Source organism: Arthrobacter sp. NPDC092385, assembly GCF_044755105.1.
Lineage (GTDB): Bacteria > Actinomycetota > Actinomycetes > Actinomycetales > Micrococcaceae > Arthrobacter_D.
On record NZ_JBIVQL010000012.1, the window covers coordinates 1 to 55705 of the forward strand.

Below are 55705 nucleotides of genomic sequence, written 5' to 3' on the forward strand. Positions count from 1 at the left end.
CGCTGCTCCACCGACAACGAACTACGTGCATGCATAAAAATGCTCCCCGGGAGTCGAAACTGAATTTCTCAGTCCAACTTCCGGGGAGCAGTTCACTTTCGGCGGTCCTTCCTGCACTCTCGGCGGTCCGGGTGGGCGACGGCGGCCCGGCCAGGACCGGGACGACGGCGCCGCGCGTGGCTTACGCGGTGGCAGCCTTCGGCTTGCGGTTGGGCAGGGCGAGCTTGAAGATCTTCGCCCAGGTGGAGCCGACCTGCTTGGGCAGCGGACCGGTGGTGTAGGGCAGGTTGTAGCGGGCGCAGATGTCGCGGACCTTCACCGCCACCTCGGCGTACCGGTTGGACGGCAGGTCGGGGAAGCAGTGGTGCTCGATCTGGTGGGACAGGTTGCCGGTCATGAGGTGCATGAACTTCGAGCCGGAGATGTTGGCCGAGCCGATCATCTGGCGGACGTACCAGTCGCCGCGCGTCTCGCCCTCGACCTCCTCCTCCGTGAAGGTGTCGGTTCCTTCGGGGAAGTGACCGCAGAAGATGACGGCGTGCGCCCAGAAGTTGCGGATGGCGTTGGCGGCGAGCGTCCCGTAGAGGGCCTGCTTCCCCGAACCCGTCAGCATCGCCACGGCGGGGGTGGCGGCGTAGTCCTTGGAGAACTGCTTGAAGACCTTGACCCCCACGGCCTTCAGGTCGCGGTTCATGGCCTCCTTCGACTTCAGGCCTTCCTTGTACTCGGGGATCTCGAGGTCGTACAGTGCGATGCCCCACTCGAAGACCGGCGCCAGGATGGCGTTGTACAGCGGGTTGCCGAGGTTGAAGGGGCGCCACGGCTGGTCGGGATCCATGCGGAGCAGGTTGTATCCGACGTCCCGGTCCTTCCCGATGACGTTGGTCCAGCGGTGGTGCAGGTCATTGTGGGTGTGCTGCCAGGAGCGCGCCGGGGTGACGAAGTCCCACTCCCAGGTGGTCGAGTGGATGTCGGGATCCCGCATCCAGTCCCACTGGCCGTGGAGCACATTGTGCCCGATCTCCATGTTCTCGAGGATCTTCGCGACGCTCAGCATCGCCGTGCCGGCGAACCAGGCGGGCTTGTACTTGCTGAACAGGAGGGTGCCGCGCCCTGCGAACTCGAGGCTCCGCTGGACCTTGATGACGCGGCGGATGTAGGCGGCATCCGTTGCCCCGCGCTTGGCGAGGATCTCGTCCCGTACGGCGTCGAGCTCGCGGCCGAGTTCCTCGACCTGCTCGTCCGTCAGGTGCTTTGCGGCGTCCGGGCGGACCAGGGGGTGGCCCGAGGCCGCAAGGGCGCCCGGGCGTGTCAGCGTGGTGGTCATGGGGGCTCCTCTGGTGGGGGATTAAAGGTCGAGGTTCACGGGCCCGGCGGCTGCCGAGACGCAGGTCTGGATGAGCTGGCCGGGAGCGTTGTGCAGCTCGCCGGTGCGGAGGTCGCGGACCTGCCCGGCGCGCAGCGGGATCAGGCAGCTGTGGCAGATGCCCATGCGGCAGCCGCTCGGCATGAGGATGCCGGCGTCCTCGCCGATATCGAGCAGGGGGGTGTCGCCGTCGGCCTGCACCTCGCGGTCGGACTGCTCGAAGGTGACGAGGCCGCCGTCGTGCCCGGCGCCGGCCGTGAGGTCCGTGCTGAACCGTTCGATGGTCAGCGTGCCCGTGGGTGAGGCCTGCGCTTCGGCACCCGCCGCGACGCTCGGGACGGTGCCTGCGGTCTCCAGGGCCGCCTCGCGCTCCCACAGCTCCTCGGCGGCGTTGAGGAAGCCCTCCGGGCCGCACGCGTAGGCCGCCCGGGAGCGCCAGTCCGGGCACAGCTCGGCGATGGTCTTCGCGGTGAACTCCAGCCGGCCGCGGGCGCTCGTGAACCAGTGGCGGACCGTGAGGTTGGGGAACTGGTCCGCGAGTTCGTCCAGCTCTTCCCGGAACAGGCTCTTCTCCGGGGTGCTGTTCGAGTTGATGAGCACCACGTCCGCATCCGGCCGGCGGGGCACCAGGGTGCGGATCATGGACATGACCGGGGTGATGCCGCTGCCCGCGGTGAGCATGAGCAGGGACCTCGGGTGCTCGGGGAGTACGAAATCACCCTGGGGAGGCGCGAGGAACAGGACGTCACCGGGCTTGGTGTCCCGCACCAGGACGTGCGAAACGGAGCCGGCGTCCTTCACCGTGATGGCCGGATCATGTCCGGCGGCGTTGCTCAGGGAGTACGAGCGCCAGTGCCGTACGCCGTCGAGTTCCACACCGATGCGCGCCCACTGGCCGGCCTGGTGTGCATGCCAGCCGTTGCCGGGACGGAAGTGGATGGTGGCCGAGTCCTCGGTCTCGTGCACCACCCGGGTGACGACGCCGCGGAGCTGCCGTGAGGAATACACCGGATTGAACAGCGCGAGGAAGTCTTCCGGCGCGAGCGGTGTGATGAGCGCGGATGCTGCACGCGCCAGCTTGGTGAACCGGATCATTGAATTAACGATATAGCCTCTCCCGCTAGAAATCTTCGCTCCAGGCATACAGTTGACGGAGGAGAATTATTGCAGCGAAATAGATAAGGGGTGCTCGGATGAGTTCTGACGAAGTATCGGTCGCTCCCCCGGAACCGCCGTGGCTGGCCCTTCCGCCGGAGGTGAGCGACCGCCTGAGGCCCCTCACCGCCGATCTCGTCGAGGCGATCATCCAGGCCGTCCCCCAACTGGTCCCGGCTTATGCCCGTCCGATCGAGGGCGGCTTCGGCCGCGGACTGCGCCTCGGCGTGGCCGTCGCCCTGGATCGGTTCCTCGAGTTGCCGGGCACGAGGCTGCCCGCCCTGTCCGACCAGAGCCGCCAGCTCGTGGCGGGCCTCGGCCGCGGCGAGTTCCAGCAGGGACGCAGTATGGATTCGTTGCTCGGCGCCTACCGGATGGGTGCGCGCGTGACCTTCCGGGAGATGTCGCGGCGTTCCATGGAGGAGGGCCTCGGCCCTGCCGTGGTGGTGGACCTCGGCGAATCGATCATGGCGTACATCGACGAGCTCTCCGCCGTGAGTGCCCAGGCCTATGCCTTCGAGCAGTCGGAACGCGCGGGTGCCGTCGACCGGCGGCGCGCCGAACTGCTGGAACTGCTGCTGCTCGGCCAGGCGGACGAGACCGCGCTGCGCCAGGCGGCCTCGCTCGCCGACTGGACCGTGCCCGCGCAGCTCGCCGTCGTGACCCTTCCGCTGGAGCGGGCCCGGGGGCTCCGGCAGCGGCTCGCGCCCGGGGCGATCATCATCGAACGCGAGACCGACGCCGTCGCCCTGGTGCCCGAGCGCGGACCGGCGTCGCGTGCCGAGCTGCACCGGGTCCTTGCCGGCAGGAGCGCGGCGATCGGTCCCGCAGGCAGTCTCGAGCAGGTGGCGGAGTCGTTGCGCCTGGCGGTCCTGGCGGCATCCATGCTGCCGCAGCGCGAGGGCGACGACGATCCCCCGGTCTGGGCGGACGAGCACCTGGCGGAGGTGGTCCTGGCCGCCGAGCCCTCGGCCGTCGGCGAACTGGCGCGGCGGCGGCTCACACCGCTGGCAGGGCTGCCCGACGGCCAGCGGGAGAAGCTCGAGGAGACCCTACTGGCCTGGCTGCGCCACTGGGGCCAGCGGGCGCCCATCGCCGAGGAGCTCGGCATCCATCCGCAGACCGTCGGCTACCGCGTGCTGCAGTTGCGCGAGCTGTTCGGTGACGACCTGAAGGATCCGAAGGTGCGCTTCGAGCTGGAGATCGCGCTGCGCAGCGGCCGGAGGACCGCCGTCTGAGTACGTCTAGGCTCCGCGATAGGTCGCCGAGGTCCAGAGGTGGAACAGGGCGTACGCGCGGTACGGGCGCCACGCCTCGGAACGGAGCCCGGCGTCCCTGATTCTCGGGTTGCCCATCGCCCGGCGCGCCACGAGGTCGCCGGGTGCGAAGGCGTCAGGGTCCCGCAGGACCCGCACGGCGAGATGGTCCGCGGACCACGGGCCGATGCCGGGGATGGCGAGCAGTTCCTTCCGGAGCGCCGCATGGTCCCCGTCGGCGTCGAGGGACAGTCCCCCGGCGACGGCGCGCGCCACGTTCTGCACCGTGGCGGCGCGGGTGCGGGTCACGCCGACAGCGGCGCGCAGCTCCTCGCGGGGAGCGTCGGCGATCGCTTCCGGCGTGGGGAACACGGTGAGCCCGGAGGATGACGGCGTGCCGTAGGCCGCGGCGAGCCTGCCGCCGAACGACCCGCCCGCGGCGACGGACACCTGCTGCCCGAGGACCGTCATGACCGCGGCCTCGAACGCGTCCGGATAGCCGACCGCGCGCAGTCCGGGGCGCCGGCGCACCAGCGGACCGAGGAGCGGGTCCTGGCCGAACGCGCGGGCGACGGCGCCGGTGTCCGTATCGAGGTCCAGCCACGCGCGGGTGGTCCGGACGAGGTGCGCGAAGTCGCCGTCGTCGTCCGTGTCCGCGGTGAGCCCGACGCCGTCGGGCCGGACGGTGACCGTGATGCGGCAGGGTCCGCGCGGCGTCGCCAGCAGGCGCGTGTGCGAGCGCCCTTCGCGGTCCGTGAGCTCGCAGCCGGGAATGGCGTGGTTGGCGAGGATCGCGGTCATCGGTCCGGCATCGAGCGCGCCGTTCGGCGGAAGGACCGCGGTGCTGGTCACGGGAGGATGGAGTCCACGTACCCGCCGTCCACCCGTACGGCCGCACCCGTGGTCGCCGAGGCGAGCGGCGAGGCGAGGTAGGTGACCATGTTCGCGATCTCCTGGGGCTCGATCAGGCGTTCGAGCAGCGACTGGGGGCGATGGTCCTTCATGAACCGGCGCTGCGCCTCCTCCCACTCGAGGTCCTTGTCCACGAGTTGGTACACGAAGTCCTCGACGCCGCCGGTGTGGGTGGGGCCGGCGATGATCGAGTTCACGGTGACGCCCGTCCCGCTCGCCTCCTTCGCGAAACCGCGGGACACGGCGAGCAGTGCCGTCTTCGAGACGCCGTAGTGGATCATCTCGGCGGGAACGGCGACGGCGGAATCGCTGGCGATGTACTGGATGCGCCCCCACCCGGCACCGATCATGCCGGGCAGGTAGGAGCGCGTGAGCCGGATCGCGGTGAGGACGTTGACCTCGAAGTAGCGGCGCCACTCGGCGTCGTCGATCTCGAGGGCCGGCTGCGCGCCGAAGATCCCGAGGTTGTTGATGAGGACGTCCACGGCGGGCAGGACGGCGAGGGCCTTCGCCACGCCGTCGTCCGTGGTGACATCGGCGGGGACGGCGAGGAGCTCGGCGTCGGGTACGTCCGTGCGGATCGCCTCCATGGCACGGGTGACACTGCGGCTGCTGCGGCCGTTGACTCCCACGCGGGCGCCCGCGGCGGCCAGGGTGGCCGCGATCGCCAGCCCGATGCCCTGGGTGGATCCCGTGACGAGTGCCGTCTTGCCGCTGAGGTCGATCGCCAATGCCATGGAAGCTCCTGGAACGGTGGGGAGAGGGTCTGCGTCCCACCCTACGACGGCGGTAGTGCGACGGCGGGCCTCGCCGGGGGAGCCGACCGCGTCCTGCGGACCGCCCGCCTAGCATGCCTGGCGTATTCCGTCACAAAGAGCTGCGGATCGGCGTGCCGGGGACGGATTGAGAAAAATACCAGCCGCACCGGGTATATTGCAGCCGGTATATGGAATACTTCCGCCTCCGCCGAGGTTGAGAGTGGCATCTGGGCGTCATTCCCGCCCACAGAAGGAGATCTACCGCAATGGCAACCGACTACGACGAGCCACGCGTTCGCCCGGAAGACCAGCCGGCCAACGAGTCCCTCGAGGCAATCCAGGCACAGCGCAGCGCGACCACGCAGACTGCGTTGATCGATGTCGAGGACGGCGAAACCGCTGAAGGCATCGACCTCCCCGGGGCCGATCTTTCGCACGAGGAACTCCTGATCCAGGTCATCCCGCAGCAGGAGGACGAGTTCACCTGCATGTCCTGTTTCCTGGTGCACCACCGCAGCCAGCTCGCGCGCGAGAAGAACGGCGAGAAGTTCTGCGCCGAGTGCGAGGGCTGACAGTCCCTCCGGACGTACGCGGAGCCCCCGGCCTTCCGGCCGGGGGCTCCCTGCCTTAACCGGTTCGGCCGGCCCGGCCCCACGGCTCGCCGCCGCCACAGTACGGTGGGGGCATGGAATCCTCGCACGTCATCGTCCTGCCCGGGGGCGGCTACACCATGCTGTCCGACAACGAGGCCGAGGTGATCGCCGAGCGCCTGCGCTCGTTCGGCCACTCCGCGAGCGTGTTCGACTACCCTGTGCACACCCGGCACCCCGGACCGCTCGCCGCCGTCCGCGCCGAGATCCGCCGTGTCCGTGCCGCCGGCGTCGAACGGCTGGCGCTCCTCGGCTTCTCGGCGGGCGGGCACCTCGCGGGACACGCGGCGCTGGCACCGCTCGGCGAGCCGGACGAGCGCGTGGACGCCGCCGTCCTCTGCTATCCCGTGGTGTCGATGGAACTCGCAACCCACCGGGGCTCGCAGGACGAACTGCTCGGTCCCGACGCCGGTGGGAGGATCCGCGCCGCCACCTCGCTGGACCGCCTCGTCACACCGGACGCACCGCCGTTCTTCATCTGGCACACGGCTGCGGACGAGGCCGTTCCCGTGGAGCACGCCTACCTGCTCGGGCAGTCGCTCGCGGCACACGCCGTCCCGCACGCCCTGCACGTCTTCGAGGAGGGCGAGCACGGCCTCGGGCTGGCGGAGGGAAGCGGCGCGGCGGAGCAGTGGAGCCGCCTGGCGAGCGAGTGGCTCCGGGCCCGCGGCTGGTGATCGCGAAGGTCCCGTCCGCCGGTACGCTCCGGTGATCGTCCAGACCCTCGTGGCACTGGGCCCGGTGATCGGCCTGATAGCCCTCGGCTACGCCATCCGTGCCCGCGGCTTCCTGGCCCCGGCGTTCTGGCGGCCTGCCGAGCGCCTCTGCTATTTCATCCTCCTGCCGGCGCTGTTCATCCACGGCACGGCGACGGCGGACCTCGCGGGACTGCCGATCGGCCTGATGGCGCCGGTCCTCGCCGGGCCGGTCGTCCTGGCGGCCCTCGGTCTCGTGGCCGCCCAGCGCCGGCTCGACCTCGACGGTCCCGCCTTCACCTCCGTCCTGCAGGGCAGCATCCGGTTCAACAACTACCTCGGCCTCTCGATCGCCCTCGCCCTGTTCGGGCCCGACGGCGTGGCGCTCGCTGCGATCGCGAACACCGTCCTCGTGCCGCTCGTGAACGTCATCTGCACGCTCGCCTTCGCGCGCTACGGCTCGGAGAAGCTGACCCTGGGCGGCACGCTCCGGAGCATCGCCACGAATCCGCTGATCCTGGGATGCGTGATCGGCATCCTGCTCAACGTGACGGGCGTCGGGTTGCCGCCGGGGATCTCCGACCTGGTGCGGACCCTGGGCAGCGCTTCGCTGCCGCTCGGGCTCCTGTGCGTGGGTGCGGCGCTGGAGTTGCGGAGCATGGGCCGGAACGTCGGCGCCGTGGCCCTCGCCACCGTGGTCAAGTTCTCGGTGCTGCCCGGCCTCGGGATCGCGGGGTGCCTGCTGCTGGGGCTCACCGGCGAGCCGGCCGCGATGGTGATCCTCTTCCTGTCCCTGCCGACGGCGTCCTCCGCGTACGTCATGGCCCGGGCACTCGGTGGGGACTCGCGCCTCATGGCCTCCACGATCACGCTGCAGACGGTGGCCGGAGTGCTCTACCTGCCGTTCGTGTTCCTCGTGATCCGGGCGCTCACCGGCTGAGCGGAACCCCCAGGACCCACCTCTGGTAGTAAGCATGCTTGCTATCGCTTCCGGTGGGACCTACGGTGAAGGGGAAGCCAACCTCTTCGAAAGGGCCATCATGATCACGCTTGAACAGATGAAGGACTCCATGAACGCCGGCGCCAATGTGCTGAGCGAGGACGGCGCCGTGCTCGGCCCCATGGGCCAGCTCTATGTCGACGACGCCACCGGCGAGCCCAGCTGGGTCACCGTGGCCACCCACACCATGGGGAGCCCCGAGTCCTTCGCGCCGCTGCGCGGGGCCGTTCTCGACGGCCGCGACGTCCGCCTGCCCTACACGCACGGCAAGGTCTACGAATCCCCGAAGATGTCGCAGGACGGGCACCTCAGTCCGGAGGAGGAGCAGCACCTCCTGCGCTATTACGGCCTGATGCCCTCCAAGGACGAGGAGCTCGCAGCCCAGGAGCAGGCCTCCGTCGCCGCGCCGCGTACGCAGTCCTCCCGCCCGGAGGGCGACTACTCCATGACGCGCTCCGAGGAGCAGCTCCGCGTGGGCACCGAGATCCGGGAGACGGAGCGCGTACGCCTCGTCAAGCGCGTCGTCACCGAGGACGTCACCATGACGGTGCAGATCCGCCGCGAGGAACTCGTGGTGGAGCGCGTGCCGATCAAGGACGGCACGCCGTTCTACGACGACGGCCAGGGCACCTTCACGGAGGCCGAGCGCGAGCGCCTCTACTCGGCCGTCGAGACCGCGTTCAACGGGGACACGGTCGAGGTGGTCCTGTACGAGGAGAAGCCGCGCGTCGAGGTGGATGTCGTCCCGATCGAGCGCGTCCGGATGCGCCGCGAGGCCCACACGCATGACGAGACCGTCAGCGGCCAGGTGCGCAAGGAGGTCATCGAGACGGAGCGCATCGAGCTGTAGCGCTCAGTACTCCCGGGAGGACAGCACGCAGAACTCGTTGCCGTCGGGGTCGGCGAGGACCTCCCACGAGACAGCCGGCCCCTGTCCGACATCGATGCGCTGCGCGCCGAGGGCGATCAGCCGCTCGATCTCGGCGTCGCGGTCCTGGCTGGTATGGGGCGCGAAGTCGAGATGCAGCCGGTTCTTCCCCTGCTTCCCGTGTTCCACGGGCACGAAGACGAGGCCCGGCGGCACCTGCTCGAACCTGAGCGAAGGGCCGAGTTCGCGGGCCCACGGCGGTACGAGCACGGCTTCGTCCTCGGTGTCGAACATCACCTCCCACCCGAGGGCCTGGGCCCACCAGCGCGCCAGGGTGCGGTGGTCGGTGGACTCGATGACGGTGGAGTACCAGCGCAGTGTCATGCCCTGATTGTGCTCCGGTCGGGGCCGGTGGGCGCGGTTTCCCGGACAGGGGGCGTCCGCATCGGGAAGGAGCGACGGGGCGGCCCGGCGGGTGCAGAGGGTGCAGCGATGAATAACGTCACGAGAGCGTGCGCTAATTGCTGCTAAGGTCATCCTTACCTGACGCACCGAGGTTCGATGAGACCGGTTGTGGTCCGGTAACCGCCTGATCGCCTCCCCGGAAGGAACCCATGCTCCGCGCCCCCAGACTCCTCGCCCTCGCCGCCGCGGCGTCCATGACCGTCGCACTCGGCGCCTGCGCCGCTCCGGCCCAGGGGCAGGACCCCGCCGCGTCCGGCGCCGGTTCCGGGCCGATCACGATCGAGCACGCCTTCGGGACCACCACCATCCCGGAGAAGCCGGAGCGCGTCGCGACCGTCGCCTGGGCCAACCAGGAAGTACCGCTGGCCCTCGGCGTCGTGCCGGTGGGCATGGCAGCGGCCACGTTCGGGGACGACGACGGCGACGGGATCCTCCCCTGGGTCTCGGAGAAGCTCGAGGAGCTCGGCGGCGAGACGCCCGTCCTCTTCGACGAGACCGACGGCATCGACTTCGAGGCCGTCGCCGACACCGACCCCGATGTGATCCTCGCCGCCTACTCCGGGCTGACGCAGGAGGACTACGACACGCTCAGCGAGATCGCACCCGTCGTCGCGTTCCCCGAGACCGCGTGGGGCACCCCCTGGCGCGAGATGATCGAGCTCAACAGCGCCGGGATGGGCATGGCAGAGGAAGGCGAGGAACTCATCGCCGACCTCGACGGGCAGATCAGCGATGCCACGGCGAAGTTCCCCGCGATCGCCGGCAAGAAGACCATGTTCATGACGCACGTGGACCCGACCGACCTCAGCGAGGTCAGCTACTACACCACCCACGACACACGCGCCATGTTCTTCGAGGACCTGGGGCTCGCGACGCCCGAGAGCGTCGCCACGGCCTCGGCCGGGACCGATCTCTTCTCCGGCACCCTCAGTACCGAACAGGCCGATGTCCTCGACGACGTCGACATCATCGTCACCTACGGGGACGACGAGCTCGTCTCCACCCTCGAGGCCGACCCGCTCCTCTCGCAGATCCCCGCCGTCGCCAAGAAGGCCATCGTGAACCTGCCCGGCACCACGCCGGTCGGCACCGCCGCGAACCCCACGCCGCTGTCCATCTCCTGGGTGCTCGAGGACTACCTCACGCTCATCTCGGAAGCCGCGAACAAGTCGTAGTGGCCGCTCCCGCTCCACAGACCGCCGCAGGTCCCGCTCCCGAGCGGGGCCTTCGGCGGTTGCGGCTGGTGTGGGTCCTCCTCCTGCTGGGAGCCCTGGGCGGCATCATATTCGCGTCGGTGATCATCGGGTCCCGCGACGTCGGCATGGCCGACGTCCTGGCGGCGCTCGGGGGATCGACCGACGGCTTCAACGAGGCGGCGGTGGCCAAGCGCATCCCGCGCACCCTGCTGGCCGTGCTCGCAGGGGCGGCACTGGGCCTCTCCGGAGCGGTCATGCAGGGCGTCACGCGCAATCCCCTCGCCGACCCCGGCATCCTCGGCGTCAACACGGGAGCGTCCCTCGCGGTCGTGGTGGGCATCGCGACGATCGGCCTCAGTTCGGCGACGGGCTACATCTGGATCGCCATCGCCGGGGCCTCGGTCACCGCGGTGTTCGTCTACGTGGTCGGTTCCCTCGGCCGGGGAGGAGCGACGCCGCTCAAGCTGGCACTGGCCGGCGCGGCCACCTCCGCGGCACTCACCTCGCTGATCAGCGCCGTCGTCCTGCCGCGCGGGGACATCTCCGGCAGCGTGCGGTCCTGGCTCATCGGCGGCGTGGGCGGCGGGACGTTCTCGGGCATCGGCCAGGTCCTCCCCTTCCTCGCCGTCGGCCTCGCCGTGAGCCTCCTCTCCGCGCGGTCCCTGAACTCCCTCGCCCTCGGTGACGAACTCGCCGCCGGCCTGGGGGAGCGCGTGGCCATCGCGCGCGGCACCGCGGCGTTCGGGGCCGTCCTCCTGTGCGGGGCGGTGACCGCGGTGACGGGGCCCATCGGCTTCGTCGGGCTCGTCGTACCCCACGCGTGCCGCCTGCTCATCGGCGTCGATCATCGCTGGCTCCTGCCGATGTCCGCCGTCCTGGGCGCGATCCTGCTCACGTCCACGGACGTGCTCGGGCGGATCGTGGCACGCCCCGAGGAGATCGACGTCGGGATCATCACCGCGCTCGTCGGAGCGCCGTTCTTCATCTACATCGTGCGCCGACAGAAGGTCCGGGAGCTATGACGACACTGCAGGCACAGCGGCGGGTCGGGATCTCCGCCCACGAGATCGCAGGAGGACGACGACGGCGTACCCTGCGGCGGCGCGTCGTCGTCGGCGTCCTCGCGGGCCTGATCGTCGTCGCCTTCGCGGTCTCCCTCTCGGTCGGCCGGACCTACTATCCGCCGCGGGACGTCCTCGGCGTGATGCTGGGCCAGGACATCGACGGCGCCGGCTTCACCGTCGGCCGCCTGCGGCTGCCCCGGGCGACGCTCGCGGTGATCGCCGGGCTCTGCTTCGGGATCGGCGGCGTGACCTTCCAGACCATGCTCCGCAACCCGCTGGCGAGCCCGGACATCATCGGGATCAGTGCCGGCGCGAGCGCTGCCGCCGCCTTCGCCATCATCACGCTCGGCCTCGGGGCAACCCAGGTGTCGATCTTCGCGATCGTCGCCGGGCTCGGGATCGCCCTGCTGGTGTACGGGCTGTCCTTCAAGGACGGCGTGGTGGGGACACGGCTGATCCTGATCGGCATCGGCATCGCGGCCATGCTCGACAGCCTCACGGCCTACGTGCTCAGCCGGGCCGCCCAGTGGGACCTGCAGGAGGCATCCCGGTGGCTCACGGGAAGCCTGAACGGGGCGCGGTGGTCGGAGGTGCTGCCCGTGGCGATCGCCCTCGCCGTCCTCGCGCCCGTCCTCCTCACGCAGTCCCGGAACCTCGCCACCTCGCAGCTCGGCGATGACACCGCCGCTGCCCTCGGCGTCAGGGTGGAGCGGACGCGGATCATCGTGATCATCGCCGCCGTCGGGCTGATCGCCTTCGCGACGGCGGCCGCGGGTCCCATCGCGTTCGTCGCCTTCCTCTCCGGACCGATCGCGGCCCGGATCGTCGGGCCCGGCGCTTCCCTGCTCATCCCCTCCGCGCTGGTGGGGAGCCTGCTCGTGGTGACCGCGGACTTCCTCGGCCAGTACGCCTTCGACGTCCGGTACCCGGTGGGCGTCATCACCGGTGTCCTCGGGGCGCCCTACCTCGTCTATCTGATCGTGCGGACCAACCGCTCGGGAGGCTCACTATGACCGCAGCACACACGCTCGACGTCCAGGGTTTGAGCGTCGGCTACGGCGCACGGACCGTCATCGAGCACCTCGACCTCCGCGTACCGATGGGCGGCATCTCGGTGATCGTCGGCGCCAACGCGTGCGGCAAGTCCACGCTGCTGCGATCGATGTCCAGGCTCCTGGCGCCCCGCAGCGGGCAGGTGGTGCTCGACGGGCGTGCGGTGCACCGGACGCCGGCGAAGGAGCTCGCCCGGACGCTGGGGCTCCTACCGCAGTCACCCTCGGCGCCCGAGGGCATCACGGTCGCGGACCTCGTGGGGCGGGGGCGGCACCCGCACCAGGGACTGTTCTCCCGCTGGACGCCCGCCGACGACCAGGCCGTCGCCGATGCGCTCACGGCCACGGACACGGCGGCGCTCGCCGACCGGCCGGTGGACGAGCTCTCCGGCGGGCAGAGGCAGCGCGTCTGGATCGCCATGGCCCTGGCCCAGCAGACCGATGTGCTCCTCCTCGACGAGCCGACGACGTTCCTCGACGTCAGCCACCAGCTCGAGGTCCTCGACCTCCTGACGGACCTCAACCGTTCGCGCGGCACCACGATCGTGATCGTGCTGCACGACCTCAACCTAGCCGCCCGGTACGCCGACCACCTGATCGCGCTCACGGAGGGCCGGGTCCATGCCCTCGGCACCCCTGCCGAGGTGCTCACCGAGGACACCATCCGCGCCGTGTTCGGCCTGGAGAGCAGAGTGGTCGTCGATCCGACGTCGAACAAGCCCCTCATGCTCCCCCTCGGGCGCCACCACACGATGGCGGAGGAACGGGCGGACAGCGTCGCCGCGGCGCCCGTGCTCCGGCCCTCCGCCTAGGGTGTCGTGCGAACCGACCTCGGGCAGGCGGCATCACCCGGGAGGAGCCATGCATAGTGCTCATCCCCCTCGGCGCTGTTCATCGCCGGCCGCGCCTGCAACCGATCCGTGAACCTCCGCCACCAGCCGGTCCCGGTCACCTCCGGACGAGCCGCCATGGCTACGGGCGCCCGGTGTCCGCGTAGGTACCCCGCGAGAGAGCCGTCACCAGGAAGTCGCGGACGGCGCCGTGGGACCGCGGTTTCGTGTCGTCCGTCCCCGGATTGTCCGGCCCTGGATCGTTCGGACCGGTTTCGTCCCGCCCGGGCGAGGCCCCGGCCGTCGCGGCGAGCCAGTCGCCGTAGTGCGTGATGTCCCTGCCCGCAGCGGCGGCGACGGCGTCACACGCGAAGCCGACGGCGGCCGTGCCGTCCTCGAGGAGGACGGAGCCGAGCAGCATGGGCTCGGGCAGCGCAGCGAGGAAACGCCCGAGCGCCGCTTCGGAGAGGATCCACCGCTCGGCGACGAGTTCCGCGCCGTCGTCCGAGCGGTACACGCCCGGTTTCGGCGGCTGCGTGTCCAGCGCCACCATCCGGTAGCGGGCCGCCGTCCGCACCGGACCGTCCCACCCCGCGCCCAGGTGCTCGAGTTCGCCGGCGAGGACCTGGCCGCGGCGGTGCGCCCCGACGACGACGAGCGGGACTCCGGAGGCGCCGGCAGCGAGGGGCCACGGCCGCCCGGCATCGGCCGGGCCGGCGGCTCCCGCAGCGAAGAGGGCGGGAGGGGCAGGAGTGGTTTCGATGCGGCGGGCGATGTCCGCCACGACGGCGTCGTCGAAGGTGCGCCCGACGACGGTCACGCCGAACTGGGCTCCCTCGACCTCACCCGCCGGCACGGCGACCGCGCACATGTCGAAGAGGTTGCAGAAGTTCGTGTACGTCCCCATGCGCGAGTTGACGCCGACCGGGTCCGCGGCGACCTCCGCGAGGAGGGGATGCAGGGGAGCGGTGGGTACCAGCAGGGCGTCGAAACCCTCGAGCTGCGCGAGTGCCTCCCGCTCGAGGCCGGCCAGCCGGGCGGTGTCCGCCACGTACTGGTGGGCGGACAGCGAGCCGGCGCGGCCGATGATCCCGGCGACGGTGGGATCGAGGCCGGCGGGGTTGCCGTCCGCCACGGCACCGTCGACGAAGGCACCCACGGCGGCATAGCGCTCCGCCACGAGGGCGCCGTCGTAGAGCAGGCGCGCGGCCTGCAGGAATCCGTCGATCGCCAGGGGCTCGACGTCGACGCCGGACGCCTCGAGCCGGGCGACCTGCCGGCCGAACTCCGCGGCCCACGCGGGGGAGAGCCCGGGCAGGTCGGCGGGGTAGGCGACGCGCGGACGGGCCGGGGCCGCCAGGCGCACGTCGGACGGCCACGCCCGCGAGCCTCCCGCCATCACGCCCATCGCGCGTTCCGCCAGGGAGAGGTCCCGGGCCAGGATGGTCACCGCGTCCCAGGAACGGCAGGCGGGCACCACGCCGTCGGTGGAGACGACGTGCAGCGTGGGCTTGATGCCCACGATCCCCTGCAGCCCCGCCGGGACGCGCCCCGAACCGGCGGTGTCGGTGCCGATGGCGATGTCCGCGAGGCCCAGGGCCACGGCGACGGCCGACCCGGAACTGGAACCGCCCGAGATGTACTCGGGGCGGCGGGCATCACGCACGGCCCCGTGGGGGCTGCGCGTCCCCACGAGTCCGGTGGCGAACTGGTCCAGGTTGGTGGCACCCAGGACGACGGCGCCCGCCGCCCGCAGGCGGCGCACCGCTTCGGCGTCCTGCCCGGGATCGTAGGAGAAGCCCGGGCAGGCCGCCGTGGTGGGGATGCCCGCCACGTCCACGTTGTTCTTCACGGCGAGGAGGAGGCCCGCGAGGGGAAGCTCCTCGCCCCCGCCGGCCCGCGCGTCGATGTCGGCGGCGTCGGCGAGGAGGTCCTCGGCCGTGCGGAGGGTCACCCAGATCTCGGGGCGGTCGACGGCGTCGATCGCCGCGAGTGCGGCGCGCACGCGCTCGGTTGCCAGGGCGTTCATGCAGCCACCTCTTCTGTTGCTCGTGATTCGGGATCCTGCCCCGGTGCGGGCTCCGTCCCGGGCTCCGTCTCGGGGGAAGCCCCGAGGACCACCAGCGCCTCGCCGGCCACGACCTGCGACCCCGCGAGGGGGAGTACCTGCAGCACCAGGCCGTCGCAGGGAGCGCTGAGGACGGTCTCCATCTTCATGGCCTCGAGGGAGACGAGGGGCTGTCCCTTCACCACCGCGTCACCCGCGGCCACGTCCACCTTCCACACGCTGGCCGCGAAGGGCGAGGAGACCAGTGTGGCGCCGTCGGGCACCACCAGGTCCTCGGAGTCGGGGACGACGGCGGCGGCGGCATCGGCGCGGTCGAACTCGCCGGCGTCGGCCCAGGCCTGGCGTTCGACGGCGAAGGCGGCGGACTGCCGGCCGCGGAACTCGGCGATGGATGCGCTGTTCCCGTCGAGGAAGCGTTCGTGCTCGGCGAGCGAGAACGTGCCCTCCTCGATCTCGACGCCGCGTCCGCGGCCCGCCGCCATGTCGGCGCGCAGGTCCAGCAGTTCCTCCGGGCTGACCGGGTACCAGGAGATGCGGTCGAAGAACCGCAGGAGCCACGGGGATCCCGGCTCGAAGGGCGCGGAGTCGGCGTAGCGCGACCAGACCTGCGTGGTGCGCCCCACGAACTGGTAACCGCCGGGGCCTTCCATCCCGTAGATGCACATGTAGGCGCCGCCGATGCCCACGGCGTTCTCCGGCGTCCACGTCCGGGCCGGGTTGTACTTGGTGGTGACGAGGCGGTGCCGCGGATCGAGGGGCGTGGCGACGGGTGCTCCGAGGTACACGTCGCCCAGGCCGAGGACCAGGTATTCGGCGTCGAACACGGTGTCGAAGACGTCGTTCACGGAGTCCAGCCCGTTGATGCGCCGGATGAACTCGATGTTCCAGGGGCACCAGGGGGCGTCGTCGCGCACTCCGGCCATGTACCGCTCGATCGCCTCGCGCGTCGCCGGGTCGTCCCAGGACAGGGGCAGGCGCACCGAGCGGCTGGGGACCACGAGCTCCGAGCTGGCCGGCAGGGCGCTCTCGACGTCCTGCACCACCTGCAGCAGGCGGCGCGTGGACAGGACGGAGGGGTCCACCTTGATCTGCAGGCTGCGGATTCCGGGCGTCAGGTCGACGACGCCGGGAAGCCGCAGCTGCTCGATGGCCTGGTGCAGGGCGTGCACGCGCGCCCGGAGGCCGAGGTCGAGGACCATGTCGCCGTACTCGACGAGGAGGTTGTCGTCGCCCGAGCGACGGTAGGTCACGGTGGGCCTGCCCGGTTCCTCCGCGACGCGTGCCAGCACGCCGTCGTCGCCGTCCCCGCCGCGGAGCAGCTGCCGGTGCAGGGACGCGCTGCCGCCGGGCAGCAGTTCCGGGGCGTCCGGCAGGATGAGCTGCCGCCCGGGGCCGAGGTCCCGCAGCGAGGGTGCCTGGACGGCCCGGACCGGGACGAAGCGCACGGTATCGCCCGGGCGGAGCTGCCCGAGCTTCCAGCGATCCGCCGTCACGACCGTCACCGGGCAGACGAACCCGCCGAGGCTGGGCCCGTCCGGTCCGAGGAGGATGGGCGTGTCACCCGTGAAGTCCAGGGCTCCCACCGAGTAGGCGGTGTCGTGGATGTTGGAGGGGTGCAGGCCCGCCTCGCCGCCGTCGTTGCGCGCCCAGCGGGGCTTGGGCCCGATGAGCCGGACCCCGGTGCGCGCGGAGTTGAAGTGCACCTCGTAGTCGGTGGCGAGGAGGTCCTCGATGTCCTCCCGCTGGAAGAACTCGGGTGCGCCGTGCGGGCCTTCGACGACGGTGAGTTCCCAGCGTGAGGTGAGCGCGGGCCGGGCGTCGAGCGCCACCGGGCCGGCGGCGCCCGCGGGCGACGCGGCGCGTACGGTCCTCAGGACGTCGCCCGTGCGCAGGACGCGCCCGGCGTGCCCGCCGAACTGGCCGAGCGTGAACGTGGACGCGCTGCCGAGGTACAGCGGGATGTCGAGGCCGCCGGCGAACAGGATGTAGCCGCGCAGGCCCGCACCCTCCGCGGTCCCGGCGTCGAGCGTTCCGCCGGCGGGAACCGTGACCGGCTCCCACGCGGCGACGTCGGCGCCGTCCACCGTCACGCGGACGTCCGCGCCGGTCACGCACACCGTGGTCTCGTGCGAGAAGGTCAGGCTGGGTCCGGTCATCGTGAACTCCAGGCCCGGGGCGCCTTCGGGGTTGCCGAGGGCCTGGTTGCCGAGCCGGAAGGAGAGGTCGTCCATCGGGCCGCTCGGCGGGACGCCGACCTGCCACAGATTGGTGCGGCCCGGCCAGTCCTGCACGCTGGTCTGGAGTCCGGGCCGCCCGACCGTGATGCGCGGTTCCGGGTCCCCCACGGTGTCGAGCGTGCTGGTCGAGTGCCCTGCCGCGCGGACGACGTCGAGGGTGCTGACGGTGCGCAGCATGCCGAGGTTGGTCTCGATGCCGTCGATCCGCGTGCCGGTCAGGGCGTCGGCGAGGCGGTCGAAGGCCTCGTCGCGGCTGCTGCCGGAGGTGATGATCTTCGCGAGGAGGGGATCGTAGTTGGTGGAGACCTCGCTGCCGGTCTCGGCCCAGGTGTCCACCCGGACGTGCTCCGCCTCGGGGTAGGCGGCGTTGGTGATCGTGCCGGCGCTGGGCTGGAAGCCGCGCGCCGGGTCTTCCGCGTAGACCCGGGCCTCGACGGCGTGGCCGGAGACGGGGACGCTGTCGGGGACACCGGCGAGGACCGCCGCGGCGTCGGGCCCGCCCTGCGCGAGGCGGAGCATCCACTCGACGAGGTCGACGCCGGTGATCGACTCCGTGACGGGGTGCTCGACCTGCAGGCGTGCGTTGACCTCGAGGAACGAGGCCTCCTGGCGCACGGAGTCGTAGACGAATTCCACGGTCCCGGCGGAGCGGTAGCCGAGCGACGCGCACAGGGCCCGCGAGCTGCGGTGCAGTTCCTCGCGGAGGGCGTCCGGGAGGTCCGGCGCGGGTGCTTCCTCGAGGACCTTCTGGTGCCGGCGCTGCAGCGAGCAGTCGCGGTCGCCGAGGCTGACCACGCGGCCCTCGCCGTCGCCGAACACCTGGACCTCCACGTGGCGGGCGTTCTCCACGTAGCGCTCGGCGAAGACGCCGGCGGTGCCGAAGCTGGCTCCGGCGAGGCGGGCCACCCGGGGGAAGCTCTCGGCGAGTTCCTCCTCGGAGCGGCACACCGTCATGCCGATGCCGCCTCCGCCGCCGGTCGCCTTGAGCATGAGCGGGTAGCCGATGGCCGCCCCGGCCGCGAGGGCTTCCTCGACGCCGTCGAGCAGGCCGGATCCCGCGATCATGGGGACGCCGGCGGCGGATGCGGCGTCGCGGGCGGTGTGCTTGGTGCCGAAGGTGCGGAGCTGCTCGGGCGTGGGGCCGACGAACACCAGGCCTGCCGCCTCGACGGCCTCCGCGAAGTCGGCGTCCTCGGACAGGAAGCCGTAGCCGGGGTGGATGGCGCCGGCGCCGGTGGAGGCCGCGGCGGCCAGCAGGGCCCCGACGCGGAGGTAGGACTCCTTGGCCGGCGCCGGGCCGAGGAGCACGGCTTCGTCGGCGAGCCGGACGTGGCGGGCGCCGCGGTCAGCCTCGGAGAAGACGGCGACCGTGCGCAGCCCGAGCTTCCTGGCCGATTCGATGATGCGGCAGGCGATCTCCCCGCGGTTGGCCACGAGCAGGGTGTCGAAGCGGTTCATGCGGCATTCTCCGGGCGTGTGACGATCATGCGGACGGGCGTGGGGTTGAAGCCGTTGCAGGGGTTGTTGACCTGCGGGCAGTTCGAGACGAGCACGAGGGTGTCCACCTCGGCCCGGAGCGCCACGCGCTTGCCCGGGGCGGAGAGGCCGTCGACGATCCCGAGGGCGCCGTCCGGATCGACCGGGACGTTCATGAACCAGTTGATGTTGGAGACGAGATCCCGCTTGCCGAGCCCCCAGCGGGAGCCCTCGATCAGGAAGTTCTCCACGCAGGCGTGCTGTTCGCGCGTGTGCTGGCCGTACCGGAGGGTGTTCGACTCCTGGGAGCAGGCACCGCCGATGGTGTCGTGCACGCCCACCTCGTCCGCGACGACCGTCATGAGGCCGAGGCCCGTGTCCGCCCGGAGCACGGAGCCGGTGGTGAGGACGATGGAGCGCTGCTGGGCGATGGTGACCGGCGCCGAGTACCGGACGGTGGTGTCCCCGGCGGCGTAGAGCAGGCAGTCGACCGCCTGGTTGCCGTCGAGGTCCACGATGGTGAGGACGTCACCGGCCGCGACGACGGCGGACCAGGGCCCGCGCGCCTCGACGTACTCGTCGAGGACGACGGCGCCGGGCGCGAGGGCGATGCTGCCTGCCTGCTGCGGGAGGGTGGTGGTCATCGGGTGCTCCTTGCGGCGAGATCGTGCTCGGTGTTGTCCAGTGCCTGCAGGTGTTCGGGTGCCAGCGGCCCGATCAGGCTCCCCTCGGCGAGGGCGGCGAGCTCCTCGGGGGCCCGCCACGCGGCGATGCCGACGGCGCTGCCCGCGAACTCGGTACGCGGGTCCAGCGGGTGGGCGGTATTGGCCAGTACGACGACGGTGTCCACCTGCAGCAGCAGGTCCACGTGGGCGCCGGGGCCGGCGCTGCCGGTGAAACGGGTGCCGCCGTCGGGGTCCACACGGATGCCCTTGAAGAGCGTGAGGGACGGCGCGACGTCCCTCGGCCCGAGGCCGTTCTTCAGCGCTCCGAGGGTCAGCAGTTCGCGGGCGGCGGGCGAGGTGCTGTGCGCCGTCCCTGCTCCGTAGCGTGCCGTGTTCCCGGCCAGCGTGGTGGCGCCCGTCAGGGCGTCGTGGCTGCCCGAGGTGTCCTCGACGATCGTGGCCAGGATGCGCCCGGCGTCGGACAGGAGGGGGTGCCCGGTTCCGGGGTAGGCCTGCCACGGGACCTTGACGGTGTCGGCGGCGTTGAAGCGCTCGTGCGGCGCACCGGCCCGGTAGAGGAGGGTGTGCGCGCACGCATCACCCGTGTCCGTGAGGCGGAGCCGCGTGCCGCGGGCCAGCTGCAGGGTGGTGTAGCGGCCGAAGGCCAGGGTCTCCGACCAGACCAGGCGGTCGGCGGCGCCGTCGGGCAGGGTGTCCGTGAGGGCGGAGGGCGCGGTGGACACGGGGATGTGGCGCATGGTGTCCGCCGTCCGGCTGTGCTGGTTCCGGGCGTGGGCTCGGGCTCCGGCCGTGGTGGCCGTGCCCGCCGGGGTGTCGGTGGTCTGTGTCATGTCGGTCCTGTCGGTGGTGCGTGCGGGGGACGTGTCAGGAGGCCTTGGCGGCGATGCTCCGGCGGATCCAGAGGCCTCCGAGCAGCACCACGGCGACCATCAGGGGAGCGGAGTAGAGGAGGATCCCGTTCTCGCCGGCGGGGTCGTACACCTCGGGCCGGGGCCAGGCGAGGTTGACCACCATGACGGCGCCGTACAGGACGGCGAGCACGTTCACGGGCAGCCCCCAGCGGCCCAGGGAGAAGAGGCCGGACGGCATGGTCTGCCCCACGCGGTCCCAGTCGCCGCGCAGCCGGTTGATCAGCTGCGGGACGGTGACGAGCAGGTACGCGATGTACACCATGACGATGCACACGCTGGTCAGCGTGGTGAAGAGCGCTGCGTTGCCCACGTTGATCGCCAGGACGCCGACGGCGAGCGCTCCGATGGCGATGGACGGCCACATCGGGGTGCCGCGGCGGGGGTGGACGGTGGAGAGCAGGGCGGAGGCTGGGAGCTTGCCGTCCCGGGCCATCGAGAAGACCAGGCGCGAGCCGGCGGTCTGGATGGCGAGGGTGCAGACGAAGATCGCGATGGCGACGTCGACCAGCAGCACCTTGCCCCAGAACGTGCCGAGGACCGCAGTCAGGACGTAGGGGAGGCCTTCGGTGGCGAGCCGACCGTCGTCGAGGCTCGGTGCCGCCATGAGGGCGGTGATGATCATGAGCGCCCCGCCGATCCCGGAGATCACCAGCGCGGAGATGATGGTGCGCGGGGCCGTGCGACGCGGGTCCCGGGTCTCCTCGGAGAGTTCGCCGGCGGAGTTGAAGCCCACTATGACGTAGGCGGCCATGAGGCCGGAGACGAGGAACGCGCCCACGGCGCCGAGGTCCGAACCCTGCAGTGCGGTGGTGTCCATCACGACGTCGGGCCCGCGCTGTGCCGCCGTGATGAGGGCGAGGACGACGGCGATGACGCCGACGATCTCGCAGGTCACACCCACGGAGTTCACGTGCGCCATGAGCCGGACGCCCATCGCGTTGATGACGGTGGTGGCCACCAGGAGGACGGCCCCGAGGACGACGGCATTGGCGGCGCCGGTGACGGTGTTGAGGGCGGGGTCGCCGCCGACGAGCTGGAATCCGCTCCACAGCTGCGGCAGTACCACCTGGAGGGCGATGGCTGCGGCGGCTGCAGTGACCACCTGGGCCACGGCCATGAACCAGCCGGCGAACCAGCCCACGGTCTCGCCGCCCACGCGTCGCGCCCACTGGTACACGGCACCCGAGAGCGGATAGCGGGCGGCGAGCTCCGCGAAGTTCAGTGCGACGAGCAGCTGGCCCACGAGGACGATCGGCCAGGTCCAGAAGAACGCGGGTCCGGCGAACGAGTAGCCGAAGGCGAAGAGCTGGAAGATCGTGGTGAGGATGGAGACGAAGGAGAAGCCCGCCGCGAAGGACGCGTAGCGGCCCAGCTTGCGGTGCAGGGAGGGCTCGTAGCCGAGGGCTGTGAGGTCGGCGTCGTCCGTGGGTGTCGCGGTGGGAACTGTCATCGGAAGTCTCCGTGGTTCGAACGGGTCGGATGCCGGGGCGTGCGGCGGGGTGCACGGTAATACCGGTCACTTGATAGTTTTCCAATCCGAGGTCCCGCCCGGGTTTCGCAGAAGTAAAAGGCTCATGAGGGGCTTGTTACGGTCGTGTTTCGTGGCCTCCGGCGCGTCAGCGGCCGGTCGGATGCCTCCTTGCGGGTGCAACAATGAGGGGCGTGACCCTCACCGGACCGGGACGTCCCCGCACGCGCCAGTCGACCCGCCCCGGAGCCACCGCCCGCGAGGAGATCCTCGACGCGGCCGCCGAACTCTTCACCACGCAGGGCTACGCCACCACCTCGACGCGGGCCATCGCCGACGCCGTCGGGATCCGCCAGTCCTCGCTCTACCACCACTTCGCCACGAAGGACGACATCCTCGAGGCGCTCCTGGCCGGGACGGTCGCGGAAGGGCTGGCCTTCGCGCGGGCGGCATCCGCTGCCGTGGGCCGTGACGACGTCTCTCCCGCCTCGCGGCTCCATGCCGTGGCCCTCTTCGACGGGACGCAGCTGTGCAGCGGGCGCTGGAACATCGGGGTCCTCTACCACCTGCCCGAAGCCCGGGACGAGCGCTTCCACACGTTCCTCGCCGACCGGGAGGAGCTGCGGGGCCTGTACCGGCGGCTCGGCGCGGCCGTTGTCCCCGCGCCGCTGTGGCCCGGCGATCCCCGGCACCACGGCGAACTCGCCTTCCGCCTGGTCGAGTCGCTCGTGAGCCTCCGGGCCGACGGCCTGGTGACTGCGCAGTCTCCGCTGCAGGTGGCCGACGCCGCCATGGTGCTGTGCGGTGCCGGGACGGACCTCGAACTGATCCGGGGGCAGAGCATGACCCTCATCGGCCGGCTGGGTCGCGACCTGCCGGGCGTGGAGGGGGCAGGGCGAGGGGCCTCCTGACGCCGGGGACCTTCGTGGACATGCTCCGAGGACGGCCGTGCCGCAACAGCGTCATGATCACCGCCAGCTCGTTCCATCGGCGGCTGCATGCCCGCGGGACGAGCGTCGACGTGGAACTGCCCGAGGGCGCAGTGCGCTGGCTACCCTCCCAGAATCATCACGGCGAGAACACCGGGACGACGGCGACGCACGCCTTCTTCGTGGAGCTGAAGGAACCAGGCCCGGGCCCCGCCGCGGGCCCGGCGCCCTTGGGCCCGGCCGCGCCCGAGGGCTGATCCGCGACCGAGCGGAAGACGGCCGGCGTCCACCCTCCCGCTAGCCGACGCGCTGCTCGCGCTGTAGACCTTCGCCGTGCCCGGGGTCGGATGCCGCCTGGGTGATGAACGAGATGATGCGGGCTGCGACGGCGGAGGGCGAGCGGTGGTGCACGGAGTGCGGCGCTCCCGCGATCGACGCCAGGGTACCGCTCCGGGACACGTCGGCGAGGCTGCGTGACCAGCGGGTTCCCGCGACGAGGTCCCGGGAACCGCGCAGGATCAGGACCGGCTGGCGGGCAAGGGGCAGGCGTTCCTCCAGGGCATAGGCCATGGCGACGGCCAGCTCCGCCACGTACCAGCGAGGACCGCACCGCACCACGTCCAGGAACTGGACGGAGTTCAGCAGCGGTCGCTCGAGGATCGAATTCAGGCCCAGGGTGAGCGCCTGCTCGGGGACGGTACGCCGACGCGCATCCACCGCCGCGCCGATGAGGACGAGCCGGGACACGAGGTCGGGCCGCTGGATCGCCAGTTCGGTCGCCGTCTGTGCACCCATGGAGTGCCCGACGACGACGCAGGACGAGGCCCCGAGATCGTCCAGCAGGGCGGCGAGGATCTCGGCGCCGGCGGGGTTGGTGAGCTTGCGGGCCGGACGCCGGGTCCACCCATATCCGGGCAGGTCGATCACGAGGACCGTCCCATGGCGCGAGAGCTGCTCGCCGAGCCGCAGGAAGTAGCGGTGGGACATGCCGATTCCGTGAATCAGCACGAACACCGGCTTCCCGTGCGCTTCGCCCGTCGTTTCGTGCTGCACGCCCTGGTGCTGCAGCACGTACGCCCGGCATTGACGATCGCCCATGGTGATGCTGCGCCAGTGCGGCAGAGCAGCTTCCGCAGCGCTGCCCGCCGTCCTTCCGGGCGCTGCGGGCGGACGAGGAAGGCCCTCGACCAGCTGCAGGACGGCGTCGGCCACGGCGCGCGCGCCCGCCCGGTGTGCCGCGTGGGCCTGTCCGGGCAGCTCGACGACGCGGCCGTCACGGGCCGTGCGGGCCAGCTGCCGGCACCACCGCCGCGACGCGATCGGATCCAGGGAACCACGGAGGATCAGGACCGGCTGGGTCACCGCGGCGAGCCGTTCATCCAGGCGGTACCCCAGCATCACCGGCAACTCCGCCAGGTACCAGCGGAGCCCGCACCGGAGGTAGGCCGCGCCGACCAGGAGGTTCGTCGCCGGCCGCTCCAACAGGGTGTCCAAGGCAAGGACCGCGGCGTTCCGGCCGGCGGACGGATGGGAGGTGTCCGTGACCGGACCGATCAGCACGACCGCTGCGACGAGCTCCGGATGCTGCACCGCGAGCTCGGTGACGAACTGGGCGCCCATCGAGTGCCCGATCACGATGCACGAAGAGAGCTGGGCATCCTGCAACGCATGCGCGATCACGTCTGCGAAATCGGTGACGCCGAGCGGTTCATCCGGCCTGGGCATCCCCCCGAAACCGGGCAGGTCGAGCACGACCGTGTCCCCGAAGGGAATCAGTTCTGCCTGCAATCGGGCGAAGTAGCGGTGCGACATCCCGATCCCGTGCACCAACACGAAGACAGGCCGGGCCGCACCACCGGAGGGCTCCCTGCGGGAGGAATGCAGCCGGCAGGACACGTCGAGGGTGCCACCCGTCCGTGTCGTGATGGTGGTCCGCACCGTGGCCGTGCCGCTGTAGGAGACCGGAGCCGTGCCTGCGCTCTGCTCGGTATCGGTCAGGCGCGGGGAGGCGAGATCGCGGAGGAAGGACGGCAGGCGCCTGCCCGGACGGATGGAAGTCACTGCGTGCGGAGTACTTTCGGAAGGGGGGATCAGCCGAGGATGGACAGTGCCCGGGGAACGCTCTCGATGGTGATGTCCGTGGCGGCATCGACGGACCTCACTTCGCCGTCGAGCTGGTAGGGCATGGGCTTGAGGGTCGAGAACCGGTACTGGGCGTAGCTCGGCTGATCGCCCAGTCCCTTGGTCGTGGCGCGCAGCGCGGTGAGCAGGATGCGCCACTTGGCCATGTGCGGGAACGTGATGACCTCGAACTTCCCGTCGGTGGGCTGGTCGCCGGCCTCGCTCAGGGTCGCGTACTTGGCCATCTGGGAGATGTTGGCGAACACGAGGCTGTCGAACTTCCGGCGCTCGCCGTCGCTCTGGCGGATCTCGAAGGGCTTGAACTTGCGGAAGGTGCGCGCCACGGAGAACATCTCCTTGATGGCGCCCTTGCTGCCCTTCTCCAGGTCGATCGCCATGACCGGTGTCAGCCCGAAGCCGATGTAGGAGTGGGCGTACACCGCGTCCGTGCCTGCCGGGCCGATGCTGATACGCAGCACGTCGATCCGGCGTACCTGGCCCTCGATGATGGCTTCGGCGAGAGGCTTGCGCCCGGTGACGCGGCTGTGGTCGTTCGCGTTGCCGGCGGCCAGGACCGCGCAGACGGCGTCGTCGCTGCCGCTGGACAGAACACCGTTGACCACCTCGTTGTAGCCGCCGTCCCCGCTGACCGACACGATCAGGGCGTTGCCGGCCGACGCCGCGTCGCGCGCCAGGTCGATCGCGTGCCCGGCGTGCTCGGTGGGCTGCAGGACGACGTCCGTATCCGGCAGGGCCGGCACGAGCTCGGCGGACAGTTCCTCGGCGAGCGTGGGCGCGTCTCCGGTGCTGTTCGGGTTGAAGATGATGGTGATCGTGTCGAACCTGCGCGGGAACTCCATGGGTACTACCTTTCGTGGACGCGATCTGACGTCAGTGGGCCCCGGGCTTCAGAAGTCCAGGGCCCCACTGACGTCGCTCCTGCCCTGCGTGGCGCAGGCGGGAGGGGTTAGGCGCGTGCGGCGTTCCGCTTGTGGTCGCGCGTGAGGAGCAGTGCCAGGGCGATCATGCCGACCCCGAGGAAGAAGTGGAGCCAGTTGTCCGCACCGTTCAGGGGCACGAAGTTGCCTGCGGAGTTCTGATCGATGACCAGGCCGTAGATCCACAGGACCAGGTAGATGATGCCCCCGTACAGGAGGTAGGAGCGGGCGCCACTGATGGTGCGGGCCATGACGACGCCGGCCACGCCGAAGAGCAGGTGGACGATGTTGTGCAGGACCGATACCTGGAACAGGCCGAGGAGCAGGGCGCCGGACTCGTGGCCGGCGAAGCTGAGCTGGTCGTACTGGCTGGTGATGCCCGGGATGAACCCGAGGAGCCCGACGAGCAGGAACACCGCGCCGACGGCGAGTGCTGCTTTCTGGACATTGGTGCGGGTGCCCGTGCGGGGCGTGTTTGCGGTGGTCATAGCTGTTCTCCCAGTTGAGTGTGCGCGTGATGCATCTGCGGTGCCGGTGATTCCGGTGGCGCAGTGGGGCGTCGGTGGACGGTGAGACCTGCTGGAACGACGGCGCGTTCCGTCCCTCAACAGCACCGTAGCTGATCGACGCCAGCACCGTAAGCCTACTTCGTAATGGCGGAAGCGTGAACTGTGCCGCTGAGGAGGCTCGCACGACGTCGATTCTTGCCGAGTGCAGCTGTAGGGGAGTGGGTGACTTTCGGCGACGCTCCTCGCGTCCCCCCACCAGCGGTCGCTAGTGGCGAGCCCGGCTGGCACGGTTGCGGCCCAGGTTCTTCGCGGCGTAGAGCGCGGTGTCCGCGGCGGCTATTGCGGCACCGATGCGGTCCGCACCTGCCGGCGCCAGGGGTGCGATTCCATAGCTGATGGTGGGCAGCGGGAAGTCGAAGGTGGGTTGCATGGAGCGCAGGGTGCGGCTGATGAGGCCGGTCAGCAGTTCTGCGGTGTCCATGTTCGCACCCGGGAGGAGGAGGACGAATTCCTCCCCGCCGTAGCGTCCTACGAGGTCGGTGGAGCGTGCGGAGCGAGTACAGGCGGCGGCCACGGCCTGCAGCACGGTGTCGCCCGCGGGATGGCCGTACGTGTCATTGACCTGTTTGAAGTGGTCCATGTCGGCCAGTATCAGGGTGCAGGGCGTGTCGCTGGTCCGCAGGCGCCCTATCTCGGCGTGGGCGAGGTCGAGGAAGCCTCGGCGGTTGAGCACCTGGGTCAACTCGTCATGGCTGGCCTGCGCCCTGAGGTCCCGCAGCGCCTGTTCGGTGCTGAGGGTCGCCATGGTGAAGGAGACCATGATCAGCAGCACCATGGTCAACAGGGTCGTCGGCACCGTGCCGAAGTAGGTGCCGAAGAGCTCCGAGTGCGGTCCTGCTGCCAAAAAGGCCAGCCACCTGCCCAGGTAGTAGAGGCCGAGGACGCCCGAGGCTATCGCCAGGGGGCGCTGCGCGGTCGTGATGCCGGGGTCGATCCGCCAGGTCTCGATGGAGGCGAGCCCGATGAAGAACGTCATGCAGCCGAGGAGGGTGCCGCCTGCGGACCACGTGTTGGCCGCCGGGTCGTCCAGGGCGGAGGCGATCAGCGTGAAGGCGGGAGCGGCAAGAAGCTGCCAGGGCCTGGGCGCTGCCGTGCGCAGCACCCGTGCCCCGGCCCAGACGCATGTGGATCCGCCCACGAGCAGCGCATTCCCGGCTGGATTCGCCCACACCTGATGGTCGGTCCCATCCAGGAGGTAGAGGCCGGTCCCGGTGAGGAAGCAGGCGATCGCCGCGCACCACCACTTGCTGTAGGTGGAGTGGCTGCGCCGGACACTGACGCCGTAGAACAACACCAGCAGGGTCAGTGCGATCACGCCGAAAGCGACCTGCAGCGTCACGACATCAAGCCTCACAACCCCATCCTCACAGGTGACCCGGCAATCCAGCCAGAGGGCGCTGCCGGCAACACCGGCCGGCTGCGCGCTGCTTCCGGGCGGCAGCAACAGGGTGAGCATAACGAGCGGGCGTCTTCCACACGTTTCACGCCGGAGCGCCCAGGTTGGTCAGGCCGTGGTGCCTGCCTCTGATGGGTCGGCCGGAGTGTGCAGGGTGATCAGGTGATCACCCAACTTCCTGATCCGTCGTCCACTGCCGGGGTCGATCCCGGTACCTGAGACGACGGCTCCCTGCAGGAGGACCATCCAGGAGTACGAGAAATCCTCGGGGTCGATCAGGCCCATGGCGGTCGCCGCGTCCTCGATGCTGGCGCGTGTGTCGTTGAGATAGGCGACGCTGGCTGCACCGATCGGGTGGTGCGGTCCGACCTCCAGTAGGGCTTGGATGTACGGGCATCCGGTGAAACCGGGGGCGTGGAACCACTCGTCGAAGATGTCGAAGATCGCGAGCAGCTGCTCGCGGGGAGTGCTTCCGCGGCGCTGGGACTCGGCGGCGAGATAGCCGAGCGTGAAGAGATGCCGTCGGCGCTCGAAGAACGCCAGGACCAGGTCATTCTTGGACGGGAAATGGCTGTAGAAGGTCGCTTTGGCGACGCCTGCAACGGAGATGATCTCGTTCACGCCGACCACCCGGGTGCCCCGCTCCACGAACAGGCCGTAGGACGCCGCAAGGATTCGCTCTCGGGCGTCTTTGACCGGTGTTCTGATCGCAGTGACCATCGGGGGCTCCTCAGGGGCGGACACGGGTTCCTTGATCCTACGGTAGACAGACCTGTCTGCCTCTGGCATAGACTGGCGGTCCCGGTTGTCCCCCATCAGCCGGGATTGCGGTGAGGTTGAGACCCGTATCCGCGGTGCCGGCGCCGACTGTCCCCTCGGGACCGTCGGTGTCGGCGCCACTCACCGTTCAGTGGTCCACGATCCGGGGCGTCGGCGCTGCCGCTACCAGGGCAGTCCGTGACGTCGGCGGTCTAGGGTGGATGGATGGATGCAGCGACCGCAGTACTGCAAGCCCTGACCACCAGCGAGCACGCTGGGTTGGTCATGGATTTCGACGGGGTTCTCTCGCAGATCACCGATGATCCGGGCGCCAGTGAGCTCCTGCCCGGAACCGAGGAGATCCTCGCGGGGCTGGCGGGCAAGCTCCCGGTCGTCGCCCTCCTCTCAGGACGGCCGGTCGCGTTCCTTGCTGAACGAGCCGGCACCCCCGGCGTCGAGCTCTATGGTTCCTACGGCCTGGAGCACCTCACCGATCACCGTATCGAGGTGGTACCGGAAGCCCGGCAGTGGATGACGGCTGTCGAGGAAGCCACGCAGGTGTTGCACCAGCAGCTGGACGGTGTCGAGGGCATCCATGTCGAGGACAAGTCCCTCGCGGTCGCCGTGCACTGGCGGCGCGCGCCTGACCAGGCAGGCGCCCTGAAGCTCATTACCCCCCTCATCCGGGAAGTCCTGGACACGTACGGGCTGCGCCACGAGCCCGGAAAGTTCGTGGAGGAACTCCGGATGCCGCTGGAGCAGGACAAAGGCACCGCCCTGCGGAGGATCATCAGCGCGGAGAACCTCCGAACCGTCGCGTATGCGGGCGATGACCTCGGGGACCTGCCGGCCTTCGAAGCGGCAACCGCGGCGGGCGGGTACACGCTCGTCATCGACGGTCCCGACATGGCCCCGGAGGTGGGCAGGATCGCCGGTGCCCATTTCAGCAGCCCGCAGGACTTCCAGTCCTGGCTGCGCCACCTGGACGACGCCCTGCGCTAGCGACGGCGTGCCGCCACCCCGGTCGCGGCGTCTTCGGGCAGAGCCGATCGGGATCAGTGCGGCCCCGACGTCTCGGCGAGCAGGGAACGGACCTCCTCATCGCTCGTCTGCCCGAAATGCTCGTACTCGGCACCCACGGCACGGAAGTTCTCCGGCTGCCAGGGGCACACGACGACGTCGGCGAGGCCTTCCAGGCGTCGTACGGCAGCCTGCGCACCCACGGGCACCGCGGCAACGATCCGGAGGGGGGCGAATGCACGCAGGGCTGCGATCGCCGCGCGCATCGTGGAGCCCGTTGCCAGCCCGTCATCGACCACGACCACCACGCGTCCACGGACCGCCAGTGGGGGACGGTGGCCGCGATACTCCTTTTCGCGCCGCTCCAGCTCAAGGGTTTCCCGCGCCAGTGTCTCGTCGAAGAGCCGCTGCCCGTGCTCGAGCCGGCCGAGTTCCACGAGGAGGTCCTCGTTCCGAACCAGTTCGGTGGAACCGGCCGCCGAGGCAAGTGCTGCCATCGCGGTCTCGGGATGCCCGGGGAACCCGAGCTTGCGCACCACCACGACATCCAGCGGAGCGTCGAGCGCGAACGCCACTTCAGCCGCGACCGGAACGCCTCCGCGCGGAAGACCGAGCACGAGGGGGTTCTCGGGCTTCAACTCCTGGAGAAGGCCGGCCAGGACCCGTCCCGCGTCCCTCCGATCGACGTACCGGTGGTGGGTCCTGCGTGGTCGATGGACCGCCATCTGCACTCCTCACACAACACGCTTCTTCACCATTGTCAGGGCTACCGGGTCCCTGTGCACGAACTACGGAACGACGACGGGGCGCCCGCTGCTGCGGACGCCCCGTCGGTCGGTCGGTCAGGTACAGCTACTGAGCGAGCTGCACCCGGTAGGTGCTCGTGGCAGAACCGTCCTCGCTGGTCACGGTGATGACGGCGGCGCGGTCGGAACCGGAGGGCTGTGTCACGGTCACCGTGGCGTACGGGTCCGTGGAGAGAGCCGACACCGAGGGCACCTTGCCCCGCGACGGCACCGAGTACTCCGTGACCGAGGGATCGAAGCCCGTAATCGGTGTACCGTCGACGCTGATCGACGCGAGGGTCGCATCCGACGATTCCGCAGGAACGGACCCGAGCACCTCGATCTCGCTGACCACCATGTGCGTCTGTGAGCGGGCCGTCATGACCACGCGGACGCTCGACGCCGTGACCCCGTTGAGCGGCAGTGTCACCGCGGGAGCCGGAGCACCCGCGCGGACGGCGACCGGGCCACCGGCATCCGTCCACTGGCCGTTCGCGCCCTGCACCTGCAGCTGCAGGGACTGCGCGTAGCTGTCCGAGGACCCGTCGCGGAAGAAGTGCACGACGACGCCGCCGAGCGTCTGCGCAGACGGCAGGGTCACGGTCAGCGTGTCGGCGGCGTTCTTGGTGCCGGAGCGCCAGTTGGACCACGCCTTGTCGCGGGTGTCGCCGTTGAGAAGGCCGGCCGTGCCGTAGCCCGGCTCGGTGAACGTGGCGCTCGCGGTGGTGCCGCCGTCGTCGGCCACGTTGTCCAGCGTGCCCGCGGTGACCTGGATGCGGACGGTCGCGGAGAGCGTGCCGCCGTTGCCGTCGTCGGCCGTGCCTGCCAGTTCGTAGACGCCGGGTGCGGGGTAGCCGACCGGGGTGCTCCACGTGACCGGTCGTTCGACCGTGCCGCCCTGGCTGCCGACGGCGGTCACCGTGGCGGGCAACGAGGGCAGTCCGTTGACCACGGCCTTGGCGCGGGCGGGTTCCGTGGACACGAGCGTGTCCACGGTGACCGTCAGTTCCGCGGGGAACTGCGTGCCGGTGGCGTCGGTGGCGGTGCCCTTGACCTTGACGGTGCCGGGCTTCTTCCAGCGGTTGTCGTTCGGGATCTTCCAGTCAACCGGAATCACACCGCGTGCGCCATCGCGGTACACCGGCGTCACGGTCTCCGGCAGCACGGGTGCCGTGCCGGGGACGGTGAACGCCGTGGCCGGTTCGACGCCGAGCACGGTCTCGTCGATCAGCGTCCAGCGCTGGTTCAATCCGGAGTTCGCGATGTACAGCGTGACCGCTGCGCCCTCGGAGGTCTTCCCGCCACCCACTTCGAGCAGCAGGCCGGTCTCGGCGTTCACGAACGTGTAGGTGCCGTCACCGGTGGTGGAGGCGATCCATTCCGCGCGGGGGTTCACTCCTGCGGGAGCGACGACGGCAGCACCGCCCTCGTCGGCGAGCTGCGAGGCGCCGTCGAGCGTGGTGATCGAGTAGCGCTCGCGGTTGCTGTTGTCCTCGCCCAGGCTCGTGAAGCGGAACAGCTGGTTCGCGTCTGCGGGGTCGCTCGCGCTGATGACGGCGGTGCCGCCGGTCGGCTCGATCGACTTGCCGCTCTGCACGCCCTGCAGCCGGTACACGTGGCCGTCCTGGATGGCGGCTGCGTCCTCCGCGATGCCGGAGACGCCGTCGACCACGAAGGTGGTGACGGACTCGGCAGGCGCGGTGAGGACGGCGGAGCCGCCCTCGATCGCGACCGGCGCGCCCTCGACGAGCGCACCGTTGACGTCACTGACCACGGGCGTCACCGTGGCGCCGGGTGCGACGGAGCCGAACTTCGAGAAGTCGAGGACCACGGGCTTGGCGTCCGCGGACTCGTTGATGTGGACCACGGCGGCGCCGGTCCCGGTGATGGCGGCGGTGGTGTCGTCGTCGTTCACCTGGACCAGGCGGTCGCCGGGCTGGATGTAGTGCGTGTAGTTCCGCACGGTGTTGAACTTGGTGTTCGTGTAGATGGGGCAGCTCTCGAGCGTATCCGCGTCGGTGCAGTCGAAGGGCATCTGGATACTGCCCCAGTTGGCGCCGGCCGCGCTCTCGCCGCCGGGCTTCATATTGTCGTAGTCCTCGACGGGCTGCCAGAACACCCAGGCGCTGGGCTCGAGCTCGCGGAGGTCGTCCGTGATGCGCTTGGCCATGCCGAGGCCCGGTTCCATGCTGGTGAAGCTCTGGCCGTTGCCCCAGGAGCCCTCGACCTCGCTCATCCACAGGGGCTTGTCCTCGCCCTTGGCGATGTCCCTCACGGTGGTGCGCTGGCCGGTGCCGTAGGTGTGCACGTTGAGCTGGTCGACGAGGTCGCGGACGTCTGCGGGGTAGCTGTTCCAGTTGGTGGCGAAGATGCCGGGGTTGGTCTCGTCCATCGCGGAGATCGTCGCGTCGGTGCTCGCGGCGTCGAGTTTCGGGGCGAGGTTCTTCAGGACCTGCTGCTGGAGCTGCGGGCCGATGTGCGCGCCCTCCTGGCGTCCGCCGACGGGCTGGCCGCTCGCGTCCAGACGGGTGCTCCAGTAGTTGGTGTTCGGTTCGTTGAAGGGGTCGAGCGTGTTTACGGTGATGCCGTGGGCGTCCTCGAGTTCCTCGACCACGCGGACCAGGTACGAGTTGAAGTCGTCGATGCTCTCGGTCTTCAGCTGGTCCTTGTTCGCGTCGAAACCGCCGGAGACGTAGCCACTGACGGTCTGGAACCAGGGCGGCGAGTTGCTGAACGCCTCCCAGTGGGTGATGTCCTGCTTGATGCGGTCGATCCACCAGCGCTGCGTGGCATCCGCCTCGAGGTTCCAGTCGGCGGGGTCCTCGGGGTCGAACCAGTCGGTGTCCTCGCGCGTGGTGCCCTCGGGTGCGTTCCACCAGCCCTCAACCGCGCCGCCCGGGCGCAGGTAGTCCTTCACGTCGGGGGCGTTACCGCCGCCGATGTTGTACCGGGCGATGTTGAGGTTCAGGCCCTCGGGCCCGAACACCAGTTCCGCGAGGCGGTTCCGGATCTCGTCGGGGTAGTCGCCGGTCGCGTTCGCGAACCACACGAGGCTCGTGCCCCAGCCCTCGAACTCCTCCCCCTGGTAGGAGGGATCGGGCGTGAGGGTGAGGGCGCCCTCCGGGACCCCCGGCGGGGCCGGGGGCGCGGCCTGCGCCGCGCCCCCGATCAGGGAGGCGGCGGCCAGGACGGCGGCCACCCCCGTGGCTGCGGCCTGCGTGGCGCGCCTGGATCGATTCGTCATTGAATGTGTTCCTTCCAGCAAGGGTGTGTACTGCGGTGATGGTCCTAGGTGGTGCGCGAGACCTTCCTCGTGAGGACGGCGACGGAGCGGGGAGCCAGCTTGGACTCCTCGCCCGTGAGGGTGTCGCCGTCGACGCCGGTGATGTCCACCGGCTCGTCGGTGCGGTTGATGAGGAAGACGTAGTCGGCGTCGTCACCGGTGCGCAGCACCTGCTCGACGGCGCCGCGCAGCTCGGCGGGAAGCTCGCTGGCGATCCCGGCGCGGGCGGCGAGGTCCGCGAGGACAGGCTCGAGGCCTACGGCGCCGAGGCGGGCGCCCACGTAGGCGGCACTGCCGGGGCCGACGGGGTTGCGCGTCACAGCCGCGTCCCCGGCATGCTCACCGGTGGTGTAGCGGGCGAGGACCTCGACGCCGTCGGCCCGGGGCTGCACGCGGTCGGCCCACAGCGTCGCCGTCGTGCCGTTGTCCAGGGAGACGTCCTCGCCGTCGAGCAGTGGGCCGAACTCGTCGATGCGCACGCCGAGCAGGTCCGCGAGGGCGCCGGGGTAGCCGCCGAGCCAGATGTGGTCGTTATCGTCGGTGATGCCGCTGAAGTAGCTCGCGACGAGGTGCCCACCGCCGGAGACGTATTCCTCGAGGCGGGACTTCAGCGCGGCCGGGACGGTGTGCAGGATGGGGGCGACGACGAGGCCGTAGCCGGCGAGGTCGGTCGCGGACGGGACGACGTCCGCACGGATGCCGAGGGCCAGGAACGCCGAGTACCAGTCGAGGGCCTCCTGCTTGTAGCGCAGGCGGTCGGACGGGTGGGAGTCCTGCTCGGAGGCCCACCAGGAGTCCCAGTCGAAGACGATCGCGGCGGGTGCCTGGGCGCGGCGGGAGCCGACGACGTCGGACAACGAGGCGAGTTCCCGGCCGAGGGCGACGACGTCGCGGAAGATCGGGCTGTCCTCACCGGCGTGGGGGACCATCGCCGAATGGAACTTCTCGGCGCCGGCCTTGGACTGCCGCCACTGGAAGTAGCAGACGGCATCGGCGCCATGGGCCACGTGCGTGAGGGAGTCCCGGCGCAGGGCACCTGACTTCTTCGGGGTGTTGACGGGCTGCCAGTTCACGGCGCTCGTGGAGTGCTCCATGAGGAACCAGGGCTTGCCGCCGGCGATGTTACCGGTGAGGTTCGCGGAGAAGGAAAGCTCGTCGACGGCCTGCGGGCCGGGGACGAAGTAGTGGTCGTTGGCGACGAAGTCCACCTCGGCGGCCCAGTCGGCGTAGTCCATGCCCTTGGTCTCGCCCATGACCATGAAGTTGGTGGTGATGGGGATGTCCGGGGTGATGCTGCGCAGGATGTCGCGCTCCTCGCGCAGGTACTGCTTGAGGGCGTCCGAGGAGAAGCGCTTGAAGTCGAGCTGCTGCGTGGGGTTGGGGTGCGAGGCGGCCTGGCGCGGGGGCAGGATCTGCTCGAAGCGCGTGTAGCGCTGGGACCAGAAGTCGGTGCCCCAGGCGTCGTTGAGGGCGTCGATGCTGCCGTAGCGGTCGGTCAGCCAGGTGCGGAAGCCGCGGGCGGCGTCGTCGGAGTAGTCGTAGATGTTGTGGCAGCCGAGCTCGTTGGAGATGTGCCAGGCGCACACGGCGGGGTGGTCCTTGTAGCGCTCGGCCATCGCGGCGACGAGTCTCAGGGCGTGCTCGCGGAAGACGGGGCTGGTGGGGCGCCAGTGCTGGCGGGCACCTGGCCAGAGGGTGCCGCCGTCGGCCGTGACGGGGAGGATCTCGGGGTGCTCGGTGGCGAGCCACGGCGGCGGGGAGGCGGTCGCGGTGGCGAGGTCGACGGCGATGCCGTTGGCGTGCAGGAGGTCGATGACCTCGTCGAGCCAGGCGAAGTTCCAGCTGTCACGCTCGGGCTGCAGGCGGGCCCAGGAGAAGATCGCGAGCGACACCACGTTGACGCCGGCCTCACGCATGAGGCGCACGTCCTCGTCCCACGTCTCGCGCGGCCACTGCTCGGGGTTGTAGTCGGCGCCGAAGGCCATGCGTGCTCGGTCGGGCTCGGACGGCCAGCGCAGCCAGCGGTGGGGAGTGGGTGTCGACACGGTAGTGCTCCTTGGGGTGTTTCTCGAGACGTGTGGCGCGCGAGTGGTGCTCCCGCCGTCGTCGGCCCGCTCCATCCAAGGAGGGGAGACGACGATGGCGGGTACAGGGGGGGTGGAACGGACCGGGCGGGTGCGCGCGAGCTCCCGCCCGGTCCGGGTCTGGTGGATCTGGTCGAGCGGCTACTCCGAGACGGTGAAGCCCTGCTCGGTGCCGTACTTGATGCTCGCGTCCTGCCAGCTCTTCAGGCCCTCGGTGAGGGGGGTGTCCGAGACGTAGGCCTGGCCCGCAGTGTCGTTGAAGATGCTGTTGGCGTACGCCTGGAAGGGCAGGTAGGACCAGCCCTCGGGAACGTTCTGCGCGGACTCGGCGAAGATCTGGTTGGCCTTCTGGCCGCCGAAGTACTCGAACTCCGAGTTGAGGAACTCCTCGGACTCGAGGGCCGCCGCCGTTGCGGGGAACGCGCCGCCGTCGATCCGGGTCTGCACGCCGTCGCCCACGTTCGCGTAGTCGAGGAAGGCGTATGCGAGGGCGCCCTTCTCGCTCGCTGTCGGGATGGTCAGCGAGCTGCCGCCGTTCTCGGCGCTCGCGGTGCCGCCCTCTTCCCACTGGGGGAGCGGTGCGGCGCGCCACTTGCCGGACGCCGCGGGGACGCCGGAGGTGAAGTTGCCGGGCATCCAGGCGCCGGTGGCGAGGGTGGCGATGGTGCCGTTGCCGAGGCCCTGGTACCACTCGTCGCTCCAGGAGGTGATGGGCGAGAGGAGGTCCTCGTCGAGCAGCTGCTGCCAGGTCTCGGCGAACCTGGTGGAGCCCTCGTCGGAGAAGTCGATGGTCACGTCGGTGCCGTCGACCTTGTAGGGCTGGCCACCCGCCTGCCAGATGAGGCTCGTGGTCAGGCCGGCGTCGCCCGTGTCATTGGCGATGTAGATGCTGGGGTCCGCCGCGTGGAGCGCGCGGGCGGCCTCGACGTACTCGTCCCAGGTGGTGGGGACCTCGATGCCGTGCTTCTCGAACACCTCGGTGTTGTAGTACAGGGCCATGGGACCGGAATCCATGGGGAGGCCGTAGATGCCTTCGCCTGCCTGGACGGAGCTCCACGGGCCGGGGTTGAAGGTGTCGGCGAGGTCACCGGCGCCGTAACCGGTGAGGTCCTGGACGGATTCGGCGAGGGCGAACTGGGGGAGCGCGAAGTACTCGATCTGCGCGACGTCGGGAACGCCCGAGCCCGCGGCGACCGCGTTCTGCAGTGCCGTGTACTGGTCGTTGCCGGTGCCGGCGTTCACGAGGTCGATGTTCACGTTCGGGTGCTCGGCCTCGAAGTCCTCGACGACCTTCTCGAGGGTGGGCTCCCACGCCCAGATGGTGAGGTCGCCACCCTCCTCGAGGGCCGCCTGGACGTCGTCGGCGCTGACCTCTTCGGGTGCTGCGCCGGCGTCGTTCCCGCCGCCACCGCAACCGGTGAGGGCGAGGGCTGCTGCGAGGGCGAGTGCCGAACCGCGCAGCACCGCCGGGGAGATTTTGCTCTTCATGGGGTTCCTTTTCACTTCATTGTTTTTCGGAAGGGGCTTTTACTCTTTGACGGCTCCGGCACTGAGGCCGGACTGCCAGAAGCGCTGCAGCAGCAGGAACGCTGCGATCAGCGGGAGGATGGTGAGGAGGGAGCCGGTGATGACGAGGTTGAAGATCGCCTCGCCACCGGCCGTCGAGGCCTGCGCGTTCCAGGCGTTCAGGCCCAGGGTCAGCGGGTACCAGGCGGGGTCCTTGAGCATGATCAGCGGCAGGAAGTAGTTGTTCCACGTGGCCACCATGGTGAACAGCAGCACTGTGACGATGCCCGGGCCCAGCAGCGGCAGGCAGATCTGGAAGAACGTGCGGAACTCGCCGGCGCCGTCCATGCGGGCCGATTCCAGCAGTTCGGTGGGGATGGCCTCGGAGGCGAACGTCCACATCAGGTACAGGCCGAACGGCGAGATGAGCGACGGGATGATCACGGACCACGGGGTGTTGGTGAGGCCCATCTCGCTGAACATCAGGAAGGTGGGGACCGCCAGGGCGGTACCGGGAACGGCCACCGCGCCGATGACGACGGCGAACACGGCCTTCTTGCCCGGGAAATTGAACTTCGCGAGGGCGTACCCGCCGAGGACGGCGAGGAACGTGGCCCCGCCGGCGCCCAGCACCACGTAGAGCACGGTGTTGAGGAACCAGCGGCCGAAGATGCCGTCGTCGTAGGCGAGGGTGTCGCCGATGTTGCCGAAGAGGGCGAAGTCGCCGCTGAACCAGAGGCCGAACGAGGTGAAGAGATCGGCCTGGGTCTTGGACGAGTTGATGAACAGCCAGACCAGCGGGATGAGGCTGTAGACCAGGACGATCCCGGTGAGGACGGTCAGCAGGACGCTGCGCTTCGGGTTGTCGACGCCGCGGCGTGTGCTCTTCATGCGCACGTAGCCGGGCTTCGTCTTCTGCTTGGTCCTGTGCTTGTCCGTGCGGGTGGGTTCGACGGCGACGCTCATGGTCAGCTTTCCTTCCGCATGCCGCGCAGCTGCACGGCGTAGGCGATGACCATGGTGATGACGCCCATGATGATGGCCACGGTGGCGGAGTAGTTGTACTGCTGGCCGGAGAAGCTCAGCGAGTAGGCGTACAGGTTCGGGGTGAAGTACGTGGAGATGGAGTTCGGCGCGAGGCTCTGCAGGATGGCGGGCTCGTTGAAGAGCTGGAAGCTGCCGATCACCGAGAAGATGCCGGCCACCACGAGGGCTCCGCGGATGGCAGGGAGCTTGATGGCGGTGACGAGGCGGAACTGGCTGGCGCCGTCGATCTCCGCGGCCTCGTACAGGGACTTCGGGATCACGCGGAGGGCGGAGTAGAAGATCAGCATGTTGTAGCCGATGAACTCCCACGTGACGATGTTGCCGATCGCCGCGAGGATCAGGTCCGGTGAGAGCGGGTTGGGGATGTTCGTGCCGAGCGCGCTGTTGATGTTGCCTACCAGACCGAACCGCGTGCCGTACATGAAGCCCCACATGAGGCTGGCGACGACGGCGGGCACCGCGTACGGCAGGAAGATCGAGATGCGGAAGAAGGACTTCCCGTAGAGCCGGCCGCTGTCCAGGGCCAGGGCCACCAGCAGGGCGATCAGCAGCATCACCGGCACCTGGACCGCGAGGAACAGGGTCACGCGGAGGAGCGAGGACCAGAACTGCGAGTCCTGCAGGGCCTGGCTGTAGTTCGCGAGACCCACGAAGCCGTTGCCGCCCACGAGCTGGTTGCGGAAGAAGCTGAGCCAGATCGAGTAGGCGATCGGTGCGAGGAAGACCACCGCGAACACCGCCATGAACGGTCCGATGAAGAGCCAGCCGGACCAGGAGCGCTTCTGGCTGCGCTTCTGCGCTCGCTTGGCGGGCTTCGGCTGCGTGCCGAGCACGGCCGGTGGGGGAGACGCCGTCGTCATGGGTGGATCCTTCTGACTCTGTCGATGATGTTTGCGTAAACATAGCAGGACGTGGAGCAGGATGTTTACGTAAACATTGTTGTTACGATGGTCACATGTCATCCACGCCGCGTCAACACCTCCTTCGTGAGGACCGGCGCGTCTCGATGTCCGACGTCGCCCGCCTGGCCGGCGTCTCGGCGCAGACGGTGTCGAGGGTGTCCAACGGCAGCCCCGGCGTCATCGAGTCGACGCGGCAGCAGGTCATCGCCGCTATGGACGAGCTGGGCTACCGGCCCAACAGCGCCGCGCGGGCCCTGAAGCGGGGGAGCTTCCGGACGCTCGGCGTCATCCTGTTCACGCTGTCCACCACGGGGAACGTCCGCACGCTCGAGGCCATCGCGGCCCGCGCCGCGGAGGAGGATTACGCCATCACGCTGATCCCCGTCTCCGCGCCGACGCAGGCCGGTGTGCGGGGGGCTTTCTCGCGGCTGAACGAGCTGGCGGTGGACGCGATCATCGTGATCATGGAGGTCCATCTGCTCGACGCCGCCACGGTGTCCCTGCCGCCCGGCGTCCACGCCGTGGTGGTGGACTCCGATGCGAGCGACGGCTACAGCGTGATCGACACGGACCAGGCCGACGGCGCCCAGAAGGCCGTGGAGCACCTGCTTGATCTGGGGCATGCGACGGTATGGCATGTAGCCGGGCCGTCGGCGTCCTTCGCGTCGGAGCGGCGCGTCAACGCGTGGCGCCAGACCCTGGCCGCGCGAGATTGCGCGGAGCCGCCGCTGCTGCGGGGGGACTGGTCGGCGGACTCGGGCTACCTCGCAGGGCTCACCCTGGCGTCCTCCGACTGCACCGCGGTGTTCGTGGGGAATGACCAGATGGCGCTGGGGGTGCTGCGGGCATTCCATGAGAAGGGCATCCGGGTACCGCAGGACGTCTCGATCGTGGGCTTCGACGACATCCCGGACAGTACGTCCTTCAGTCCGCCCCTGACGACAGTGCACCAGGACTTCGCGGAGGTGGGCCGGCGCTGCGTGGACAAGGTGCTGAAGCAGATGCGGGAGAACTCGACGGAGCCGGGGCGGGAGCTGGTGCCGACGCGGCTCGTGGTGCGGGAGAGCACTGCGGGGCGCCAGATGGACGACGGGAGTTCAGGGCGTCGCCTCCGCCGAGCGCGCGTCGGCGAATAGACCCGCCTCACAGCTGAAGCGTCTCGTGCGCACCGTCAGCTACGTGGTGCGAGGCTGACGGTGCGCGGCACTCAGCCGATGGGTTCAGGCATGGGGACGATGTCGTAACGGGCATCGATCGAAAGTCCCGTGGTCGGGTCTGCCATCTCGACCCGCCAGGTGGACGCGAACTGGTCGACGCCATGGATCATGGCGACGGTTCCGGAGATGAGCACAGTGCCGGGCTGGTGTATCCCTTTCTCCTTCAGGACGTCGAGCCAATAGTCGGGGGACAGGAGGGCCCCGAGGGTGCTGTCCTGGATCAGTTCTTCTCCTGTATCCGTGCGAACCCATCCCTTGAGCGTGATGTCGTCGAGGTGGTCGCGTACGTCGTCGAGCCGCCAGGCCGTCCGCCCCAACACATCCGGGCTCGCATTCTTGCTCCAGGCCACGCCATGCACCTCGAGAGCGCGATCAGTGTGATCGCAGGCAACAGTGAGGAGCACGTCGTCTTCGGTGATGATCAGGGCCCATTCAGCTTCGCCCGAGGTCTTGCCGTGCTGCACGCTGACTTCGTCGGTCTGCTGGGCGAGGTAGGGGGATACGGGATACAGGGCCGGGGTCGTGGTGGGACCCGGAACCCCGAGCTCGGCGAGTTCGGCGATATGGGCCTGCACCTCGTCCTGCTCGCGCCCGGCATAGCCCGCGTTGAGGAGGCGGGTGACCTGGACCTCGCGTGTGGTGCCGTCGGTCAGATCAAAAGTGAGAGTAGCCATGGGGCCGTCCTTCTGTTGGGGCGAGAATTTACGTTCCGGAAACCGAAGTGGTCGTAAATCTACAACATGTATGCGTAATGTATACACCTAACGCCGGTGTGGCGGGAATCACTCTCAGACTGGAGAACACCGATGGCACACAGCCCCGGAATAGCAGGAGCCCCTGCATCCGCTCAGACCCCTCCGCGACCCCCAGGGCTGTACAAGGCATTCGCCGCGAGCCTCACCGGTACGGCGTTGGAATGGTACGACTTCGCCGTCTACTCCGCGGCGGCCGCGGTCGTCTTCCCGATCATCTTCTTCCCCGCATCGGATCCGCTGACCGGCACCATCCTGGCCTTCTCCACCTACGCGGTGGGGTACATCTCCCGCCCAGTCGGCGGAATCATCTTCGGCCGTCTCGGGGACCGGATCGGCCGGAAGAAGATCCTCGTGATCACGCTGATGATCATCGGCATCGCCACCGTGCTGATCGGGGTACTGCCGGGGTATGCCTCGATCGGCATCGCCGCGCCGATCATCCTCGTCATGCTGCGCTTTGCGCAGGGTGTCGGGGTCGGTGGTGAGTGGGGTGGTGCGGTGCTGCTGTCCAGTGAATATGGCGACCCGAAGAAGCGCGGTTTCTGGGCCTCAGCCGCTCAGGTCGGCCCGCCCGCAGGTAACCTCCTGGCCAATGGTGCCCTCGCACTCCTTACGGTCCTGCTGTCCGAGGAGCAATTCCTGGACTTCGGCTGGCGTATCGCGTTCCTTGCGTCGGCGCTGCTCGTCGGGTTCGGCCTGTGGATCCGTCTCCGCCTTGAAGACACCCCCGTCTTCAAAGCGATCGAAGCACACGGCGAGAGGCCTGCAGCACCGATCAAGGAAGTCTTCCGGAATGAGCTCCGTCCCCTCATCGCAGCGATCCTCTCCCGCGTGGGACCTGACGTGCTGTACGCGCTGTTCACCGTCTTCACCCTCACCTACGGCATCCAGGTCCTCGGATTCGAGCGCGGCCAGGTCCTCACCGCAGTCCTGATCGGTTCAGCCTTCCAGCTCTTCCTCATCCCCCTCGCCGGGGCCATCTCGGACCGTGTCAACCGCCGCCTTGTCTACGGGATCGCCGCCGCACTCGGCGCCTCCTGGACTTTCGTCTTCTTCACGCTGCTCGATGGCGACAACCAGTTCCTGCTCATCATCGGGATCGTCCTCGGACTGGCCTGCCACTCCTTCATGTACGGGCCTCAGGCCGCGTTCATCGTCGAGCAGTTCTCCCCACGGCTCCGGGCCACCGGCAGCTCACTGGCCTACACGTTCGCCGGCGTCATCGGCGGAGCGATCGCACCCCTCATGTTCACGGTGTTGCTGAGCAATTTCGACAGCTGGGTACCGGTAGCCCTCTATGTGGGCGTCGCAGCGCTCGTCACCCTCATCGGCCTTGCTCTCGGCCGTAACCCGCATGGCACCGAGGACGAGGAGTACCGCCTGCTGCTCGAGGGTACGAAGGTCTGAAGCCTACGCTGCACGTCTCGCGCATCCTGCTCTACGCCCTTTCAGGCGCGGAGCAGGATGCTGCGGGTAACGGCGAGGTGCTCGAGGATCGCCTTTTCCGCGTCACCCGCGGCGAGGGCGTCGATGATCGCCTGGTGCTCGGTGCAGACCTGCTGTCGGCGCCCGTCGACCTTGATCATCGCCTCCACGCCTACGAGCACCTGACGTACCTGCAGTTTGCGATACGTCTGCGACATGAGGGAATTTCCTGCGGCGTCGACCAGCTCCTGATGGAACATGGCATCAAGACGGATGAATTCCTTCACGGAGGCCCCGGTCAGCGGATCCGGCAGGTCGGACTGCTGCTCGAGGATCGCCTGCATTCCCTCCACCGGAGGGGAGCCGGCCGCAACAGTCACCCTCGCGGCGTGGCTTTCCAGTACGCCCCGCAGTTCCATGAGGTCGGAGATCTGACGCGCCGTCACGATTGGAATGTAGGCACCACGCTGGGGGATCAACTCGACCAGCCCATCGGCGACCAGGAGAAGGAACGCCTCCCGTACAGGAGTCCGCGACACCCCGATACGCTCTGCCAGCTCCTGCTCGTTGAGGAACTGCCCCTGCATGGACAAGTCGCTCAGGACGTTCTCGCGGAGATAGGCGTATGCCTTCTCGCGGCCCGACACAGACGCCCCACCCGTTTTTCCCATACTTTAGGTATACAACGAAAAGGAGTGACCGATGCGCGTAGCCATAGCCCAGATGACGAGCGGTTCCGATCCGAGCGAGAACCTGCGACAGGTCGAGGACCTCACACGCCGTGCAGCGGAAGCGAAGTCCGCCTTGATCGTCTTTCCCGAAGCCACGATGTGCGCTTTCGGCAATGACCTCTCGGCCGTCGTCGAACCACTCGACGGTCCTTGGGCCTCCGGCGTCCGGGACCTCGCCATCGAGCTCGGTATTGTCATCGTCGTCGGCATGTTCACCCCGGGAAGCGAAGGGCGCGTGCGCAACACTCTTCTCGCCGTTGGCCCTGATGTCGACACGAGCTACGACAAAGTGCACCTCTTCGACGCCTTTGGATACCGGGAGTCGGACAGCGTCCAACCCGGCACGCGCCCTGTGACCTTCCCCGTAGATGGGGTCACGGTAGGGCTGGCAACCTGCTATGACATCCGGTTCCCGGCTCTCTTCAGCGCCAACGCCAAGCAGGGTGCCCGCATCAACGTCGTCTGTGCCTCGTGGGGGGCGGGCGAAGGGAAGATCGACCAGTGGAGCCTGCTGGCCCGGGCGCGTGCCCTCGACAGCACCACCTTCGTCATCGCCTGCGGACAGGCCGACCCCGCCGCCAGCGGACTGGATGTCGAAGGGACAGCACCCACCGGTATCGGGTACAGCACCGTCATCTCACCGCTGGGGAAGGTGCTTGAAGAGCTGGGCGCGGGACCGGCCCTCGTCTTTACAGACATCGACGCGACGGAGACCGATGACGCCCGCATGAAGCTTCCCGTCCTGGCCAACGCGCAGGCCTTCTAGCGGCGGTTGAGTCACCGCCCTCGAACCGGGCGGCGGGCATGCGCGTACACCGACGCGCTAGACACCTAGGCGACTCCCACTCCGAAGTCGACCGCACATTACTGATGGTGGTGACATTGGAGGAGCTGTGGGTAGTGGACGTTGGAGAGTTCTCGTTTGAGTGCTCTCCGGGCTTCGCGGGCTGGTTCTCCTTCAGCTATTTTTCGGGCAGTAATCCCCGACGACGCGCAAGGGTCGATGAGCAGCTGACGTCAGTTCCGACGTGGCGGGTGATGTTCGGGCATCGTCAGAAGGCGCATACATCAAGGGGGTACTCGCTGCTGCGGGCACCCCCTTTGGTGTGCGGTGGAGTCGTTACCTGGAGGACATGGGACCGAATGTCGCGTCTATGTCCGCCATCTCCATGTCGGCCGTAGCTTGGATCAGCTGGAGCAGCTCGGGATCCAGCCCGGGGGCGAACTCCTCCAGGCGTTCCGGTGCGATCTCTGAGGGCACGCCTGCAGGTGCCTGCTCACTGGCGTCGAGGGTCGTCCCGTCGTTCGAGGGTGACATCCCCTGGTAGATCTTCCCGGCCTCGGACTGTCCCCTGAGGTCGAAGGTGTACTGCTTGCTCTGCAGCCCGAGGTCGAGGAGCTTCTTGACCTCGGGGAACTGCTCGGCGTTGGTCTTCGGGATCGGCAGCAAAGATTTCCAGTTCACGCCCAGGGTCTCGAGTGCCTTGGCGTAGCCGTTCTCGTGCGCCTGGTCGCGGACGATCAGGTAGGAGATCGTGGAGCGTGCGGTCTTGTTGTCCGTCATCTCGTACATGCGGCACTTCTGCAGCCGGCCAGTCGCCTCGAGCATCAGGTTGTACAGCAGATCCAGGGGGAGGTTGCCCGAATTGTAGACGTAGCTGCCGCTCCACGGGTTGCCGGCCGAGTCCACCGGCAGGGCACCCTGCGCCCCCACGAGGTAGTGATGGATGTTGCCCTGGGACAGGGCGAGGTTCAGCGGGATAGCGCCGCCGGCACCGGGGGTGTCCAGTGGGTCGTCGAGCTTTCCCTGGTAACGGGGTGATCCGTCGAGAAGACGGGAGATGGTGGTACCGATCAGCTCGACGTGGCTGATCTCCTCCGTTCCGATGCCCTGGATCAGGTCGCGGTAGGGCTTGGCGGCGGCACCGCGGAAATTCATGCTCTGGAACAGGTACTGCATCATGGTGCGCATCTCGCCGAACTGTCCGCCGAGGCCCTCCTGCAGGGCGTTGGCTGCGGCGGGATCCGGCTCGTCGGGGATGATCTCGTTGATGAGCTGCTGGACGTGGAAGAACATGGAATCTCCTGATAACGAACGGCACAAAGGTAAGCCGCCTTACCTTCACCCTGTCACTGCTCGCCCAGCACCACAAGAGTGCAACACTCCGTTGCTGCCGAACTTCCAACGCTGCTAGTCGTCGTGCTTCCCGGAATCCCGGTATCACTTGCGCTCACATCGGCAGGGTCTGACTCTTCGAACACAGGAGAGCAGTTCGTGGCGTCCGGACAATCCCCGGGACGGTGGGAGGACGGTAGGTGAGATTTCCGTCAGGGGCCGGCTGCTTGACGCCCGACGGAATACCCCACATCCGCGCTAGCGCATCAATGTATTCAACGGTCCGAGCGCGGACATGTCCGGGATCGTCGTGTTGCTTACATCCAGTGTGCGCCTTCAACCCGACGCTCAGGGTGAGGGTGTGGTCTGGTTCCCATCAAGACCTCCGGGTGCAGGGCATCAAGTAGGAAGACCCTTAACAGGGATGGGATTGAGCAGGGATGAAATCAGGCGGAGATGTTCAGAGGGCCCGGAACAGGTCGAGGAGGGCGTGGGTGCGGGGCTGATGCTGCTCCTGTCGGGTGAGTTGGTGGGCGCGGTCGATGATCTCCTGGGAGATGACGACGACTTTGCGGTTCGTTCGCTGGCTGTACTGGCTGATGTGCTCGAACGCCTCCGTGGCGTTCAGCCCTGCCCGGCCCATCAGGATGCCTTTGGCCTGCTCGATGACGGATCGGCTCAGCGCGGATGCGGCGACGGCCTCATTGGCGAGCTGGTGCCGATCGACGTGAATGGACTGGGTGAGGTCCACGACCAGGCCCCACACGCCCACAGGCTCACCGTCGCCGATGATGGTGTCAGCGTGGATGAGGACTTTGTGGACGCGTCCTTTGAGGTCCCGGATCGACGCATAGACCGACGCCGGCCCTTTGTTGGTGGACACGTGGTCCCAGAAGGCTCCGGCCGCATCCCTGTCGGCCGGCTCGATGTGGGCCATACCCAGGTCCAGGCTCGGAACGACCTCGCCGCGTTCGTAGCCGTGGATCCGAAACATCTCATCGGACCAGTGGAAGGTGTCGTCGGCGAAGTAGTGTTCGACAGTTCCCGTGGGGCAGTCGACGAAGTACTCGACGCTGGACACAACATCGGTTAGGGGGACAAGTGAGTCAGGGGAGTGAGTCACGATACAGCCGTTCGACTTACTCAAGTCGGGGCTAGCGACTTAACCCGGACCTCAAAAGAACAGAATATCAAAAGGTGCGTATAGACAGATTGACTGATTCATGAGCTGCACTGTCCGCTTTGCTGCGGGACCGACCTGCTAGGGGTAGGACAAGGTGGTCCCCTACGCGTCGTCGGTGCGGCTGTCCGTGTGCCTGTCCATGTGGTCGTCGGTGTAGGGGGCGGCCGGTGGTGGTGTTTCGGCGATGAGTTCGTTCACGGCGTGGGAGACGAGGTTCCGGTCCAGCGGTAACAGGTCGGTGAGTCCGTGGAGGTAGGCGTCGATCTCGACTTCGTCCGCGTTGCCGGTGAGTGAGAAATACCGGATCCACACCGATGGGACGTCGAGTCCGACGGCGTGCATGGCGTGCAAGGTCCGCAGGCGTTGCTCTTCAGGTGAATATCGGATAGTCACAGGTCACCGTGGGGGTCGGTGCCGTCCTGACGTTCACTGATCATGGCGGCTTGGGTGCCGATGGTGGTGTGGGTGTGTGTCGCCTGTTCGATCAGCTGGTCCATCGCTGCCTGCCGGTCGATGCCGTGGCGTTCCATCAGTATCCCTCGGGCAATCCCGATGGTGTCCCTGTTCGCCAGGGACTCCTTGATTTCATCACTGATGCGCTGCGGAGTGTCGCTGGCCTGAATGTGTCCCAGGAGCGCTGCCGCGGAACGGGCGAGAGCGGCCAGGAGGCGCTGATCCTCGTCGGAGAACGCGTCAGGAACAGTCGAATAGACCTTCATCGCACCAAGAGCTGCTGGCTCGTTCAGCAACGGGACGCTCAGACAGGACCGCACACCCCTGGCTGCTGCTGCGGCCATCCATTTCTGCCACCTGTCACCACTGCCACTGCCACGGCCACTGCCAGTGTGGTTGTTGGTGTCGCTGAGGGTGTCGGCGATGTAGGTGGGGGTGCCGGTAGCCCAGGCGCTGATGCAGGGTCCGTCGCCGAGGTCGTACTGCAGGTTGTCGGCTTCGAGCACGTCGTCGTCGGTGGCGCCGACGCTGGTGCGGTGCCCGGAGGAATCGACGATGCTCACCCCGGCACCCTGCGCAGCGCCGATGACGTCCTTGGCTACCCCGGCCAACGCCTCGACCGCGTCGTGGGCCGTCTGCTCGGTCAGGAGATAGCCCTTGGTGCGACCGAAGATGGTGAACAACTCCGACGAAGGAGCCGGTGAGGCAGGCATCGGGGAAGGGAGATGTGACGAGGGGGAGGGTGAGGAGAAAGGTGGGGTGGTGGCCACGGTGTACTTTCGGCTGTCCTACCAGGGATGAGTACCTGGGAAAAAAGGGGAGGCTGGCTGCTCAACTTCCCTGAACACCGCTGACGCGATACTCGCGAACAAGTTTACGCCGGACAGGTGGACCGCCGGGTTTTTGTGCGGGGTCGCCCGGATCCATGTGTGGGTTCAGATTCCGCTGTCGCCGGCAATGGTGACTGGGGTAAACATGAGAGACCAGTCAGGTACGTGGGAACCCGTGGGGGTGGCTTCGGCGGACCGGTCTGCAGGTATCAGGTCACATACAACAGAAGAGGGTTCTAGCGTCATGTCCGATAATGATCTCCATAGGATTGCCGTTGCAGCGGCAGACAAGGAAGCAGCCGCGTTCGAACTTGATCATGCGGATCTGAACCTGAAGGAAGCGGTGGTCATCGCCCTGGAACACGGCACGCCTCCGGAGGTGATAGCTCAGGTCGCGGATCTCGACCCCGATGAAGTCATTCACCTCGTTCAGACCATCGAGGAGCCCGCTCTTCTGACCCTGGATGAGATCGACCCGACCCCTGCCAAGGACTCAGCATAGCCAGCGCCGACGCCTATCGTGCAGGACGCCAGCTAACCCCCACGGTGATTGCGCAGTGACACCCAAGTCACCAACCAGGAAGAGGCACCTATGGGAACCACGGAGTACATCGCACAACCGGCCTCAAGCGTCACGATGACGACGCCGTTCAGCGAAAGCCTGATCGTCCACGCACCTCAGCTCGCAGCGCCCAGATTCGAGGACATATCTGAGGACCGCCTGGAGGCCGCACCCATCTTGTTCTCCCACCCTGTGCGCGTGGACCTTACGTGGACACCGGCAGCGAACAAGGATCTCCTCGGGTAGACACCCGGCCAGCTAAGACCACAGTCCGATCCGGGGCGGTACAGCCACCAGCTGTGCCGCCCTTTTTCCTGTCCGCGGCCGGGCGCCGTCACCCGGCGGTACCTTACGTTCTCGTGCCTTCCAGGGGTGTTGCTGGCACTTCAACCAGGGCAATGGTCCTCCCGCTTCGCTCAGGGTCGCCTCCACCCACTGATGGCCTGTAGTGGCGTCGATCAGGGGTGCAGCGTCTGGTGGCTGGAATGCTGGATACATAACAGACCAACCCCACGACGACAGGCAAGACGATGAGCAACCCAAGCCGCTGCGGTTCCTCACCCTGCAGCAGGTAGCCGACGAGCTGAACACCAAGCACAACACCATCCGAGGACTCCTCGCCTCCGGGGACCTGCCGGCCATCCAGATCGGCGGCCGCGGCCAGTGGCGCATCGAACGCACCAAGCTCGAGGACTACATCACCGGCGCCTATGCCAAAGCCCGCGCCGACATCGCGAAAGGCGACGTGTAGGGGTGGACGCTGTATAAATTGGGGCATTACGGGCCGAAGCAAAGGCCATTCCGGACCCGGGAGGCCCACTCCTCGGGCTTTACTGACGCGCTGCGTGCCTGGGCTGCGTCCCATCCCGAGGTCGACCGCAACGTGCTGATGAGTATCATCATCCGGCAGCTCAGGATCCATAAGTAGACCGTCAAGCCCTTGGCCTACGCTGAACGGTCGTCCTGTCCATCAGAGGCCGGCGTGACCGCGTTCAGCCACACCCAGCCCTCACGCTGGATCTTGATGAGAGGTTCGAGGAACCGGATCTTCACCGCTGTGCGCGTGTACGCGATCGCATGTGCTTGGACGCGGATGGCTTTGGAGGGGTATCGAACCCACGCATACACCCGGCGTGGTTTGGGGAAGTCAGTGGGACGGCAGTTCTCAACGTCGAGCTCGGCCGCGGTGAGCATGACCAGTTCCTCACGCATGACGAACTCCTCAATCCGCTCGTCCATCCGCTTCGCGTAGTAGGCGGCATGGTGCTTGTTCTGGCCCACCATGCGGACAGTACGAGGCAGCGCCGACAATCGAAGCTTCACCGTTGTTGTTCCTACTCGAATCCCAGCCCGCAGCGGGAAAGACTGTGCACGGCCACCTTTCGCTCGAGGTGAGCTAGCCCGTGTCGGTGACTCAGATGGTTGTGTGCAGGTGGGCCCTTGGTTCCTGCTGTGCAGCATGTGTGCGGGAGAAGCAGCGGAGCTTGGGGAGCTTTGCCGTGCCCATGTGCGCAGGAGGCACAGCAACGTGACGACTGATCAGCTCTCGCTCTCGTTGTCCTTACGGCCCTTGGGCCGGGGACCGAACATGATGCCGGCGAGTAGTGCCAGGCCGACGCCCACGAGTATGGCTGTTTCCACGAATGATTCCTCACGACGATGATGGCGCTGCGTCTACCCGTGAGGAGGCGTCCGTACAGGTCGGCGCAGGGGAGCCTAAGTTCACCACGGCAGAGACCCTGTGGCGAGGGACGGGGCAGAATGATCGGTATGTGTGGACGCTTCGTGATCGCCGGGCACAAGGCCAGTATTCAGGACGCGTTCAGCGTCGACGAGGCGTTCCAGGATGAGTTGAAGCCGTCATGGAACGTGGCCCCGATGCAGGGAATCCCGTTCGTGTTCGAGCAGCTTCGCGAGGGGACACTGGTGCGCCGCCTCGAGATAGCACGCTGGGGACTCCTCCCTGTCTGGTCCAAGGACCCCAAGGCCTGGGCAAGGATTCTCTGCACTAGCGTCAGTGACTGAGTGCGCTGCCTGTTCTCTTCGAGTCTCCTCGAGGGAAGAGTGGCGGGATCGTGTGCATTGGAGGGGCAGCCGAAGAACACTCAGCTACGGTCGCCCCAGCAACTTCACGGAAGAACAGGATCACCATGACGGCATACCAGGACGCCGAGGACGAAAAGAGGCGTGAGCAACGCCGACAGAGAATCGCGGTGAGGCGTCGTCGGCGGCTGATCGTCAATCGCGTGGCGACACCGCTCATGTTCCTCGCCACCCTGGCTTTCTGCGCGGCATTCATCGCAGGGGAACTGGACGAGCCGAGACGGGACGCGAGACTCGTTGAGTTCGTGGAGTCTCAGGGCGGCGAGGTGACGAAAATCGACCATCCGAACGGAACCGGCCATCGTGGAAACGGATCGGGAGGACCGGCCTACGTCGATGTCGTGTTCGACGGCAAACAGAGTCGCTGCACCTACCATCTTCTCAATCAGGAGCCGCGCTCCCTCGAATGCAATCCCGTCGTCAACCCATCGCAGTCAGAGAGCAGCCGCTCGTGAGCGACGCTCAGCAGACATCAACGCAGACGCGTTCGAAGGGTGATGAGAAGGCGTTCATCGACAAGGTGATGAAGGCGCTGTCCGTGGCGAGTATCTGCGCGTTCGCGGCAACTATCGCCTTCCTGGCATGGGAGGCCCACGAGACTCGACAGCAGTACAACGATTCCTACGTTCAGGCGGTCGAGGACACATACGGCGTGGAGGTGGACGAGCGTATCCCCCTGGGCCAGGTGAGGTTGACCGGGGAGTCGGCCGAGGGCGGGCGCGACCACTGCTTTGGTCCCGAGGAGTACCGTGTCGCGGCGGACAGCGTTGATGAGCCGGACTCCCTGCTCTGCTTCGACCGTGACCGCTACCGGGACATTCTCAGGTTCGTGGAGTCCGAGGGCGGCGAGGTCATCGGACGCCACATGGGGGAGGACACCTTGGCGGTCGTGTTCAAGGATGATGGTCCGTTCGGTGTCAGCTGCAGCGTGCCGGAACCGGATGACACGGAGCTGCACTGCGCTCGGTAGCTTCCGACGAAGAATCAGCATCGCTGGCGCAGCTAGCAGCGTCGTTATAGAACAGCTGATCAGCCGCCTGTGTCCTGGGCATCAGGAATTGCGTTGATGCCCAACCACAACACCAGCGCTTCGAGCCATTCGCGCGCCGAGCACGGACGACGGCGGAACACCCTGCCCGCGCACGATGCGGTCAGAGGGGTCTATGCAATCAGCGGGGTCAGCACGATCAGCGGGGTCTGCGGAGTGTGACGGGGCCCTTGGCGGTCGAGGGATCGACGACGGCCCCGCGCTGCACCATCTCCGCGAGTCCGCGGGCGACGAGCCTGCGGGCAGCGTTCCGTGCAGGCTCGTGCAGCGGGCTGTCACTGCCGCCGAGGGCCGCTGCGGCGTCGGCCGGGTCGATCCCCGAACCGCGGGCTCCGGTGTCGAGCCGCGCGAGCAGCCACTCCTCGAGCGCGGTGTCGATGGCACGGATTTTGCGGGACCGGCAGGCGTCGCTGCAGTAGGCGACGTCCTCCCAGTTCCGCTCCCACTTCTTCCGCCACTAGATGCGGCGTCCGCAGGAGCGGCAGGACTTGGGCTCGTGCGCCGGACCTGCCGACCTCATCACCGTGCCACCGCAGCCGTCACATGCGTCCGAAGATGGAGCGGGTCACAGCGAAGGCGCCGTAGCTCAATAGGCGGGAGCGGTCGCACATTTTCGTACCCCTTACACGACGCGAGTCGGGCGGCTTTGCTCGTCGGAACGGGAGGTGCTCCTGGAATGCCATCGGTGGCCAGTATGCGCAGAAGCCGCATTGCAAACTGCCTCCCCAATGGTGGCAGAGGATGCCACATGTCGGCGAGGGCGACCTGCTCCGGATCCGGCGCCGATAACAGCGCATATGACAACCCCCGGCGGTCCCGCGCTGTGCCGGCCAGGGTGATCGCCGACTGGTGTCGGGTGGACGTCCGCCGCGTACACCGCACCATCGACAAGCAGATTACCCTGCACCCGGAATGGTTCGACCGGTGCTGGCGAATCCACGACCAACCCGCACCCGCCCAGAGCACGCGGCGGTATGTGAGGACTCGGGAGCAGGCGTGGTGGGAGCACTACGACGAAGTGGCAACTTATATGCGCGAACGCGGCGGTGCTCTGCCGGCGCAGAATGACAGCCCACGGGTGAGGGTGCTGTACCGGTGGATCGAGGCCCAACGCCGGCAACACGACGCCGGCACACTCGCTCAGGACAGGGTTGATGCCCTGAACAGGCTAGGGGAGTGGATCGGTACCAGGAAAGGAGGTCCGGAGCAGTTGTGGGCGCAGCGCCTCGAGGAGGTGCAGCCATTCTGGGCCAGCGCCGGTCGGTTCCCGTACTACGACCCGGACCGGCACCCGGACGAGAAGGTCCTGGCTGTGTGGTTGGGCCGGCAGCGCACCTGGTGGTGGAAGGGCCAGCTACGGGCCGACCGGCAGGAGAGCCTCGATCGAGTCTTGCCCGGGTGGAATGCTTGCACTGCGTCCAGGACAACGGGCAACGGTATGTCAGACACCGGTATGTCAGACACAACGGCAACAACGGGCAGCGGTTTCCAGTAACGGCAGTCGACGCGACAGCGAGGTCGAAACTTATCGCCAGTCCCGCATAGTTCTATTTGCTCCTGTTATCGCCAATGCCACCATTGGTGGCATCTCCTTTTGTCACCAAGAGGGGCATGAGACCCTAGGCTCCGCTCGTGGAGGCTGTGCACGGCCACCGTTCGCTCGAGGAGAGCTTCATCGTATGGGTGACTTAGGTGGGTGTGTACTGGTGGTTCCATGGTTCCTGCTGTCCAGGTGTGTGCGGGAAAAGCAGCGGAGCATGGGGGAGCTTTTGTTGTGCACAGGTGGGCAGGAGGCGCACCAACCCTCGACCCCTGGGGTCCTGCTCGCGTATGCGCGCTAGGGCAGAATGGCGGGCATGTATGGACGCTTCGTGATCGCAGGGAACAAGGCCGCTATCCGGGACGCATTCAGTGTTGACGAGACGTTCCAGGAAGAGCTGAAGCCGTCGTGGAACGTGGCCCCGATGCAGGAGATCCCGTTCGTGTCCGAGCAGTTGCGCGATGGCGAACTGGTGCGCCGCCTCGAGATAGCACGCTGGGGACTCGTCCCTGTCTGGTCCAAGGACCCGAAGGTCGGCGCGAGGATGATCAACGCCCGCAGCGAGACCGTCATGGAGAAGCCGTCGTTCCGCACGGCGGCCGCCAAACGGCGAGCATTGATCCCCGCAAACGGGTACTACGAGTGGCAGAAGAACGCGGACGGGACGAAGACCCCGCACTACCTCCACGGTAAGGACGAGGACCAGTTGCTGGGCTTCGCCGGCCTGTACGAGTTCTGGCCCGACCCCACCAAGGCCGAGGATGCCGAGGACAAGTGGCTGGTGACCGCGACGATCCTCACCCGGGCTGCCCATGACGTGCTCGGGCACATTCATGACCGGACGCCGGTCATCATCCCGACAAACCTGCAAGATCAGTGGCTGGACCCGACGATGACCGAGCGGGATCAGGTGCAGCGCTGCATCGACACCATTGCCGAACCCAACCTCGTGCCACGCATCGTCGGCAAGGACGTCGGATCAATTCGCAATGACGGGCCCCAGCTGATTACACCAACGAGTTAGAGCGTAAGGGGCTTCGATTGCCTGAGTGTGACCACGAACCCGCGGCCTCGGTGAAGGATTTTTGTAGCTAAAGTGTTCGGGTTAAGGATAGACATCCGGTACGGTTACTTGCCTAAGACTCAAAGTCTTGTTTGGGTTCCCCGTAGTTGCGAAGATCGAGAACGAGCTCTACTTGTAGCTCTTGAACTCCATCAAGGACGAGTGCTGCTCGGAGACCCTCGATAACGGCCAAATTCCCCTCACGCAGAGTGCCAAACCTACGCACCTCCCCAAGTGTCTCGTTGGCGGCAATGGCCTTCACGGCTCCAATGACCCCAAACTGCTGGCCATTGCCTGTGTCCTGAGACTCCTCGGCACGGAGGGTGATGTACTTTCCGCCCGCCGGAGCCAGCTGATACTCGCCAGCTGGCTCATCCTCAAGTTTCGTTTTGTCGTTGCTTACAAATATTTCGTACCCGCGGTGCAGAGACTCCGCCATCAGTTCCCGGCCGGCAGCCACCAAGCCGCCACTTGAATACTTGGTTTCGAGGTACTCAATCGTAAGCGCACGGAACATAAGGGCATAGCGGTAACGGGCTTCAGTGATGGGAGCTCGAGACCTCCAGTCCTGTGGCGTCCAAGTTGTGCGTCCACTCTTCGCGTGAAAGATGGCTGTCCGCAGTTTGCGGTAAAGCTCGTCATAGATGGCGTTGCTCGGCGATCGTGGTGATGCGGGGGCGAAAAGTTGCAAGTCGACCTGCTCGCCGACTTGTTTTAGCGCTCTCTTGAGCCAGGTGCCTTCTCCTTCGCGCCTACCATCAGCTGCCGGAGGATGAGGTGGGACGACCCAGCTGAGGAGTGATTCAAGCGCTAGATACAGGTTTCGAAACGAGTCAAAAAGATCCGTCGAGGACTCACTGATGCGGTAGTAGCGAAGGCTTTGGTGCCAAGCTCCCGATGGTGCAGCGGGCGGTTCCAGGACTTTGCCGCTGCTGTCATAGGCCACCGCTCGTGCTGTCAGCCTCGTAGATATCTGATTCTTACCGATAATTCTCAGTGTCATCCCTGCATCAGAATTCCAGCCCACAATGTAGGGGCTGTCCTTATGGGCCAGCAGGAGCGGCCGACCTCCATGGCTGAAGTGAACGTCGATTGCCCGGTTTGCCGCGTCCAGCGCTCTAGCGTGAGTCTCTTCAAACCCCCCTCGCGGACAGTTCGTCACCACAATGTATCTGCTATTGGCTGGAATGGTGACGGATGCCCCGTCAGGCGATTCATATGTGAAAT

General features: G+C 68.1%; 53 protein-coding genes and 1 pseudogene (1 of these 54 cut by a window edge). 23 read left to right on the top strand and 31 right to left on the bottom strand.

Features of this window, described 5'->3' with window-relative positions:
• Window positions 1-181: 181 nt before the first annotated feature.
• Together ACIQCY_RS14420 and ACIQCY_RS14425 are read right to left on the bottom strand one after the other, a co-directional pair.
• The gene (locus ACIQCY_RS14420; RefSeq protein WP_400484590.1) at window positions 182-1327 is read right to left on the bottom strand and encodes a fatty acid desaturase family protein; all 1146 of its coding nucleotides are present in this window, start codon (window positions 1325-1327) and stop codon (window positions 182-184) included.
• A 21-nt stretch (window positions 1328-1348) separates the two neighbouring features.
• Window positions 1349-2461 (bottom strand): ferredoxin reductase, encoded by a 1113-nt coding sequence (locus tag ACIQCY_RS14425; RefSeq protein ID WP_400484591.1) that lies wholly within the window; start codon window positions 2459-2461, stop codon window positions 1349-1351.
• Between the two features lie 98 nt (window positions 2462-2559).
• Here ACIQCY_RS14425 and ACIQCY_RS14430 point away from each other — a divergent pair, with 98 nt between their 5' ends.
• Window positions 2560-3759: a PucR family transcriptional regulator gene (locus tag ACIQCY_RS14430; RefSeq protein WP_400484592.1), complete on the top strand. Its 1200-nt coding sequence runs from the start codon at window positions 2560-2562 to the stop codon at window positions 3757-3759.
• A gap of 6 nt (window positions 3760-3765) precedes the next feature.
• Here ACIQCY_RS14430 and ACIQCY_RS14435 read toward each other — a convergent pair whose 3' ends face one another.
• Window positions 3766-4629 (bottom strand): DNA-3-methyladenine glycosylase family protein, encoded by an 864-nt coding sequence (locus ACIQCY_RS14435; RefSeq protein WP_400484593.1) that lies wholly within the window; start codon window positions 4627-4629, stop codon window positions 3766-3768.
• Entirely contained in the window at window positions 4626-5420 is a 795-nt protein-coding gene (locus ACIQCY_RS14440; RefSeq protein ID WP_400484673.1) for an SDR family NAD(P)-dependent oxidoreductase, read from the bottom strand. The genes ACIQCY_RS14435 and ACIQCY_RS14440 overlap by 4 nt, the downstream gene beginning before the upstream one ends.
• Window positions 5421-5713: 293 nt before the next feature.
• Here ACIQCY_RS14440 and ACIQCY_RS14445 point away from each other — a divergent pair, with 293 nt between their 5' ends.
• The 4 genes from ACIQCY_RS14445 (at window position 5714) to ACIQCY_RS14460 (ending at window position 8642) form a co-directional block, all read left to right on the top strand.
• Window positions 5714-6019 carry a DUF4193 domain-containing protein gene (locus ACIQCY_RS14445; RefSeq protein ID WP_400484594.1) on the top strand — a complete coding sequence of 102 codons (306 nt, stop codon included), beginning with the start codon at window positions 5714-5716 and terminating at the stop codon, window positions 6017-6019.
• 113 nt (window positions 6020-6132) lie between these two features.
• The gene (locus ACIQCY_RS14450) at window positions 6133-6774 is read left to right on the top strand and encodes an alpha/beta hydrolase (protein ID WP_400484595.1); all 642 of its coding nucleotides are present in this window, start codon (window positions 6133-6135) and stop codon (window positions 6772-6774) included.
• 31 nt (window positions 6775-6805) lie between these two features.
• The gene (locus tag ACIQCY_RS14455) at window positions 6806-7732 is read left to right on the top strand and encodes an AEC family transporter (protein ID WP_400484596.1); all 927 of its coding nucleotides are present in this window, start codon (window positions 6806-6808) and stop codon (window positions 7730-7732) included.
• A gap of 100 nt (window positions 7733-7832) precedes the next feature.
• The gene (locus ACIQCY_RS14460; RefSeq protein WP_400484597.1) at window positions 7833-8642 is read left to right on the top strand and encodes a YsnF/AvaK domain-containing protein; all 810 of its coding nucleotides are present in this window, start codon (window positions 7833-7835) and stop codon (window positions 8640-8642) included.
• Between the two features lie 3 nt (window positions 8643-8645).
• Here the strand turns inward: ACIQCY_RS14460 and ACIQCY_RS14465 are convergent, their stop codons facing one another.
• On the bottom strand, window positions 8646-9044 hold the full coding sequence (locus tag ACIQCY_RS14465) for a VOC family protein (RefSeq protein WP_400484598.1): 399 nt from the start codon (window positions 9042-9044) through the stop codon (window positions 8646-8648).
• Between the two features lie 230 nt (window positions 9045-9274).
• Between ACIQCY_RS14465 and ACIQCY_RS14470 the strand changes: the two genes are divergently transcribed.
• The 4 genes from ACIQCY_RS14470 to ACIQCY_RS14485 are packed head-to-tail and all read left to right on the top strand — an operon-like array spanning window position 9275 to window position 13249.
• Window positions 9275-10300 carry an iron-siderophore ABC transporter substrate-binding protein gene (locus ACIQCY_RS14470; RefSeq protein ID WP_400484599.1) on the top strand — a complete coding sequence of 342 codons (1026 nt, stop codon included), beginning with the start codon at window positions 9275-9277 and terminating at the stop codon, window positions 10298-10300.
• Window positions 10300-11343: a FecCD family ABC transporter permease gene (locus ACIQCY_RS14475; RefSeq protein ID WP_400484600.1), complete on the top strand. Its 1044-nt coding sequence runs from the start codon at window positions 10300-10302 to the stop codon at window positions 11341-11343. Before ACIQCY_RS14470 ends, ACIQCY_RS14475 begins: the two co-directional genes overlap by 1 nt.
• The gene (locus ACIQCY_RS14480) at window positions 11340-12398 is read left to right on the top strand and encodes a FecCD family ABC transporter permease (RefSeq protein WP_400484601.1); all 1059 of its coding nucleotides are present in this window, start codon (window positions 11340-11342) and stop codon (window positions 12396-12398) included. Before ACIQCY_RS14475 ends, ACIQCY_RS14480 begins: the two co-directional genes overlap by 4 nt.
• Window positions 12395-13249: an ABC transporter ATP-binding protein gene (locus tag ACIQCY_RS14485; protein WP_400484602.1), complete on the top strand. Its 855-nt coding sequence runs from the start codon at window positions 12395-12397 to the stop codon at window positions 13247-13249. The genes ACIQCY_RS14480 and ACIQCY_RS14485 overlap by 4 nt, the downstream gene beginning before the upstream one ends.
• A gap of 160 nt (window positions 13250-13409) precedes the next feature.
• Here ACIQCY_RS14485 and atzF read toward each other — a convergent pair whose 3' ends face one another.
• From atzF to ACIQCY_RS14510, 5 genes are read right to left on the bottom strand one after another with little or no spacing between them, the layout of a single operon-like run.
• On the bottom strand, window positions 13410-15296 hold the full coding sequence (gene atzF, locus ACIQCY_RS14490) for an allophanate hydrolase (protein ID WP_400484603.1): 1887 nt from the start codon (window positions 15294-15296) through the stop codon (window positions 13410-13412).
• A complete protein-coding gene (gene uca, locus ACIQCY_RS14495; protein ID WP_400484604.1) occupies window positions 15293-19030 on the bottom strand; it encodes an urea carboxylase in 3738 nt (1245 codons plus the stop codon). Before uca ends, atzF begins: the two co-directional genes overlap by 4 nt.
• Complete coding sequence (locus ACIQCY_RS14500) at window positions 19027-19692, bottom strand: urea amidolyase associated protein UAAP2 (RefSeq protein ID WP_400484605.1); 666 nt, start codon at window positions 19690-19692, stop codon at window positions 19027-19029. The genes uca and ACIQCY_RS14500 overlap by 4 nt, the downstream gene beginning before the upstream one ends.
• Complete coding sequence (locus tag ACIQCY_RS14505) at window positions 19689-20564, bottom strand: urea amidolyase associated protein UAAP1 (RefSeq protein ID WP_400484606.1); 876 nt, start codon at window positions 20562-20564, stop codon at window positions 19689-19691. Before ACIQCY_RS14505 ends, ACIQCY_RS14500 begins: the two co-directional genes overlap by 4 nt.
• Before the next feature lie 34 nt (window positions 20565-20598).
• A complete protein-coding gene (locus tag ACIQCY_RS14510) occupies window positions 20599-22095 on the bottom strand; it encodes an amino acid permease (protein ID WP_400484607.1) in 1497 nt (498 codons plus the stop codon).
• A gap of 212 nt (window positions 22096-22307) precedes the next feature.
• On the opposite strand from ACIQCY_RS14510, the gene ACIQCY_RS14515 reads away from it, so the two are divergent.
• Complete coding sequence (locus ACIQCY_RS14515; protein WP_400484608.1) at window positions 22308-23024, top strand: TetR/AcrR family transcriptional regulator; 717 nt, start codon at window positions 22308-22310, stop codon at window positions 23022-23024.
• A 53-nt stretch (window positions 23025-23077) separates the two neighbouring features.
• Entirely contained in the window at window positions 23078-23299 is a 222-nt protein-coding gene (locus ACIQCY_RS14520; protein WP_400484609.1) for a hypothetical protein, read from the top strand.
• A 40-nt stretch (window positions 23300-23339) separates the two neighbouring features.
• On the opposite strand, the gene ACIQCY_RS14525 is transcribed toward ACIQCY_RS14520, so the two are convergent.
• The 5 genes from ACIQCY_RS14525 to ACIQCY_RS14545 form a co-directional block, all read right to left on the bottom strand.
• The gene (locus tag ACIQCY_RS14525) at window positions 23340-25103 is read right to left on the bottom strand and encodes an alpha/beta fold hydrolase (protein WP_400484610.1); all 1764 of its coding nucleotides are present in this window, start codon (window positions 25101-25103) and stop codon (window positions 23340-23342) included.
• 29 nt (window positions 25104-25132) lie between these two features.
• Window positions 25133-26023: a diacylglycerol/lipid kinase family protein gene (locus ACIQCY_RS14530; RefSeq protein ID WP_400484611.1), complete on the bottom strand. Its 891-nt coding sequence runs from the start codon at window positions 26021-26023 to the stop codon at window positions 25133-25135.
• Window positions 26024-26130: 107 nt separating this feature from the next.
• Window positions 26131-26589: a DUF4383 domain-containing protein gene (locus ACIQCY_RS14535; RefSeq protein WP_400484612.1), complete on the bottom strand. Its 459-nt coding sequence runs from the start codon at window positions 26587-26589 to the stop codon at window positions 26131-26133.
• A 286-nt stretch (window positions 26590-26875) separates the two neighbouring features.
• The gene (locus ACIQCY_RS14540; RefSeq protein WP_400484613.1) at window positions 26876-28024 is read right to left on the bottom strand and encodes a GGDEF domain-containing protein; all 1149 of its coding nucleotides are present in this window, start codon (window positions 28022-28024) and stop codon (window positions 26876-26878) included.
• A gap of 150 nt (window positions 28025-28174) precedes the next feature.
• Window positions 28175-28786 carry a TetR/AcrR family transcriptional regulator gene (locus tag ACIQCY_RS14545; protein WP_400484614.1) on the bottom strand — a complete coding sequence of 204 codons (612 nt, stop codon included), beginning with the start codon at window positions 28784-28786 and terminating at the stop codon, window positions 28175-28177.
• A gap of 264 nt (window positions 28787-29050) precedes the next feature.
• Between ACIQCY_RS14545 and otsB the strand changes: the two genes are divergently transcribed.
• The gene (otsB, locus tag ACIQCY_RS14550; protein WP_400484615.1) at window positions 29051-29827 is read left to right on the top strand and encodes a trehalose-phosphatase; all 777 of its coding nucleotides are present in this window, start codon (window positions 29051-29053) and stop codon (window positions 29825-29827) included.
• A gap of 53 nt (window positions 29828-29880) precedes the next feature.
• Here otsB and ACIQCY_RS14555 read toward each other — a convergent pair whose 3' ends face one another.
• From ACIQCY_RS14555 to ACIQCY_RS14580, 6 genes are all read right to left on the bottom strand, one after another.
• On the bottom strand, window positions 29881-30570 hold the full coding sequence (locus tag ACIQCY_RS14555) for a phosphoribosyltransferase (RefSeq protein WP_400484616.1): 690 nt from the start codon (window positions 30568-30570) through the stop codon (window positions 29881-29883).
• Window positions 30571-30697: 127 nt separating this feature from the next.
• Window positions 30698-33874 carry a glycoside hydrolase gene (locus tag ACIQCY_RS14560; RefSeq protein ID WP_400484617.1) on the bottom strand — a complete coding sequence of 1059 codons (3177 nt, stop codon included), beginning with the start codon at window positions 33872-33874 and terminating at the stop codon, window positions 30698-30700.
• Window positions 33875-33918: 44 nt separating this feature from the next.
• On the bottom strand, window positions 33919-35958 hold the full coding sequence (locus tag ACIQCY_RS14565) for a beta-galactosidase (RefSeq protein WP_400484618.1): 2040 nt from the start codon (window positions 35956-35958) through the stop codon (window positions 33919-33921).
• Window positions 35959-36138: 180 nt separating this feature from the next.
• On the bottom strand, window positions 36139-37485 hold the full coding sequence (locus tag ACIQCY_RS14570) for an ABC transporter substrate-binding protein (protein ID WP_400484619.1): 1347 nt from the start codon (window positions 37483-37485) through the stop codon (window positions 36139-36141).
• Between the two features lie 39 nt (window positions 37486-37524).
• Window positions 37525-38394, bottom strand: a complete 870-nt coding sequence (locus ACIQCY_RS14575; protein WP_400484674.1) for a carbohydrate ABC transporter permease — start codon at window positions 38392-38394, stop codon at window positions 37525-37527.
• 77 nt (window positions 38395-38471) lie between these two features.
• Window positions 38472-39410 (bottom strand): carbohydrate ABC transporter permease, encoded by a 939-nt coding sequence (locus tag ACIQCY_RS14580; RefSeq protein ID WP_400484620.1) that lies wholly within the window; start codon window positions 39408-39410, stop codon window positions 38472-38474.
• A gap of 95 nt (window positions 39411-39505) precedes the next feature.
• On the opposite strand from ACIQCY_RS14580, the gene ACIQCY_RS14585 reads away from it, so the two are divergent.
• Window positions 39506-40588, top strand: coding sequence for a LacI family DNA-binding transcriptional regulator (locus tag ACIQCY_RS14585; RefSeq protein WP_400484621.1), 1083 nt, complete (start codon window positions 39506-39508; stop codon window positions 40586-40588).
• 71 nt (window positions 40589-40659) lie between these two features.
• On the opposite strand, the gene ACIQCY_RS14590 is transcribed toward ACIQCY_RS14585, so the two are convergent.
• Window positions 40660-41343, bottom strand: a complete 684-nt coding sequence (locus ACIQCY_RS14590; RefSeq protein WP_400484622.1) for a DUF2848 domain-containing protein — start codon at window positions 41341-41343, stop codon at window positions 40660-40662.
• 132 nt (window positions 41344-41475) lie between these two features.
• On the opposite strand from ACIQCY_RS14590, the gene ACIQCY_RS14595 reads away from it, so the two are divergent.
• The gene (locus ACIQCY_RS14595; protein ID WP_400484623.1) at window positions 41476-42831 is read left to right on the top strand and encodes an MFS transporter; all 1356 of its coding nucleotides are present in this window, start codon (window positions 41476-41478) and stop codon (window positions 42829-42831) included.
• A gap of 41 nt (window positions 42832-42872) precedes the next feature.
• Here ACIQCY_RS14595 and ACIQCY_RS14600 read toward each other — a convergent pair whose 3' ends face one another.
• A complete protein-coding gene (locus tag ACIQCY_RS14600; RefSeq protein ID WP_400484624.1) occupies window positions 42873-43520 on the bottom strand; it encodes a GntR family transcriptional regulator in 648 nt (215 codons plus the stop codon).
• A gap of 31 nt (window positions 43521-43551) precedes the next feature.
• Between ACIQCY_RS14600 and ACIQCY_RS14605 the strand changes: the two genes are divergently transcribed.
• Window positions 43552-44346 carry a carbon-nitrogen hydrolase family protein gene (locus tag ACIQCY_RS14605; protein ID WP_400484625.1) on the top strand — a complete coding sequence of 265 codons (795 nt, stop codon included), beginning with the start codon at window positions 43552-43554 and terminating at the stop codon, window positions 44344-44346.
• Window positions 44347-44700: 354 nt separating this feature from the next.
• Here ACIQCY_RS14605 and ACIQCY_RS14610 read toward each other — a convergent pair whose 3' ends face one another.
• From ACIQCY_RS14610 to ACIQCY_RS14625, 4 genes are all read right to left on the bottom strand, one after another.
• The gene (locus ACIQCY_RS14610; RefSeq protein ID WP_400484626.1) at window positions 44701-45657 is read right to left on the bottom strand and encodes a manganese catalase family protein; all 957 of its coding nucleotides are present in this window, start codon (window positions 45655-45657) and stop codon (window positions 44701-44703) included.
• A gap of 499 nt (window positions 45658-46156) precedes the next feature.
• The gene (locus tag ACIQCY_RS14615; protein ID WP_400484627.1) at window positions 46157-46777 is read right to left on the bottom strand and encodes an ANTAR domain-containing protein; all 621 of its coding nucleotides are present in this window, start codon (window positions 46775-46777) and stop codon (window positions 46157-46159) included.
• A gap of 204 nt (window positions 46778-46981) precedes the next feature.
• A complete protein-coding gene (locus ACIQCY_RS14620; RefSeq protein WP_400484628.1) occupies window positions 46982-47221 on the bottom strand; it encodes a hypothetical protein in 240 nt (79 codons plus the stop codon).
• 47 nt (window positions 47222-47268) lie between these two features.
• Complete coding sequence (locus ACIQCY_RS14625; RefSeq protein WP_400484629.1) at window positions 47269-48045, bottom strand: GAF and ANTAR domain-containing protein; 777 nt, start codon at window positions 48043-48045, stop codon at window positions 47269-47271.
• Window positions 48046-48406: 361 nt separating this feature from the next.
• On the opposite strand from ACIQCY_RS14625, the gene ACIQCY_RS14630 reads away from it, so the two are divergent.
• The 3 genes from ACIQCY_RS14630 (at window position 48407) to ACIQCY_RS14640 (ending at window position 49475) form a co-directional block, all read left to right on the top strand.
• A complete protein-coding gene (locus tag ACIQCY_RS14630) occupies window positions 48407-48664 on the top strand; it encodes a hypothetical protein (RefSeq protein WP_400484630.1) in 258 nt (85 codons plus the stop codon).
• A gap of 90 nt (window positions 48665-48754) precedes the next feature.
• Window positions 48755-48970 (top strand): hypothetical protein, encoded by a 216-nt coding sequence (locus ACIQCY_RS14635; RefSeq protein WP_400484631.1) that lies wholly within the window; start codon window positions 48755-48757, stop codon window positions 48968-48970.
• A gap of 202 nt (window positions 48971-49172) precedes the next feature.
• Entirely contained in the window at window positions 49173-49475 is a 303-nt protein-coding gene (locus tag ACIQCY_RS14640; RefSeq protein WP_400484632.1) for a helix-turn-helix domain-containing protein, read from the top strand.
• A gap of 194 nt (window positions 49476-49669) precedes the next feature.
• Here the strand turns inward: ACIQCY_RS14640 and ACIQCY_RS14645 are convergent, their stop codons facing one another.
• The gene (locus tag ACIQCY_RS14645; RefSeq protein WP_400484633.1) at window positions 49670-50047 is read right to left on the bottom strand and encodes a hypothetical protein; all 378 of its coding nucleotides are present in this window, start codon (window positions 50045-50047) and stop codon (window positions 49670-49672) included.
• A gap of 447 nt (window positions 50048-50494) precedes the next feature.
• On the opposite strand from ACIQCY_RS14645, the gene ACIQCY_RS14650 reads away from it, so the two are divergent.
• The 3 genes from ACIQCY_RS14650 (at window position 50495) to ACIQCY_RS14660 (ending at window position 51797) form a co-directional block, all read left to right on the top strand.
• Window positions 50495-50749: an SOS response-associated peptidase family protein gene (locus ACIQCY_RS14650; protein WP_400484634.1), complete on the top strand. Its 255-nt coding sequence runs from the start codon at window positions 50495-50497 to the stop codon at window positions 50747-50749.
• A 125-nt stretch (window positions 50750-50874) separates the two neighbouring features.
• Window positions 50875-51282 (top strand): hypothetical protein, encoded by a 408-nt coding sequence (locus ACIQCY_RS14655; RefSeq protein WP_400484635.1) that lies wholly within the window; start codon window positions 50875-50877, stop codon window positions 51280-51282.
• Window positions 51279-51797, top strand: coding sequence for a hypothetical protein (locus ACIQCY_RS14660; RefSeq protein ID WP_400484636.1), 519 nt, complete (start codon window positions 51279-51281; stop codon window positions 51795-51797). The genes ACIQCY_RS14655 and ACIQCY_RS14660 overlap by 4 nt, the downstream gene beginning before the upstream one ends.
• 217 nt (window positions 51798-52014) lie before the next feature.
• Here the strand turns inward: ACIQCY_RS14660 and ACIQCY_RS14665 are convergent, their stop codons facing one another.
• Both ACIQCY_RS14665 and ACIQCY_RS14670 read right to left on the bottom strand, forming a co-directional pair.
• The gene (locus tag ACIQCY_RS14665) at window positions 52015-52263 is read right to left on the bottom strand and encodes a DUF3253 domain-containing protein (protein ID WP_400484675.1); all 249 of its coding nucleotides are present in this window, start codon (window positions 52261-52263) and stop codon (window positions 52015-52017) included.
• A 9-nt stretch (window positions 52264-52272) separates the two neighbouring features.
• Window positions 52273-52329: pseudogene (locus ACIQCY_RS14670) on the bottom strand (DUF2256 domain-containing protein); the annotation flags it as partial.
• Window positions 52330-52623: 294 nt separating this feature from the next.
• Here ACIQCY_RS14670 and ACIQCY_RS14675 point away from each other — a divergent pair.
• Window positions 52624-53370 (top strand): helicase associated domain-containing protein, encoded by a 747-nt coding sequence (locus ACIQCY_RS14675; protein ID WP_400484637.1) that lies wholly within the window; start codon window positions 52624-52626, stop codon window positions 53368-53370.
• Between the two features lie 361 nt (window positions 53371-53731).
• Window positions 53732-54439, top strand: coding sequence for an SOS response-associated peptidase (locus tag ACIQCY_RS14680; RefSeq protein WP_400484638.1), 708 nt, complete (start codon window positions 53732-53734; stop codon window positions 54437-54439).
• Window positions 54440-54551: 112 nt separating this feature from the next.
• Here ACIQCY_RS14680 and ACIQCY_RS14685 read toward each other — a convergent pair whose 3' ends face one another.
• Window positions 54552-55705 carry the 3' portion of a hypothetical protein gene (locus ACIQCY_RS14685; RefSeq protein ID WP_400484639.1) on the bottom strand. Its footprint extends 79 nt past the window's final position, so 1154 of the gene's 1233 nt are visible here — the last part of the coding sequence; its start codon lies beyond the right edge, outside the window; its stop codon occupies window positions 54552-54554.

Bases quoted from the DNA above. Each gene is read 5' to 3' on its own strand.
- ACIQCY_RS14520 (WP_400484609.1), top strand. From the start codon at position 23,078: ATGATCACCGCCAGCTCGTTCCATCGGCGGCTGCATGCCCGCGGGACG.
- ACIQCY_RS14575 (WP_400484674.1), bottom strand. From the start codon at position 38,394: ATGAAGAGCACACGCCGCGGCGTCGACAACCCGAAGCGCAGCGTCCTG.
- ACIQCY_RS14675 (WP_400484637.1), top strand. From the start codon at position 52,624: ATGTCGGCGAGGGCGACCTGCTCCGGATCCGGCGCCGATAACAGCGCA.
- ACIQCY_RS14655 (WP_400484635.1), top strand. From the start codon at position 50,875: ATGACGGCATACCAGGACGCCGAGGACGAAAAGAGGCGTGAGCAACGC.
- ACIQCY_RS14620 (WP_400484628.1), bottom strand. From the start codon at position 47,221: ATGCACGCCGTCGGACTCGACGTCCCATCGGTGTGGATCCGGTATTTC.
- ACIQCY_RS14680 (WP_400484638.1), top strand. From the start codon at position 53,732: ATGTATGGACGCTTCGTGATCGCAGGGAACAAGGCCGCTATCCGGGAC.
- ACIQCY_RS14630 (WP_400484630.1), top strand. From the start codon at position 48,407: ATGTCCGATAATGATCTCCATAGGATTGCCGTTGCAGCGGCAGACAAG.
- ACIQCY_RS14500 (WP_400484605.1), bottom strand. From the start codon at position 19,692: ATGACCACCACCCTCCCGCAGCAGGCAGGCAGCATCGCCCTCGCGCCC.
- ACIQCY_RS14610 (WP_400484626.1), bottom strand. From the start codon at position 45,657: ATGTTCTTCCACGTCCAGCAGCTCATCAACGAGATCATCCCCGACGAG.
- uca (WP_400484604.1), bottom strand. From the start codon at position 19,030: ATGAACCGCTTCGACACCCTGCTCGTGGCCAACCGCGGGGAGATCGCC.
- ACIQCY_RS14450 (WP_400484595.1), top strand. From the start codon at position 6,133: ATGGAATCCTCGCACGTCATCGTCCTGCCCGGGGGCGGCTACACCATG.
- ACIQCY_RS14650 (WP_400484634.1), top strand. From the start codon at position 50,495: ATGTGTGGACGCTTCGTGATCGCCGGGCACAAGGCCAGTATTCAGGAC.
- ACIQCY_RS14595 (WP_400484623.1), top strand. From the start codon at position 41,476: ATGGCACACAGCCCCGGAATAGCAGGAGCCCCTGCATCCGCTCAGACC.
- ACIQCY_RS14445 (WP_400484594.1), top strand. From the start codon at position 5,714: ATGGCAACCGACTACGACGAGCCACGCGTTCGCCCGGAAGACCAGCCG.
- ACIQCY_RS14530 (WP_400484611.1), bottom strand. From the start codon at position 26,023: ATGGAGTTCCCGCGCAGGTTCGACACGATCACCATCATCTTCAACCCG.
- ACIQCY_RS14555 (WP_400484616.1), bottom strand. From the start codon at position 30,570: ATGGCGGTCCATCGACCACGCAGGACCCACCACCGGTACGTCGATCGG.
- ACIQCY_RS14505 (WP_400484606.1), bottom strand. From the start codon at position 20,564: ATGACACAGACCACCGACACCCCGGCGGGCACGGCCACCACGGCCGGA.
- ACIQCY_RS14465 (WP_400484598.1), bottom strand. From the start codon at position 9,044: ATGACACTGCGCTGGTACTCCACCGTCATCGAGTCCACCGACCACCGC.
- ACIQCY_RS14560 (WP_400484617.1), bottom strand. From the start codon at position 33,874: ATGACGAATCGATCCAGGCGCGCCACGCAGGCCGCAGCCACGGGGGTG.
- ACIQCY_RS14485 (WP_400484602.1), top strand. From the start codon at position 12,395: ATGACCGCAGCACACACGCTCGACGTCCAGGGTTTGAGCGTCGGCTAC.
- ACIQCY_RS14420 (WP_400484590.1), bottom strand. From the start codon at position 1,327: ATGACCACCACGCTGACACGCCCGGGCGCCCTTGCGGCCTCGGGCCAC.
- ACIQCY_RS14480 (WP_400484601.1), top strand. From the start codon at position 11,340: ATGACGACACTGCAGGCACAGCGGCGGGTCGGGATCTCCGCCCACGAG.
- ACIQCY_RS14590 (WP_400484622.1), bottom strand. From the start codon at position 41,343: ATGGCTACTCTCACTTTTGATCTGACCGACGGCACCACACGCGAGGTC.
- ACIQCY_RS14580 (WP_400484620.1), bottom strand. From the start codon at position 39,410: ATGACGACGGCGTCTCCCCCACCGGCCGTGCTCGGCACGCAGCCGAAG.
- ACIQCY_RS14635 (WP_400484631.1), top strand. From the start codon at position 48,755: ATGGGAACCACGGAGTACATCGCACAACCGGCCTCAAGCGTCACGATG.
- ACIQCY_RS14570 (WP_400484619.1), bottom strand. From the start codon at position 37,485: ATGAAGAGCAAAATCTCCCCGGCGGTGCTGCGCGGTTCGGCACTCGCC.
- ACIQCY_RS14430 (WP_400484592.1), top strand. From the start codon at position 2,560: ATGAGTTCTGACGAAGTATCGGTCGCTCCCCCGGAACCGCCGTGGCTG.
- ACIQCY_RS14625 (WP_400484629.1), bottom strand. From the start codon at position 48,045: ATGCCTGCCTCACCGGCTCCTTCGTCGGAGTTGTTCACCATCTTCGGT.
- otsB (WP_400484615.1), top strand. From the start codon at position 29,051: ATGGATGCAGCGACCGCAGTACTGCAAGCCCTGACCACCAGCGAGCAC.
- atzF (WP_400484603.1), bottom strand. From the start codon at position 15,296: ATGAACGCCCTGGCAACCGAGCGCGTGCGCGCCGCACTCGCGGCGATC.
- ACIQCY_RS14535 (WP_400484612.1), bottom strand. From the start codon at position 26,589: ATGACCACCGCAAACACGCCCCGCACGGGCACCCGCACCAATGTCCAG.
- ACIQCY_RS14460 (WP_400484597.1), top strand. From the start codon at position 7,833: ATGATCACGCTTGAACAGATGAAGGACTCCATGAACGCCGGCGCCAAT.
- ACIQCY_RS14585 (WP_400484621.1), top strand. From the start codon at position 39,506: ATGTCATCCACGCCGCGTCAACACCTCCTTCGTGAGGACCGGCGCGTC.
- ACIQCY_RS14605 (WP_400484625.1), top strand. From the start codon at position 43,552: ATGCGCGTAGCCATAGCCCAGATGACGAGCGGTTCCGATCCGAGCGAG.
- ACIQCY_RS14600 (WP_400484624.1), bottom strand. From the start codon at position 43,520: ATGGGAAAAACGGGTGGGGCGTCTGTGTCGGGCCGCGAGAAGGCATAC.
- ACIQCY_RS14425 (WP_400484591.1), bottom strand. From the start codon at position 2,461: ATGATCCGGTTCACCAAGCTGGCGCGTGCAGCATCCGCGCTCATCACA.
- ACIQCY_RS14545 (WP_400484614.1), bottom strand. From the start codon at position 28,786: ATGGTCACTGCGATCAGAACACCGGTCAAAGACGCCCGAGAGCGAATC.
- ACIQCY_RS14510 (WP_400484607.1), bottom strand. From the start codon at position 22,095: ATGACAGTTCCCACCGCGACACCCACGGACGACGCCGACCTCACAGCC.
- ACIQCY_RS14470 (WP_400484599.1), top strand. From the start codon at position 9,275: ATGCTCCGCGCCCCCAGACTCCTCGCCCTCGCCGCCGCGGCGTCCATG.